The 48,471-nt window shown below is 30.2% G+C and carries 41 protein-coding genes, 1 other RNA gene and 2 pseudogenes; 33 read left to right on the top strand and 11 right to left on the bottom strand.

Annotated features, from left to right (window positions below):
* Nucleotides 1–853: 853 nt before the first annotated feature.
* The 5 genes from rnr to B2W91_RS14480 all read left to right on the top strand — a co-directional run bounded on the left by rnr (nucleotide 854) and on the right by B2W91_RS14480 (nucleotide 8,280).
* Entirely contained in the window at nucleotides 854–3,070 is a 2,217-nt protein-coding gene (gene rnr, locus B2W91_RS14500) for a ribonuclease R (RefSeq protein WP_291582229.1), read from the top strand.
* 236 nt (nucleotides 3,071–3,306) lie between these two features.
* A complete protein-coding gene (locus B2W91_RS14495) occupies nucleotides 3,307–3,885 on the top strand; it encodes a TerD family protein (RefSeq protein WP_291582227.1) in 579 nt (192 codons plus the stop codon).
* A gap of 355 nt (nucleotides 3,886–4,240) precedes the next feature.
* Nucleotides 4,241–4,819 (top strand): TerD family protein, encoded by a 579-nt coding sequence (locus B2W91_RS14490; protein WP_291582225.1) that lies wholly within the window; start codon nucleotides 4,241–4,243, stop codon nucleotides 4,817–4,819.
* 27 nt (nucleotides 4,820–4,846) lie between these two features.
* Nucleotides 4,847–5,455: a TerD family protein gene (locus B2W91_RS14485; protein ID WP_291582223.1), complete on the top strand. Its 609-nt coding sequence runs from the start codon at nucleotides 4,847–4,849 to the stop codon at nucleotides 5,453–5,455.
* A gap of 41 nt (nucleotides 5,456–5,496) precedes the next feature.
* Nucleotides 5,497–8,280: a calcium-translocating P-type ATPase, PMCA-type gene (locus B2W91_RS14480; protein WP_291582220.1), complete on the top strand. Its 2,784-nt coding sequence runs from the start codon at nucleotides 5,497–5,499 to the stop codon at nucleotides 8,278–8,280.
* Nucleotides 8,281–8,780: 500 nt separating this feature from the next.
* Here the strand turns inward: B2W91_RS14480 and B2W91_RS14475 are convergent, their stop codons facing one another.
* From B2W91_RS14475 to B2W91_RS14455, 5 genes are all read right to left on the bottom strand, one after another.
* Complete coding sequence (locus B2W91_RS14475; RefSeq protein WP_291582219.1) at nucleotides 8,781–9,587, bottom strand: hypothetical protein; 807 nt, start codon at nucleotides 9,585–9,587, stop codon at nucleotides 8,781–8,783.
* Nucleotides 9,584–10,681 (bottom strand): cysteine protease StiP family protein, encoded by a 1,098-nt coding sequence (locus tag B2W91_RS14470; protein ID WP_291582217.1) that lies wholly within the window; start codon nucleotides 10,679–10,681, stop codon nucleotides 9,584–9,586. The genes B2W91_RS14475 and B2W91_RS14470 overlap by 4 nt, the downstream gene beginning before the upstream one ends.
* Before the next feature lie 14 nt (nucleotides 10,682–10,695).
* Nucleotides 10,696–12,030 (bottom strand): phosphoribosyltransferase domain-containing protein, encoded by a 1,335-nt coding sequence (locus B2W91_RS14465; RefSeq protein ID WP_291582214.1) that lies wholly within the window; start codon nucleotides 12,028–12,030, stop codon nucleotides 10,696–10,698.
* Nucleotides 11,984–13,066, bottom strand: a complete 1,083-nt coding sequence (locus tag B2W91_RS14460; RefSeq protein ID WP_291582212.1) for an HpcH/HpaI aldolase/citrate lyase family protein — start codon at nucleotides 13,064–13,066, stop codon at nucleotides 11,984–11,986. The genes B2W91_RS14465 and B2W91_RS14460 overlap by 47 nt, the downstream gene beginning before the upstream one ends.
* 324 nt (nucleotides 13,067–13,390) lie before the next feature.
* A complete protein-coding gene (locus tag B2W91_RS14455; protein ID WP_291582210.1) occupies nucleotides 13,391–13,804 on the bottom strand; it encodes a RidA family protein in 414 nt (137 codons plus the stop codon).
* A 1,393-nt stretch (nucleotides 13,805–15,197) separates the two neighbouring features.
* Between B2W91_RS14455 and B2W91_RS14450 the strand changes: the two genes are divergently transcribed.
* The 6 genes from B2W91_RS14450 to B2W91_RS14425 all read left to right on the top strand — a co-directional run bounded on the left by B2W91_RS14450 (nucleotide 15,198) and on the right by B2W91_RS14425 (nucleotide 21,743).
* On the top strand, nucleotides 15,198–16,823 hold the full coding sequence (locus tag B2W91_RS14450; RefSeq protein WP_291582209.1) for an ABC-F family ATP-binding cassette domain-containing protein: 1,626 nt from the start codon (nucleotides 15,198–15,200) through the stop codon (nucleotides 16,821–16,823).
* Between the two features lie 432 nt (nucleotides 16,824–17,255).
* Nucleotides 17,256–17,723 (top strand): SsrA-binding protein SmpB, encoded by a 468-nt coding sequence (smpB, locus tag B2W91_RS14445; RefSeq protein WP_291582207.1) that lies wholly within the window; start codon nucleotides 17,256–17,258, stop codon nucleotides 17,721–17,723.
* Nucleotides 17,724–18,050: 327 nt separating this feature from the next.
* Nucleotides 18,051–18,381: a transfer-messenger RNA gene (gene ssrA, locus B2W91_RS14440) on the top strand.
* Between the two features lie 643 nt (nucleotides 18,382–19,024).
* Nucleotides 19,025–20,110 (top strand): DNA cytosine methyltransferase, encoded by a 1,086-nt coding sequence (locus B2W91_RS14435; protein ID WP_291582205.1) that lies wholly within the window; start codon nucleotides 19,025–19,027, stop codon nucleotides 20,108–20,110.
* Nucleotides 20,111–20,198: 88 nt separating this feature from the next.
* Nucleotides 20,199–21,020 (top strand): TdeIII family type II restriction endonuclease, encoded by an 822-nt coding sequence (locus tag B2W91_RS14430; RefSeq protein WP_291582202.1) that lies wholly within the window; start codon nucleotides 20,199–20,201, stop codon nucleotides 21,018–21,020.
* A 555-nt stretch (nucleotides 21,021–21,575) separates the two neighbouring features.
* Entirely contained in the window at nucleotides 21,576–21,743 is a 168-nt protein-coding gene (locus B2W91_RS14425; protein ID WP_291582201.1) for a hypothetical protein, read from the top strand.
* Between the two features lie 198 nt (nucleotides 21,744–21,941).
* Here the strand turns inward: B2W91_RS14425 and tnpA are convergent.
* Nucleotides 21,942–22,322 (bottom strand): annotated as a pseudogene (gene tnpA, locus B2W91_RS14420) (IS200/IS605 family transposase); the annotation flags it as partial.
* A 161-nt stretch (nucleotides 22,323–22,483) separates the two neighbouring features.
* Between tnpA and B2W91_RS14415 the strand changes: the two are divergent.
* From B2W91_RS14415 to B2W91_RS14405, 3 genes are all read left to right on the top strand, one after another.
* Nucleotides 22,484–22,684, top strand: coding sequence for a hypothetical protein (locus tag B2W91_RS14415; protein WP_291582196.1), 201 nt, complete (start codon nucleotides 22,484–22,486; stop codon nucleotides 22,682–22,684).
* A gap of 253 nt (nucleotides 22,685–22,937) precedes the next feature.
* Nucleotides 22,938–24,209 carry a hypothetical protein gene (locus B2W91_RS14410; RefSeq protein ID WP_291582193.1) on the top strand — a complete coding sequence of 424 codons (1,272 nt, stop codon included), beginning with the start codon at nucleotides 22,938–22,940 and terminating at the stop codon, nucleotides 24,207–24,209.
* Entirely contained in the window at nucleotides 24,130–25,083 is a 954-nt protein-coding gene (locus B2W91_RS14405; protein ID WP_291582190.1) for a nucleotide-binding protein, read from the top strand. The genes B2W91_RS14410 and B2W91_RS14405 overlap by 80 nt, the downstream gene beginning before the upstream one ends.
* Nucleotides 25,084–25,319: 236 nt before the next feature.
* Here B2W91_RS14405 and B2W91_RS14400 read toward each other — a convergent pair.
* Nucleotides 25,320–26,554 (bottom strand): annotated as a pseudogene (locus tag B2W91_RS14400) (IS256 family transposase).
* A gap of 835 nt (nucleotides 26,555–27,389) precedes the next feature.
* Between B2W91_RS14400 and B2W91_RS14395 the strand changes: the two are divergent.
* Together B2W91_RS14395 and B2W91_RS14390 are read left to right on the top strand one after the other, a co-directional pair.
* Nucleotides 27,390–28,025 carry a GNAT family N-acetyltransferase gene (locus B2W91_RS14395; RefSeq protein ID WP_291582188.1) on the top strand — a complete coding sequence of 212 codons (636 nt, stop codon included), beginning with the start codon at nucleotides 27,390–27,392 and terminating at the stop codon, nucleotides 28,023–28,025.
* Nucleotides 28,026–28,692: 667 nt separating this feature from the next.
* Nucleotides 28,693–29,583 carry an ABC transporter substrate-binding protein gene (locus B2W91_RS14390; protein WP_291582185.1) on the top strand — a complete coding sequence of 297 codons (891 nt, stop codon included), beginning with the start codon at nucleotides 28,693–28,695 and terminating at the stop codon, nucleotides 29,581–29,583.
* Nucleotides 29,584–29,625: 42 nt separating this feature from the next.
* Here the strand turns inward: B2W91_RS14390 and B2W91_RS14385 are convergent, their stop codons facing one another.
* A complete protein-coding gene (locus B2W91_RS14385) occupies nucleotides 29,626–30,594 on the bottom strand; it encodes a helix-turn-helix domain-containing protein (RefSeq protein WP_291582183.1) in 969 nt (322 codons plus the stop codon).
* A 323-nt stretch (nucleotides 30,595–30,917) separates the two neighbouring features.
* Between B2W91_RS14385 and B2W91_RS14380 the strand changes: the two genes are divergently transcribed.
* From B2W91_RS14380 to B2W91_RS14360, 5 genes are read left to right on the top strand one after another with little or no spacing between them, the layout of a single operon-like run.
* A complete protein-coding gene (locus tag B2W91_RS14380; protein WP_291582181.1) occupies nucleotides 30,918–31,850 on the top strand; it encodes an ABC transporter substrate-binding protein in 933 nt (310 codons plus the stop codon).
* Between the two features lie 25 nt (nucleotides 31,851–31,875).
* Nucleotides 31,876–32,904, top strand: a complete 1,029-nt coding sequence (locus tag B2W91_RS14375) for a FecCD family ABC transporter permease (protein WP_291582178.1) — start codon at nucleotides 31,876–31,878, stop codon at nucleotides 32,902–32,904.
* The gene (locus B2W91_RS14370; protein ID WP_291582176.1) at nucleotides 32,901–33,914 is read left to right on the top strand and encodes a FecCD family ABC transporter permease; all 1,014 of its coding nucleotides are present in this window, start codon (nucleotides 32,901–32,903) and stop codon (nucleotides 33,912–33,914) included. The genes B2W91_RS14375 and B2W91_RS14370 overlap by 4 nt, the downstream gene beginning before the upstream one ends.
* 10 nt (nucleotides 33,915–33,924) lie before the next feature.
* Nucleotides 33,925–34,755, top strand: coding sequence for an ABC transporter ATP-binding protein (locus B2W91_RS14365; RefSeq protein WP_291582174.1), 831 nt, complete (start codon nucleotides 33,925–33,927; stop codon nucleotides 34,753–34,755).
* On the top strand, nucleotides 34,752–36,476 hold the full coding sequence (locus B2W91_RS14360; RefSeq protein WP_291582172.1) for an ABC transporter ATP-binding protein: 1,725 nt from the start codon (nucleotides 34,752–34,754) through the stop codon (nucleotides 36,474–36,476). The genes B2W91_RS14365 and B2W91_RS14360 overlap by 4 nt, the downstream gene beginning before the upstream one ends.
* Nucleotides 36,477–36,530: 54 nt before the next feature.
* Here the strand turns inward: B2W91_RS14360 and B2W91_RS14355 are convergent, their stop codons facing one another.
* Entirely contained in the window at nucleotides 36,531–36,911 is a 381-nt protein-coding gene (locus B2W91_RS14355) for a metal-dependent transcriptional regulator (protein WP_291582170.1), read from the bottom strand.
* 344 nt (nucleotides 36,912–37,255) lie between these two features.
* Between B2W91_RS14355 and B2W91_RS14350 the strand changes: the two genes are divergently transcribed.
* Nucleotides 37,256–37,423: a hypothetical protein gene (locus B2W91_RS14350; protein ID WP_291582168.1), complete on the top strand. Its 168-nt coding sequence runs from the start codon at nucleotides 37,256–37,258 to the stop codon at nucleotides 37,421–37,423.
* A 165-nt stretch (nucleotides 37,424–37,588) separates the two neighbouring features.
* On the opposite strand, the gene B2W91_RS14345 is transcribed toward B2W91_RS14350, so the two are convergent.
* Nucleotides 37,589–38,431, bottom strand: a complete 843-nt coding sequence (locus tag B2W91_RS14345) for a UPF0489 family protein (RefSeq protein WP_291582165.1) — start codon at nucleotides 38,429–38,431, stop codon at nucleotides 37,589–37,591.
* A gap of 642 nt (nucleotides 38,432–39,073) precedes the next feature.
* On the opposite strand from B2W91_RS14345, the gene B2W91_RS14340 reads away from it, so the two are divergent.
* The 10 genes from B2W91_RS14340 to B2W91_RS14295 all read left to right on the top strand — a co-directional run bounded on the left by B2W91_RS14340 (nucleotide 39,074) and on the right by B2W91_RS14295 (nucleotide 47,634).
* Nucleotides 39,074–39,766, top strand: coding sequence for a hypothetical protein (locus tag B2W91_RS14340; protein ID WP_291582163.1), 693 nt, complete (start codon nucleotides 39,074–39,076; stop codon nucleotides 39,764–39,766).
* Between the two features lie 1,659 nt (nucleotides 39,767–41,425).
* Nucleotides 41,426–41,848 carry a transposase gene (locus B2W91_RS20940; RefSeq protein WP_349680810.1) on the top strand — a complete coding sequence of 141 codons (423 nt, stop codon included), beginning with the start codon at nucleotides 41,426–41,428 and terminating at the stop codon, nucleotides 41,846–41,848.
* A 245-nt stretch (nucleotides 41,849–42,093) separates the two neighbouring features.
* Nucleotides 42,094–42,711, top strand: coding sequence for a DUF1963 domain-containing protein (locus B2W91_RS14330; protein ID WP_291582162.1), 618 nt, complete (start codon nucleotides 42,094–42,096; stop codon nucleotides 42,709–42,711).
* A gap of 29 nt (nucleotides 42,712–42,740) precedes the next feature.
* Nucleotides 42,741–43,055, top strand: coding sequence for a hypothetical protein (locus B2W91_RS14325; protein WP_291582160.1), 315 nt, complete (start codon nucleotides 42,741–42,743; stop codon nucleotides 43,053–43,055).
* Between the two features lie 233 nt (nucleotides 43,056–43,288).
* Nucleotides 43,289–44,164, top strand: coding sequence for an NADAR family protein (locus B2W91_RS14320; protein WP_291582158.1), 876 nt, complete (start codon nucleotides 43,289–43,291; stop codon nucleotides 44,162–44,164).
* 41 nt (nucleotides 44,165–44,205) lie between these two features.
* On the top strand, nucleotides 44,206–44,679 hold the full coding sequence (locus B2W91_RS14315; RefSeq protein WP_291582157.1) for a macro domain-containing protein: 474 nt from the start codon (nucleotides 44,206–44,208) through the stop codon (nucleotides 44,677–44,679).
* A 61-nt stretch (nucleotides 44,680–44,740) separates the two neighbouring features.
* Nucleotides 44,741–45,028 carry a hypothetical protein gene (locus tag B2W91_RS14310; protein WP_291582154.1) on the top strand — a complete coding sequence of 96 codons (288 nt, stop codon included), beginning with the start codon at nucleotides 44,741–44,743 and terminating at the stop codon, nucleotides 45,026–45,028.
* 295 nt (nucleotides 45,029–45,323) lie between these two features.
* Nucleotides 45,324–45,638, top strand: coding sequence for a hypothetical protein (locus B2W91_RS14305; RefSeq protein WP_291582152.1), 315 nt, complete (start codon nucleotides 45,324–45,326; stop codon nucleotides 45,636–45,638).
* Nucleotides 45,639–45,669: 31 nt separating this feature from the next.
* The gene (locus B2W91_RS14300; RefSeq protein ID WP_291582150.1) at nucleotides 45,670–47,298 is read left to right on the top strand and encodes a HEAT repeat domain-containing protein; all 1,629 of its coding nucleotides are present in this window, start codon (nucleotides 45,670–45,672) and stop codon (nucleotides 47,296–47,298) included.
* A gap of 75 nt (nucleotides 47,299–47,373) precedes the next feature.
* The gene (locus tag B2W91_RS14295; protein WP_291582148.1) at nucleotides 47,374–47,634 is read left to right on the top strand and encodes a hypothetical protein; all 261 of its coding nucleotides are present in this window, start codon (nucleotides 47,374–47,376) and stop codon (nucleotides 47,632–47,634) included.
* Between the two features lie 251 nt (nucleotides 47,635–47,885).
* On the opposite strand, the gene B2W91_RS14290 is transcribed toward B2W91_RS14295, so the two are convergent.
* Nucleotides 47,886–48,119: a helix-turn-helix domain-containing protein gene (locus B2W91_RS14290; RefSeq protein WP_414633128.1), complete on the bottom strand. Its 234-nt coding sequence runs from the start codon at nucleotides 48,117–48,119 to the stop codon at nucleotides 47,886–47,888.
* Between the two features lie 48 nt (nucleotides 48,120–48,167).
* Here B2W91_RS14290 and B2W91_RS14285 point away from each other — a divergent pair, with 48 nt between their 5' ends.
* Nucleotides 48,168–48,350 (top strand): hypothetical protein, encoded by a 183-nt coding sequence (locus B2W91_RS14285; RefSeq protein ID WP_291582143.1) that lies wholly within the window; start codon nucleotides 48,168–48,170, stop codon nucleotides 48,348–48,350.
* Nucleotides 48,351–48,471 lie beyond the last annotated feature (121 nt).

Raw genomic sequence — 48,471 nt, 5'->3', positions numbered from 1 at the left:
ATTGGTCTACTTTTTAAAAGGGGCCTATGAGAATTAAGTTGTCAATCGTCAATTCTCAATTGTATAAGTATTATGTAACAATATGTCTTACGAATTAACAGAATATTAATAAAATATACACTTTTATGATGAAAAACCTCTAAATTTAAAAAGATTGTTAATATATTAAGAAATTTCCAATAAAAATATGTATTTTTTATAAAATTTTTTATAAATATACTTGAATATGGATTGAAATAGTAATATAATAAAAGTGCAAAATAAATAAAGAGATATATAGCCCCCTTTTTATTTATTTCAGGCAGCCCAACCCCAAGGGCTGTCGCATATTTATTGCATGTCGAATTTTGTTGTAATGCATAGTTTGTCATAAAAAATCTTCTAGTAGCAGAGTCGTACTAGAAGATTTTTTATTTTAAAATATAGTAATGTATTTTATGGAAAGTCGCAGATTAAAAATTATTATTATGCATTTAAATTAATATGCTTATGATCATATAATAGCTTAAGAGTTAATATATAGCTCAATGTAGCCTACACTTTTAATACTCCAATTTACGGTTTAAAATAATGTGAAATTAAGAATTTGCAATTCATAAAGTAAATAATTTTTGAACGTTATTATATTAATAATTGTGTAAAATTATTAAACAATAAATTTTATATAAAAAATTATATAAAATTTTACTATTGCCGATAATTAAATAGATTTCTGTGTATAATGAAAATATATAAGTTAATAATAATATAGATTTTAGAAGATAATAATATATGATAGATGCAATTTTTAGATATATGAATATTATAAAATGTTTCGTGAAGTATATTTAACTTTTAATCAAGGAGGGAAAAGATGAGCATTAGAGAAGTTCTAATTGATTTTATGACAGAACAGGCATATAAGCCTATGAATATACAAGAACTTGCTAAAGTATTTAGCATTGGTAAAAAAGATATTAAAGACTTTAAAAAATTATTAAATGATATGGAAAAAGACGGGCAAATCATTAAAAATAGAGCGGAGTTTTATGGAATCCCAGAAAAAATGGGATTAGTTTCAGGAACTTTCCAAGGTCATCAAAGAGGATTTGGTTTCGTTATAGCAGATGAGGAAAGACCAGATATATTTATACCTGCAAACAATGTTAAAGGTGCAATGCATGGAGATAGGGTAGTAGTAAAAATTTTAAAGGATGAAGACAAAGGACGAAAATGTGAAGGGGAAATAATAAGAATAATCGAGAGAAAAAATAAGAAGCTAGTAGGAATATATGAAGATAGTAAAAATTTCGGGTTTGTAGTACCTGATGATCGAAAAGTAGCTCAGGATATATTTATTCCAAAGGGCGAGAGAAATGATGCAAAATCTGGTCAGATTGTTGTAGTTGAAATAACTAAATGGCCAGAAAGCAGAAGAAATCCTGAAGGTAAGATTATCGAAATATTAGGTAATAAAGGTGATAGAGGAATTGATATCTTAACTATTATAAGAAAGCATAACCTTCCTGAGGATTTCCCAGAAGATGTTGAAAAATTTACACTTGATATATCTGAGGAAATACCTAAAGGAGAATATGAAAGAAGACGTGATTTAAGAGACGTAAAGATGGTGACCATAGATGGAGAGGATGCAAAAGATTTAGATGATGCTGTTTCTATAGAAATGCTTTCAAATGGAAACTTTAAATTAGGAGTTCATATTGCAGACGTATCTCACTACGTTAAAGAAAGAAATCCATTAGATAAGGAAGCCTTTAAAAGAGGAACTTCTGTTTACTTAATAGATAGAGTTATACCAATGCTTCCTAAAAAACTTTCAAATGGTGTATGCAGTTTAAATCCTAAAGTGGATAGATTGGCATTAAGTTGCTTTATGGAAATAGATTCTAGTGGTAAAGTTTTAAATCATGAAATAACAGAAAGTATCATTAAAACTAATGAGAGAATGACTTATACAGATGTTACTAAAATTTTAAGAGATAAAGATGAAGAAACCATAAAAAAATATGAATATCTTCATGAAGATTTCAAAAATATGGAGAAACTTTTTAAAATCTTAAATAAGAGAAGATTTAAAAGAGGATCTATAGATTTTGAATTTGAGGAATCAAAAATTATCTTAGATGAAAACGGAAAACCTATTGATATTAGACCTTATGAAAGAGCTATTTCAAATAGAATCATAGAAGAGTTTATGTTAGTTTGTAATGAAACTATAGCTGAGCATATGTTCTGGCTTAATATGCCTTTTGTATATAGGGTCCATGAAGATCCAGATGAAGAAAAATTAATGCATTTTAATGAATTTGTCTACAACTTAGGATATTTTATAAGACGAACTTCAGAAGTTCATCCAAGTATGCTTCAAGAAGTTTTAGAAAAAGTAAAAGGCCAAAAAGAAGAAATGGTAGTAAGTAGATTATTGCTTCGTTCAATGATGAAAGCTCGCTATTCACCAGAATGTTTAGGACACTTTGGATTGGCAGCTAAGTACTATTGTCACTTTACTTCACCAATAAGAAGATATCCTGACCTTATAATTCATAGAATAATTAAAGAGAGCTTAAATGGTGGATTAAGTGATTCAAGAGATAAAAAGCTTAGAAAAATAGTTGAGGATGCTTCAAAACAATCCTCTGATACTGAAAAAATTGCAGTAGAGGCGGAAAGAGAAGTAGATGACCTTAAGAAAGCTGAATATATGTCAGAAAGAATCGGAGAAGAATTTGAGGGTATTGTATCTTCAGTTACTAACTTTGGTATGTTTGTAGAATTACCTAATACAATAGAAGGATTAGTTCATATAAGCTTTTTAGATGATGACTACTATAGCTATGATGAAAAACGTATATTACTAATAGGTGAAAGAACTAAGAAAGTATACAGATTAGGTGATGAACTTAAAGTAAAATGCTCTAAGGTTGATCTAGAAGCTCATGAAGTATATTTTGAGATAGTTAAAGATGAAAATGAAGAAGAAGAGCTAGCTTTAAGTGACTATCCTGTATTACCTCTTGATGAATTTAAAGAGGAATATTCATTATTAGAAAGTTATGATATAGAAGAATAAAAAACTAAAAGTCATGGATAACCATGACTTTTTTGTGGCTTTGTCGAAAACTTGAAAATACTTAGAAGTAAAGTATTTTTTGGTATATTATTTTCTTTTAGATGCCTAATATCGTTCCATATAATTGTATTATCGGGGAAAACATACTATAATATACAGTATATCGATATTAATTTTATACAAAATTAGAGTATTTTTATATAAAATTTGTTTTGAAAGAAATGGAGGGAGATTTTATGGGTATTTCATTAAAAAAAGGACAAAAGGTGGATCTAACAAAAGGTAATCCAGGACTAAAAAATTTATTAATTGGACTTGGATGGGACACTAATAAATATGATGGTGGTTATCAGTTTGATTTAGATGCAGCAGCATTTGCTCTTGGAGAAGACGGAAAAGCACAAAGTGAACAGGATTTTGTATTCTTCAATAATTTAAGACATAGCTCAGGCTCAATAATACATTTAGGAGATAACTTAACAGGTGAGGGAGACGGTGATGATGAGCAAATAACAATTGACTTATCTAAAATTCCAGCCAATATAAGCAAAATTGATTTTACCGTAACAATTTATGATCCAATAACAAGAGGTCAAAACTTTGGACAAGTATCCAATGCTTTTGTAAGAGTATTAAATGCTGATAATAATACTGAATTAATCAGATATGATTTAGGAGAAGATTTTAGTATTGAAACAGCTGTTATAGTTGGAGAAATATATAGAAATAATGGAGAATGGAAATTTAATGCAATAGGAAGTGGCTTTGAAGGCGGATTAGAAGCACTATGTAGAAATTTTGGGTTAAACGTATAGGACTAGACAATAAAAATTTAGTTTATACACTATTTTAATTTCTATAATAAAAAATCTTTTCTATAGGTGCAAATTAAGAATTAAAGATACGAATTATGGTTAAAGCTCTACCGCAAGGGTCTTTGGAATTTTTGGAATAAATTTTATTTTAAGAAATTCACTAAAGGAGAATTTCATACATAATTCATATTACTAATTATTAATTCTTGATTTTCAAGAGATTAAGCTATTTTTATAAGGGATTTATTTTCTAGAGTATATTTTAGATTTTCATATTGGATGCCTATATAAGGATACTTAACTTAAGTATCTTTCTTCATATATCAAAGTTATGTGGCAATGAGGAGGAATAAAAATGGGAGTAATATTGCAAAAAGGACAAAAGGTTGATTTGACTAAAGGATATCCTAAATTAACAAAAATAATAGTAGGGTTAGGATGGGATACCAATTCATATGACGGAGGATATGATTTTGATTTAGATGCTGCAGCTTTTTTATTATTAAGTAATGGAAGAGTTTCAAAAGATGAGGATTTCGTATTTTATAACAATTTAAGCCATGATTCAAGCTCCGTACTTCATATGGGAGATAATCTTACAGGAGACGGTGAGGGTGATGATGAGCAAATAACAATCGATTTAAGTAAGGTACCATCAAATGTTGAAAAAATAGCTTTTACAGTTACTATTCATGAAGCAGATATAAGACGACAAAACTTTGGACAAGTATCTAATGCTTTTGTAAGAATTGTTGATGAATCAACAGATAAAGAATTACTTAAATACGATTTAGGAGAAGACTTTAGCGTAGAAACAGCATTAGTTGTTGCAGAGATATATAGACATAATGGTGAATGGAAATTTAATGCAATAGGCAGTGGTTTCCAAGGGGGATTAGAAGCACTTTGCAAAAATTTTGGAGTAAATGTATAGGAAATTTAGCCAAAAGGGGTGAGACATATGTCAGTTAATTTACAAAAAGGACAAAAGGTTAGTTTAACTAAAGGCGACCCTTCATTATCTAGAATTGTAGTAGGTTTAGGATGGGATGCAGCAGAACGTAAAAGTGGTGGATTTTTAGCAGGACTTTTTGGAGGAAAATCGGTATCAAATATAGATTGCGATGCCTCAGTATTTATGCTAAACCAAAACGGAAGATTATTAGGTAATAAAAGTGTAGTGTATTTTGGAAATTTAAGAAGTTCTTGTGGCGGAGTTGTCCATACTGGAGATAATCTTACAGGAGATGGTGATGGCGATGATGAGCAAATCATTGTTGAGCTAAGTAAAATAAACCCTAATATTCATAGATTACTATTTACTGTAAACATATATGATTGTATAAGCAGAAAACAAGATTTTGGCATGATAAGAAATGCTTATATAAGAGTAGTTGATGGTAAGACAAATAAAGAATTAATAAAATATAATCTATCAGATGACTACAATGGTAGGACATCACTAATGGTTGGAGAGTTGTATCGTCATGATGGTGAGTGGAAATTTTCTGCTTTAGGTGAAGGTACAAATGATACAGGTCTTCAGGACATTGCAAATAGATTAAGATAGTGTATTTTTAAAATTTAGAAGATTAATAAAGAGGTGTAAAAATGAAATTCTTCAAAGAGTCAAAAGAAGAGGTCTTGAAAGAATTGGATGTAGATTCGTCTCAGGGATTATCTGATGAGGAAGTTAAAAAAAGAATTGAGAAATATGGACATAATCAATTCACTAAACAAGAAGAAGGTAGCCTTTGGGATGATATTAAGGATGCAATAGCAGAACCTATGATGATAATCCTTTTGATTGCTGCTGGTGTAAGCGCATTAATAGGTGAATATCATGATGCAATTGGAATTATCTGTGCTATAGCACTAGGTATAACTATTGGTATCGTAACAGAAGGAAAATCTAAAAAAGCAGCAGAAGCCCTAGCTAAGATGACAGAGGATATTGAAGTTAAAGCAATTAGGGGTGGAAAAATACTACAGGTTAATAAAAGTGAACTTGTGCCTGGAGATATAATCATGATTGAAACTGGCGATATGGTGCCAGCAGATGCTAGATTAATTGAAAGCTTAGATTTAAAAGTAAGAGAAGATATGTTAACAGGAGAATCCGATGACGTATCTAAAAATGCAGACAACATAATAGAAATGGAAGTTATAGAGTCTGAAGGAAAAAGTATAGTTCAAGACCCAATTCCAGCAAAACAAACTAATATGATATTTGGTGGTACTCTTGTAGCTTATGGAAGAGGTAAAGCTGTAATAGCCTCAACAGGAGATCATACAGAAATGGGTAAAATTGCAGCTAGTCTTGTAGAAGATGATGAAGAAACTCCTCTACAAATTAAATTAGGGGAATTAGGTGGACAAATTTCAAAGGTATCTAGTGCTATAGCAGCATTATTGTTTATTGCGATGGTTGCAAAGATGATATTATCAGGTGCATTACATATAGATACTTCAGGATTTATGCCATTTTTAGATTCTATAGGTCCAGTTAAAACAGCATTTGTAGTATGCGTTGCTTTAATAGTTGCAGCAGTTCCAGAAGGACTTCCAACAATGATAAATATGACATTAGCAATAACAATGCAAAAAATGGCAAAAATTAATGCTCTTGTTACTAAAAAGGAAGCTTGTGAAACAATAGGAGCTGTAAGTGTAGTATGTTCTGATAAAACAGGTACATTAACACAAAATAGAATGACAGTAGAGAAAGTTTATTTAAATGGAGAATTTGCTCAAAAATCTGAGCTTACTAACGATAATTTCTTCATTGATAACTGCATTGTAAACTCTACAGCAGATATTGAAGCTGAAGGAAACTCTTATAAATATTTAGGAAGTGCTACTGAATGTGCATTACTTCTTTGTAATGATCCACATAACTATAAAGAAAAAAGAGATAGTGCTGACATAGTACATCAAATACCATTTACTTCAATGCGTAAGAGAATGGTAACTATTATAAAAAATGGCCAAGACTCTGTGTTACTTTCTAAGGGAGCACCAGAGATCATTTTAAGCCTTTGTAAGTATGAGCATATAAACAATGAAGTAAATGAGCTTACAGAGAAAAGAAGAAGCGAAATTTTATCAGAAATAGAAAAATTACAAAGTCAATCAATGCGTATTTTAGGATTTGGTTATAAATATATGCCATCAGAATTAGCAGAGGTTGCAGTAGATACAATGGCTACTGATCAATTTGAAGAGAATTTAATCTTCACAGGCTTTGTTGGAATTAAAGATCCACTAAGACCAGAAGTTAAGGAAGCTGTAGAGACAGCAAGAAAAGCTGGAGTGCAAACTAAAATGCTTACTGGAGATAACATTAATACTGCAGTGGCAATTGGTAAAGAGTTGGGAATAGTAACTGATAGCATGAGAGCTGTTGAAGCAACTTTCATTGATACTTTAAGTGATGAAAGACTTAGAGAAGAAATAAAAACAATTTCAATAGTTGCTCGTTCAAAACCAGAAACTAAAATGAGAATAGTTGATGCTCTTCAACATAATGGAGAGGTTGTTGCAGTTACTGGAGATGGAATTAATGACGCGCCAGCATTAACTAAGGCAGATGTTGGAGTAGCAATGGGTATTGCTGGAACAGAAGTTAGTAAGAATGCAGCAGATATAATTCTTACAGATGACAGTTTTGGTACTATTATAAAAGCTATTAAATGGGGAAGAGGAATATATGAGAACTTCCAAAGATTTATCCAATTCCAAATTACAGTTAATATAGTTGCCTTTCTTATAGCTATTATTTCTCAGCTTACAGGCCATGAAATGCCGTTTACAACTATTCAATTACTATGGGTTAACATTATAATGGATGGTCCACCAGCATTAGCATTAGGTTTAGAGCCAGTAAGAGATAAGGTGTTAAAGAGAAAGCCAGTCAATAGAAAAGCTAATATAATTACAAAACAAATGTTAACTACTATAATATTAAATGCATTATATATAACAGCATTGTTATTTATGCAAATGAATTTTAATATTTTAGGCGCTGAAGTAGCACCTGCTTCAGCTAATGGATTTGTACCTAATGAAATGGAAACTGTATTATTTGGTACATTTGCATTTAGTGCATTATTTAATGCCTTTAACTGTAGAGAATTTGGTAAAGACAGTATAATACCAAACTTTACACAAAATAAAATTGCTCTAAGAATCATAGCGATAACTGCTATAGGACAATTAATACTTACAGAAGTATTTAAAGATTTCTTTAGTGCAGTAGCATTAAGTCCAATGATGTGGTTAAAGATTATAGGATTATGTTCAACAATTGTAATAGTTAATGAATTAGTTAAACTAGTACTTAGAACATTTGGAGCAAAAGAAGATATGAATATAGAAGGTAAAATTTCAGCTTAATAGAAGTTTTAGTTTTTATAATCACATATGAGAATAATAAAAAGCAGCTACAGATTTAGATTTTGTAGCTGTTTTTATTTTAGTTAAAGTTCATAATTATGTTACAGACCCAGGGGCTTCATCAATGGAGAATTCAAAATTGACAATTCATAATTAAGGAGGAAATTATTTTAGGTAAAATAATTTCTTTAATGTACTTTTTGACTAGCAATGTAAGTGCTAGTTTTTTTCACCTCTGGGGAACAGTAGTGAAGCCCNNGCAGTATAGTTCGGAACAAAAATTAAAGAATTTAAACTAGTATTATGGAGATAAGCAATATAGTTAAAATATCGTTTAATGTTGCAGACATACTACCATATCATACTGCACCCCAGGGGTCTATGTAGAAAGTAGTTATAGATTTAGATTTTGTAACTACTTTAATTTTATTTAAAACTTATGATTTTGTTATAGACCCCAGGGGTGGAAGGTAATGCTGAGAAATATCCATAATTTTGAATTATAATAAGTGGTTTAGAACTTTTTCTAATATTTCTTCAGAAGCTTTAACTCCTATATTTTTAGTAATATAGATATTTTTATAGTTGTCAATTAGTAGTTTTTCTCTCATTGAAGAATGTTTAGGTACCATTCCAACAGTAGAGTTTATAAGCATAGGTAGATCAAATTCAGAATCTCCCGAACTATATAAATCGTAGTCATTTTCAATGTCCATTATATGCTCAAGAGGTAAATATTTGTTAATACATATAGGAATTATATATAATTTTCTACCATGAATTATTAAAGTGTAATCACTGTCTAAACAAATGGTTTGGGCCTTTTGGATAAGGGTATTATCTAAAAGATCTCTATCTTTTAAAATAGCACATAAATATAGATCTTCACAAAGAGAATAGGATTCTATATAAGAGCTATTGATTAGGAAATCACAATACCTTATCATCAAAGTTAAAGGTGAAATTTTATTTAGTTTTTCTTTTATTATTTTATCCCAGCTGTGAAGAGGTACACCATCTTTAAGTATAACTCCACCATTACACACAACAGCATATTTAGGAACTATTTTGCTATTAAAGAGTTCTATTCTTTTAAACTGGTGCTGTACTCTTGTGGTTATGGTAATAAATGTCAAATTCTTATTTATTTCATATAATAAATTTTCAATTTTTGCCGATATATATGAATTAGGAATATGATTTTTAAATTCAGCTATAAGGAGATTATTTGTATCACATTCTTTAAATTCTTGAAAAAATTTCTTAGAATATATAAGTGTTCTGTCTAAATCTGAAGCATAAATCATCTTGTCATCTCCCTAATAATTCCACAGCAACTGTAAGACATATCACTATAAACCATTATAGGAACCTTTCTATCTTCAGCAAGCTTATATATATGGATAAGATTTGGATTATCTAGAGAATCTACTAGTATTCTCCAAGGTACTCTTCTAAGTAGTACTCTGGTGGTTTCTCCAATACCAGGTTTAATATGATTGATGTTCTTAATATTAAATAATTCTTTTATATGATTTACTTCAGAAAGACCTCTATAATCTACAATAGCATCTTTCACATTTATAACAAAATCCTTTCCAGCTGATGTTAGCTCATTAAAACACTTAGATATTTCATCAATAAAGAAATTTGATACATCAATCTTTGACCATTCACTATAAAATTTAGCACCATGAAAGTCATCTTTAAAGATAAATTTATCATTATGAACTGTTCTGCTCACAAGGCCGGATACAGTAGAATTAAGACAGGCACTAGGAATGAGAAAATCCTCTCTTGTTCCATATATCTGTGATGCATATGCTGGATCTGAAAGAACCGCAAGGTTTGGATCTAGTTTAATTCCATATTCCTTATAAAAGTCATTACAAGAAGAAATTAGGGTATCTTGAATAACTCCTTTTCCAGTCCAGCCATCAATAAATTGTATATTACAGTTTTGATGATTATTTATAATATATTTTATAGCATTTTTATCTACGCCTTTATCCCTAATTATTGAAATGCTGTAATGTGGAAGATCTAATTTATACTTTAGTTTTATATATCTTTTTATTAAAATCCCAATAGGGGTACCAGCCCTGGCAAGAGATACTAAAACTAAATTATCCACATTTTTATTTAAAATTTTTTCACTTACTATTTGAATTAAATTAGCTATTTTATTCTTTGAATGTTGTAGAGTATTACGGAATATATTCATATATTCTTCACTAGGATGATATTCAATAGGTAACATTTCTGAATAATGAGTACCTGAATCTATTGCTATCTCTCTTGTTAAATTATCCTCTTCTTTAATTAGTTTACTAATATCTTTTAACAAAAATATTACATCAGAAGTATTATAACTTCCAGAAAATCTAGTATAATTCATCATATAAACCACCTTAATTAACTTTTAAAGGATACAAAGATAACCTTTAAAATTCCTAAGTTCTTTAATTTTTCTAATAAACTTTCTTTACTTTTGTTACCTAGTGGCTTTTCAGTAAAATAAACTAAGTTTTTATAAGTTCCACTAGGAATATTATAAATATAATTTTTATTAGATTTATTAAATAGTGAATCTAGTTCTATTTTATTTTTTATCCCATAGAACTCATAGCTATTATCACAATATATTGGGCTTATAGTAGATGAATGGAAAAGTACATTATCCCCTAAATTGCAAGCTACAAGGCTTGGCATAAATATAAACTCTTCATGTCCAAGGCATAAAGTAGCACTATCATCAATTTTATCCTTAATTATTCCTGTGATTTTCCCTACTTCCCTAGATAAATTATTCCAATCGTAAGGAGTCATACCAAATCTACCACTATATCTATGAAATTCATCTATATTTTCTTTATGATCTATTAGTACTTCCTCAGAAGAAATTGTATTATCTAAAGGTATGGTATCAATTTTAACTTCAGTTACTTCACCGGATTTTTCACAATTAAAATTTCCCTTGATTAAAGAAAACGCAGATAAGTTGATAGTATCTATATCACTAAAAAGTTTTAAATTATCAGCACTTCTCCAATCTAAAATAGATATAATAGAAAAGCTATTGCACTTTAGATTATTATTAAGTTCTTTTATAAGATTCAATGAAGTTTTACCAGTAGTAATTTCATCATCTACAAGTACAATTTCGTCACAATTCATAAGCAGCTCATTATTAAGAGGATACATAAGATGATCAACAGCATGAGAATGTTCCTCTTTAAAAAGACAATAGGATTTTAATGAAAGTAACTCATCTCTAGTAGTTTGAATGTAATAAGCATTTTCAAAAGAAGATGCAACAGCTTGTCCTAAAGCGGTAGCTGTTTTAGCAAATCCTATAAATAATGTTTTTTTATCTAAGGTTAGTTTTTTATTTAAAATACGCAAGCTATCTTCTGAAATTTTATTAGTGGAATTAGTATTAAGATTTATTAAATCATTAACTAAAGGTTCTATATTATTGTCCACTATATTATTTTTTTTAGAAAAATAATCTCTTGCAAGAATATTTCCTATAAGCCTTAAGTTATATGGTGACATAGGTACATGTTTTCCAATAACTTTGCTAACAAATAAAAAACTCCTTTTAGGATTTTTTCTTGCTGCTACAGAAAATAAGGCATTGTAGGGAATATTATATTGATTTTCTGTTATTTCTATATCTAACTGTAATTTATTTTGTATATTAAAGTTGAGATGATCTTGACAGTATGTCTTTGTAAGTAAATCCATTATTTAAAACCCCCATAATCTTTGCTCTAAGTAAAATATTTTTAGCCCATATTAAATGAGGCTTAACTTCATTCATTTTATTATTAAAATTGCTCTTTAATACACCATTACTAGAAGAATCAACTATTTTTTTAGCATCCATATAGTCTTCATAGGTAACAACATATAGGGAGTTAACTACATTCACTTGCTTTGGATGTATTACCACTTTGCCAGTTAACCCATTTATAATATCTAAGTGTACTTCTTTAATAAGGCCAGATAATACATCTATATTGTGAATATCATAATATTCATGTACAACTCCTGATATTACAAAGCCTTCTGGTTTAAATATATTTATAATATCACTTATACAATCACTAATGGATACTACATCATATATAGTATCACCGATCCCACGCCTAATTCCTAAAATACCACATAAATCTGTTCCACCAATTCTTATGTTTAGTACATATGAATTATATTTTTTTAAGATATCTCTAATTCTTATAAGTTCATTAAATCTATATTCTTTGTATAGAATTTCATAGGATTCTAAAATTGGCATTCCATAAAGATGTGTATTATTTTCCAAGTTATACTTTTCTAGCTTATCAAAATATTTTGCTCCTATAGAAGCTGTGAATTTTGGAAAAACAAATCCGCAAAGTGCAGATTTAGGACAATTCTTAAGACAGAAGTCAAATTGATTAACATTTCTAACCCTTATAAATAAAAGAGGAAGATCTTCTAAGGAAATCTCATCTTTTGAAAGTGCAGTTTCTATTTCTATAAATGTTTCAATAAGATTTTTTTCTGCTATAGTAACATCTGAATCGGATACAGCATCTTCTAAACAAATTATTATAGTATTTGCGCCTAATTTTTTCTGAGCTAATATATTATTAAATAAATTCTCTTTTAGAGGATTTATATAAAGTGTAGCGCCTAAGGAATGAGATAATATTTCCTTTGAAGAATGTAATGAATATTCTTCTGGTGGAATAAAAAATATATCTTTGTAATTGTCTATATGTCGAAAATAATTCATGTGATAACCCCCGTCTAGTTAAGGCAATTTTTATATGCCTAAGTAATTTAAAATATAACAAACTTCTATAATTACTATAATATAAAATTTTTCTAATTAATATGACCAAAAATAATAACATTTTAAAATATATTTATTGAAAATTGTGGAGTAAAATATCTATAGATATTTTAAGGTATAGCTAATAAAATTTTATAACATATGGCATATAATATTCTTAAAATGCAAATTAAGGGAAATCACAAATAAAGTGACTTCCCTTAAAAATTTATATATTATCAATACTATTTAAAAACAGATTATTTTAATATTTATACTTATTTATTATTTAGCTGCCCAAATATCTATTTCGATTTTTAATTCTGGTAACCCTAATGCTGTAATATAAGCAATTGTCATTGATGGTGAGGGCACATTAAATAAATGGTTCCATAAATCATCAAAGTAATCCCAATCAATTTCTTCAGTTGCCCAGATATTAACTTTTACAACATTTTCAGGCGACAAATTTTGGCTTTTTAGCAAATTAGAAATGTTGTTTAAGGTATTTTTAACTTGTTCATTAAAATCCTCTGGAATATTTTCATTAATATCAATTCCAATCTGTCCAGAAAAGCTATACCATTCGGCATTTCTAGCAATACGTGTTACATGACTATAGTTGCCAACTGGCTTCGGATATTTTGATGGGTTTAACCTTGTAACTACTTTTTCATTATTATTTATATTATTCTTCATCTCTATTACTCCTTTAAATCTAATAGAATGTTCAAGCAAATTTAATATCAAATCATTTTGAACATATTCTAACTATTTTCTTTTATTGATACTTGAATAAATAGGCGCAAATACCTATAATTAGGCATAGTTATCCCTTACCCAATAATTTTAAAAGAAAACAGCAGTCGAGTATCCAATACCGAAAGATAAAGTCTTTATTGATCTTTTTTTCATTTGAATACCCTCCCTTAAATTTATAGTTAGTAATAGTATACTAATATTTGTTAATTTAACATAAAAATTTTCAATAGTCAATAAATTATATCTACGCTTTAATTTATTACTATGGATGAGAGATTTTCATAATATATATTTATAGCTAGAAAAATTTATGAAAAATAGATACAAACGGCACATTTTACTGTGAATATTAATTGATATATGTAAAATTTTAAATATTTATTGTTATAATTTTAATAAAATGGTATAATACTAAGTGAAATATTATGATTAAAAAAAGGAGGTCGCAAGTATATGATAAATATTGCAAATTTAGCTATAAGACTAACAACAACTAAAAATACAATATTAAATGGAATTAAAAATAGCGACCCGATGAGCTTTAATTGTAATACAATAATTTAGAGTTAAATTGTTATTGTGATTATAAATGTCACGGGCAAAATAAAGTTCCGTGACTTTTTATATTATATATTAGCTTTTAAAAGCGATATACATCTGTAATTTACGTACATAAGAAAAAAGGTCATGGATTAATCCATGACCTTTTTTCTTTTTTAATATTGCTATAGATAGACTATCTTAGAAATTAATGCATAGCCAAATATAACTACACCTTTGAGTTTTTCAATTTACAACTCAACGTTAAGGTAGAAATTATTTTTGATCAAAGTAATTTCTTTAATGGATTTTTTAACTAGCAATACATTTGATAGTTTTCCACCTCTGGGGAACAGTAGTGAAGCCCTTTAGGGTTCCCCTGAGGTGCAGTATAGCTTGGAACAATACACTAATGCTATGGAGAGGCTACATTTGCTAGTGTTTACTACTACGGCTAATCAATTCTAAATTTCTCAGTTATCACTGAGAAATATCCGAAATTGTGAATTGTGAATTGTGAATTTTGAATTTAGTAGTTTTAGTGGCAATACCAATAAGCGTTAATTATTCTCAGAGATAGATTAGATTTAGAGTTAGTATATCTATAGATAAGGAGGTGAAAATTGTGAAAAGATATGAAGAAGTAGACGTTAAAACCATCTAGCTAGCTCATTTGGTGGTTAAAAATCCACGGACCTAGGTTTTTAGCCATTTAAAATTAAGTATCTTCAAATTTTAGATATTTAAATGGGTTACAAAATCATCAAATGAGCAATAGGAGAGGGTTAAAATGTTAGTACAATTAAATAATATAGGAAAAAGCTTTAATGGAGAAATTTTAATTTCAAATATAAATTTAAAGGTTGAAGAGTCAGAAAAAATAGGCTTAATAGGAGTTAATGGTGCAGGAAAATCTACACTATTAAAAATGATCTATGGAGATCTCTCACATGATGAAGGAGAGATAATAAAATCTAGAGGAAAAACCTTTGCTTATTTAAAGCAAGATAGTGGTTTGAGTTTAGAAAACTCTATTAAAGAGGAGATGCTTTCTGTGTTTAATGAACTTTTAAATGTAGAAAAGGAATTAAGACAATTAGAAAAACTTATGTCATCACAAGAAATTATTGAAGATTATGAAAAGTTAGAAAAAGTTATGAAGAAATATTCATCTAAAACTGATTATTTTGTTATGCAAGGTGGATATGAAATAGAAGCGAAAATCAATACCATATTAAATGGAATTGGATTTAAAAATTTTGATTTAAATATTGAAGTTTCAAAGCTAAGTGGGGGACAGAAAACAAAGCTTTCATTAGCAAAAATACTTTTAAATGAGCCAGATTTATTGATGTTAGATGAGCCTACAAACCATCTTGATTTGGAAGCTTTAAATTGGTTAGAAGGTTATTTAAAAAGTTATAAAGGTGCAGTTTTAATAGTTTCTCATGATAGATATTTCTTAGATTCTACAGTTTCTGTTATATATGAAATAGAAAGAGGAAAATCCAAGAGATATACTGGCAACTACTCAAAGTATGTTTCGCTTAAAGCAGAGGAGAAAGAGCTTCATATAAAAAATTACGAAAGACAACAGGAGGAAATAAAAAGACTTCAAACTTTTGTTGATAAGAATATAGTAAGAGCCACTTCTTCTAAGGCAGCTAAAAATAAGAGAAAAGTTATAGAAAGAATGGAAAAAATAGATGTGCCCCTAGGAGAATTAAAAAAGGTTAATATGAACTTTGAAATTAAGAATAAATCTTATAAAGAAGTGCTTGAGCTTAAAGAAGGTATTTTATCTGTAGGTGAAGGGGAAAATAAAAAAATACTCATTGAAGATTTAAGCTTTGACCTTACAAGAGGAGATAGAGTGGCATTAATAGGGCCTAATGGAGTAGGAAAAACTTCATTATTAAAGGCTTTAATAGGAGATTTACAGCTAGAGCATGGTTCAATTAATTGGGGCAAAGATATCCATATAGGTTACTATGATCAAGAGCATGAAAAGTTAAATCCTAATAATACTGTATTAGAAGAAGTGTGGGATGATTTTCCTACTATGAAAGGAAGTAAAATACGCGGAGTATTAGGAAGATTTTTATTTTCAGGTGAAGACGTATTTAAAAAAATAGGAGATTTAAGTGGTGGAGAAAAATCAAGGGTAGCACTGTCTAAACTCATGCTTATAGAAGCAAACTTACTACTTTTAGATGAACCTACAAACCATTTAGATTTGCAGAGTAAGGAAGTAGTAGAGTCTGCTTTAAAGGACTATGAAGGCACAATTTTATTTATATCTCACGATAGATATTTTATAAATAAAATTGGAAACAAAGTGATGGAACTTACAAAAGAAGGAGTAAAATGCATTAAGGGAAACTATGACGATTACATCAATGGAGAAACTATATAAATTAAGAATTAAAAATGAAGANNGGGAACAGTAGTGAAGCCCTTTAGGGTTCCCCTGAGGTGCAGTATAATTCGGAACAATATCCAAAAATTTAAACCAACATTAATGGAGAAACTATATAAATTAAGAATTAAAAATGAAGAATGAAGAATTTATGAAGATTTCTCCTTTGTGGGAGAAATCACAAATTGATTTCTTTTTTCGAGTTATAAAGTAATTTCTTATAATAAAAAAGATAGCAATAAAATTGCTAGTAAAAAATCTATTAAAGAAATTAGTTTCACTAAAACTAATTTCATCATTAATTTTTAATTCTTCATACTTAATTCTTAATTGCCACAAGTTGGTTTTACAGTAATTTTTTAAAATTGACAAAAAATAGTAGGAGTTATATAATTATTATCTAAAGAACATTTAAAAGCAGGTGTTGAAATGGCAAAGAAATTAGGAAACAAAACATTAGTTGAAAATAGAAAAGCAAGACATGATTATTTTATAGAAGAAGCTATGGAAGCAGGAATAGCTCTTGTAGGGACAGAAGTTAAATCTATAAGAGCAGGAAAGGCAAACCTTAGAGATAGTTATGCAGACATTAAAAATGGAGAAGTTTTTATAAAGAATATGCATATAAGTCCATATGAACAGGGCAACATATTCAATAAAGACCCATTAAGAGAAAGAAAATTACTTTTACACAAATATGAAATTGAAAAGCTTTTAGGATACACTGCTCAAAAGGGGTATACCCTTGTGCCATTATCTCTATACTTAAAGGATGGCAAAGTTAAGGTAAACCTAGCAGTAGTTAGAGGTAAAAAAGACTATGATAAGAGAGATGCAATGCTTGAAAAGGCTGCTAAAAGAGATATAGATAGACAAATGAAGGAGAAATATAAATAATTAATAAACCTTTCTAGTCTATCCATGAATTTCAGCTTGATATAATCATTGAAATCATATATCATAATCTATGCAAGCTACAACTTGCACAATTGAAATTTGGCTATGGACAATTATAAAAACTTCTCTTTTAAAAATAGAAGTTTTGAGCTAAATCGATTAAAGAAATTAATTGATCACAATTAATTTCAACATCAATTGTCAATTGTCAATTTTCCATTCTCAATTGTATAAGGTTGACATAGCATATTAATTGCTATAAAATAAGTATACATCATAAAAATTAAATATAGACTGCGTTAAAAAAACACATAACATGGGGGCGTACTTGGTTTCGACGGGGGTACGTGGCACCTGGGAAGCGAGTCGAGGGAGCCTGTGGGCCCGCGTTAAAAAACTACGGGAATAAAGATAAACGCAGAAGATAATTTTGCATTAGCAGCTTAGTCTGCTACGTTCTACCTTTGAGTACCGCGGCTTAGGATAGGGCGCCGACAGCGGTGAACCGAGTCTAGGAAAGCTTTGACCTAGAAACGGAAATTATGAAGCTACTGAAAGTGAAACCTGGTTGGTAGGGGTTCACTGGAGGGAATGTTAAAATACCAACTGCACTCGGAGATGCCTAGATGTGATGGCTTTCGGACAGGGGTTCGATTCGTGAAAGAGTCGCCTTTGAGAGTGATCTCAAAGTGAAAACTTGGCTTTATCGGTGAAACCTTAACACGTGACGGTGAAGGCAATACCGAGAGGTATGTGAGGAAACTCAACAGCCTTGTATCGACTCATAGGCTTCTAATCTAACAACTAAGTTAGCAAGAAGTACTAGGATGGAAGTTACAAACTAAACTACAACTTTCATAATACGCCAAGGAACTTAAGATAAATTAAGTTCAAAATATAGTCAGCACCATTAGAAATAATGGAAGAGGGTGTCCCCTCGCCTCCACCAATGAAACCCTCGACTAATTTGATTAGTCGAGGGTTTTTCCTATGTATGAGATTAGAATTATTTTGAGTGAATTATACTATAAATGATGTAAACAAAATAATGTAAATGGTTTGTAGAAGATATTAATATTGCTTGAGATATGATGAAGGTATCAATAGAAGTTAATATCGTTATTTAGGTTATAAGAAATTATAAATTTACTTAGTTGTCGAAAAAAGTAAAATGAAACGGACAAGCGGGGCGTTTACATAAGAACTTATGTTCTGTATAATATAAGATATAAAAAAAGTATTGGACCAATTCGACATTTAATGATATACTTATTAAGTGAAAATATTAGTGAGGTGTAACTATGAGTAGGATAGCTATTTCGTTTTTTGCAGGGGCTGGTGGGTTAGATATTGGGATACATGATGCTGGTTTTGATGTAAGACTAAGTGTAGAATTAGAAGAAAAGTACTGCGAAACTTTAAAAATAAATAATCCTACCTTTAATGTAGTGAATGCGGATATAATGGAATATTCTAAAGAGAAAATTTATAAAGATGCAAAATTATCAAATAATGAAGAAATAGATTTAATCTTTGGAGGTAGTCCGTGTCAAAGCTTTAGTACAGCTGGGAAAAGGAAAGCTTTTTCTGATGATAGAGGAAAAGCTATGCTTAAGTTTGTAGAGTTAGTGGAAGAAACTAGACCAAAAGCATTCTTACTAGAAAATGTTAAGGGGTTGCTTTCAGCCCCATTAAAACATAGACCGTTAAATGAAAGAGGATCTGAATTTCCACCTTTAGAGAGAGAAGAGCAGAGGGGTAGTGCATTAGAGTATTTATTAAATCAAGTTAAGGATTATAATGTTAAATATAAAGTAGTAAATTCAGCTGAATATGGAGTTCCTCAGAAAAGAGAAAGAGTAATTTTTATTGGTATAAGGAAGGATTTAAACAAGATATATGAGTTTCCTAAAATAACTCACGGCAGCAATTCAGGCAAACCATTTAATACAGTGGGTGATATATTAAACCAATTAAGTGATATTAACCATAACTATGTAAAATATTCAGGGGAACGATTAAAATATATGAAGTTAATACCAGTGGGCGGAGGTAATTGGCGAGATTTAGATGAATCAATTGTTGAGAAAGCAATGGGAGGGGCATTTAAATCCGGAGGAGGCAAGACTGGATATTTCCGAAGAATAAAAGCTAATGAGCCAAGTCCAACATTATTAACATCGCCTATACAAAAAAGTACTAACATAGGGCATCCATATGAAGATAGACCATTAAGTATAGAAGAATATTTAGCTATACAGGGATTTCCTAAAGGCTATATTTTAAATGGGACTATAAATGATCAATATACGCAAATAGGTAACGCAGTACCAGTAGAATTAGCGAAAATATTAGGAAGTAAATTAATAGAAATATTGGAAAAGTAGAAGAATATTCTTCTACTTTTTTATACTATTTAATAGTTTTAATGTATAATAGAATTATATTGTAATAACAGGGATGAGGGGTAATTTTATGAACATTGAAACTAGAAATAAAATAGAATCACATTTAAGAGAAGTAATGAAGAGAATATTAGAAAAAAGAACAATTCAAGAACCATTTAATGAAAATGAAATAAAAAATAAAAATCCTTTTGGATATAGATTAGTGCCAATAGAAGTATGGAAAGGTTCAAAATTTGAACGTTCATTTGTTACATCATTAGGCCAAGGAATTTTTGAACAGATTGCTAAAGTTATAGCTGAAGGTTCAGGGGCTATCGCTGAAAATCAATATGCCAGGTCAATTAGATTAAACACTTGGCAAATGGAGCAAATAGATAATATATTAGAAAAGCAAAGAAAACAAAAGAATACTTCAAAGAATAAGAGAAATAATAGCTTAATCAAACTAAAGACTATAAAGGAAGAACTAAATATTTTAAGAGAATTAGAAATAGAAAGATATCAGGATGTAAATGTATTGTTCGATTTATATATAAAAAGAAAAGATGGACAAGAAGAATACTATTCTTTAAAGACGGTAAAGCCTAATTTAGATCAAACGGAAACTGCAAAGAAAGATATGTTAAGATTGATGACAGCAGAAGATGTAGAAGCGTATTTTGCTTTACCATATAATCCAGCAGGAGAAAGTAAGATTTACAAGACAGCACACGCAATACCGTACAAACTTTTTGACATGGATAATGATGAAAATGTTTTAATTGGTAAGAAACTCTGGAATAAGATAGGCCAAGATGACAAAACATATGATGAGTTATTAGATATTTTCAATATAGTTGGGGAAGAATATGTAACAAGGATTAAAACAGAATATCTAGGCATAAAATAGCATTTAAAAGAAGTTTAAATATATAATTATTAAAGATAGAGTTAATTATGTATTTTTAATGTGATGAAGTGGTATATTAGATGAAAATAATATAAGATTAAGAATAACAAAGTTTCTTTAATAGAATGATAGAAATAACTGTTATACAGATGAGGACTTTAATTTAGAAGACGTTCTAAGAATAGCATATGAAGATGCAATGAGATATTCTAAAGAAAAAGGTTTTTTATGATATAACAATGCAAAAATAAAGTTATCAGTTAATGATGATAAATCAATAGTAGAGTTTTATAGAAGTTTAATATAAAAGAAAAATTACTCCTACTTGTATATTAAGTATACAGATAGGAGTTTTTTATTATAAAAGAGGTAATATTAATCATAGGAATAACTTATTTAAAAGAAAAGGATAAGATTAAATCAATGTCATAGGAGGTACAAGAAACGGTTTTAGGAATACTAAAAGTATTAGAGTCAGAGTATGGAAAAAATAGAAAATACAAAGATGATGGAGGTTATGTAATAGTTGTAGAGAAAAAAGAAGGCTTTAAAGAAATGATGGGTAAAATCTATATTGACTGTGATAATGTTATGGATGAATACGTAGATAAGATAATATATATTAATGACGAAATGTATACTAATTCTTTAACGCTATGCAATAATAACATTGACAGTTCAATTAGAGCTAAAACTACAAAATCTAATAAATTATATTATTGACTAAAAAGCCTCAATTACAAAGTCATAATTAAGGTTTTTTATTTGTAGAAACACGGAAATGCAAAGATGATAAAGAAAGCTATTTACTATCAAGGATAACTCAACTACCACCCGCTTGAAGCAGGTGGGGTGTAATTGCTGCTGAAGCAGCTTAAAATGATTCCGTTGTTTCTGTAACCCATCTATTTCTTGAGCTGCTATATATTCAATTATAACTTCGTCTGTCACATTACCACTACTTGCTGCAAAATATCCTCTTGCCCATAGATGATGTCCCCAAAACTCCTTGTTCAGTTCCTTATATTCCATTAGCAGTTTTCTTGAGCTATATCCTTTTATATATTGTACTGTTTTGCTTACTGGCAGATGTGGCAGAACTGATACCAGTAGATGCACATGATCTTTTGATACATGTTCTGCTATTATTTCTATTTTATTATTTTTATATACTTGTATTATCAGTTCTCGTGTTCTCTCCCCTATTTGCCCACCTAAAACCTTTTTTCTATACTTTGTTATCCATACTATATGGTATTTTAAATCATATGTTGCGTGAGCAGACTGTCTATAATTTTGCATTTATATCACCTCTAGCATTATTTTCTCACTGCTAGTACTTATAAATGCACTATTGCCCGGGTTGACCTAAAGGTTTTGGCTGGAGGCCGAGGAATTTAACCCCATTATACAGACATTAAAGAAAACTAAAAGTGTAAGCATGCATAAAAGGTGCTTAGTAATTGAAACATATTGAAGGTTTTACTAATAAAACAATAGCCGAAATGGAGGAGGTAGAATCCCATGCTGGAGTCAATTATATAAAAAATTATGAATTAAGCGTATTAGCTGGAGTGGAAATGAAATATAGCTCAGGACTAAATTTGATAGAGAGGTTATTGAGATGGGCAAAATCATCAGTGGTTAGCAATGTGTTTTGCTAATTTAGATAAGGTAAGAAATGCTGTAAAGAACTTTATTAATACAATAAATAAACTTCCCACTCAAACTATAGACACGCTATGTGCTAGAATGTAGAAACTTTATTAAAACTTATATATTTAAAAAGTATAAGTTATACTGATAGATACCAGTAACAAATATTAGCTTTTATTTTTAAGATACCAATTTCCAGGAACTTATGATAGAATATAATCAATCAATTTGCTACAGTTTTAGACAAAAAGGGGAATTGTTATGAGTGTAAGTGAAAAAATATTTGTTTTGCAGAAGTCTATAACAAAAAATATTGGTGAAACGGCTTTAGGGGATTTCATAAAAAAGGAAAAAATGACTACTGAATATGCAAAAATGGGTAAGGGAAGAGAAGAATTTATATCCGATATGGTTAATCAAGGGAAGATAAAAAGAGAAAATTTGAACGAATTTTTGTATAAAGAGTTGTTTTATGGAAAACAGAAAGCAAATTATATAAGGAAGTTCTCATCGTGTGTAACTAATCTCGAATCAGAGACTGAGGTGATAGATGCTGTTTGCAAAACATATAATGTCCGTAGTGGTGATGTGAATTATATAGCAATGAATTTTTTCATACATGGAGAATCCATAGAAGCACTGCCATTATTTAAAATCTTAAAAGATAAAACTACAGGAAAGGTAAAAAAAATACATTTTATTTTTTCAGAAAGAGTTGGGAGATATACCATTAAAGGAGCTCCTCCAACGTATGAACATAGCTTTATTCCAGTTGAGATTGATGTAGAGAAAAAAATAATGGTTATAAGGGTGGCTAGAAAAGATAAAATGGTTGATGATAACCAAAAGTATGATATGCTACAAGACAAATATTCGAAGAAGGTTATAGAACTACTAGGGTTATGTGTGGAAATATTTGTACATCATAAAGAAAACCTTTACAAAATGATGACGTATTTGGTGGATCAAATATTTACAGAAATGTGTAAAAGTAAGCCTAAGGAAATTGGACCGATTATAAAAAAATTAAGTGCGGATTTACTTAAAAAATTAAATATAGATAACTGGGATAAGAAAAAAAGCAAAAAAAATATTTTTGACCTAGAGCAAAACATAGACAGGCTAATAGATCATATGCTTATTACCGATATATTATATGATAGGAATATTAAGGACAAACTGGAAGGTGTGGATGGAATTATCACATATTTAAAGTTTAGTGATGGTATAAATTTACAGGCTATTCTTTCTGGAGAAAACTACACTAGGGCTATTTATGATTCTGATGCTTTCATGGGATTGAGGAGAACAATAGATAATGTAAAGGCAGTAATGGAAGCAAATGTAATATGGTATAATGGTACCCAAATAATAAGAGTAAAATATGATATGTCAAGTCCGCAATATATGTTCGTTTTTTTCTACAGGTACTATAATCAAGGAGAATTTGAATATGCTTTGGGAAAATATGAAGAAATTGAATCAGGAGACACTGACAAAGTTCAAAAATTGGATAAAGGATGCGCCAATTGAGTTACTATATAATATAACTCCTTATAAATTTGCAAAAGATACGAACTCGGATATAAATGAAAGTACAAACTTTTTTCACAGCTTATATAAATATGAATTCGCATTCATAAAAATAAATGTGAAATGTCGAGAGTGCAGGGTTCAAAATACAATATATCTTGATGGAGATTCTGATGAGACATGTTGTGTAGAGTGTGAAAGAACCATAGAGAAACGGCATATTGAAAATGGAGAACTGATCTATGTATTGAAGGATGAATGCTTTGAATATTTTAAAGATAAGGTTTTACATCAAAAAAAAGTGATAGATCCGATGAATTTACTATTAAAAGATAAGCCAGATATTTTTTCAAAAGTGAATAATGTTATATATATGGAGGATTATAGTGAAATTATGATTGAACAAACAAAAAAAGAAAATGAAATAAAAAAACCTAAAATTTTTATAGGTAGTTCCAGAGAAGATTTAGACGTAGCGTATTCTCTTCAAGAAGCATTGGAATATAATGCGGAGCCTACTGTCTGGAGCCAAGGGATATTCAAGCTTTCCAGCAATACCATTGATGATCTTTTTGATAGCATCAAAGGAATGGATGCTGCTGTATTCATATTCACACCTGCTGATATTGCAAAGATAAGAGAGGAAACAGTTAGTGTGGTAAGAGATAATGTAGTATTTGAATTAGGGCTAGCCATTGGAATGCTTGAAAAACGTAATGTTTTTTACATAATACCAAGAGGATACGATTTCCACCTTCCGTCAGATTTGACTGGGATAACTCCTGGATATTATGATGCAAATAGATCAGATAATAATTTACTGGCAGCGTTAGGTCCGGTAGTTACAAAGATTTTAAAACAATTAAAAGAGTAATTTTTGGTAATTAGTTGTAGTATTCTAATACTTGACATAAGTTATCATGAATTTGGTAACTTGTGTAAATATGAGTGTGTGAAATTATTTCTGTAAATAGCTTTCTATGATAATTATTTTGAAGGCATGGATGCCATGATATATTTACCATGCCTTAATTTTAATATAATAGTAAATAAATTATATGTCAAGAACACACTTAATACGGGTGTGTTTTTCTATATTAGCCATAAGCTTTAAGGAAGTCTTCCTTCATACATTATGGATAGTTCTCCATAAACTTTATCCCAATTTCTAAGAGGTAAACTCCACTTTTTTGTGGCTTCAAAAGTTGCTAAGTATAATGCTTTAAGCAAAGAAGTGTCACTTGGAAATACACTTCGCTGACGATTCAATCTACGATAAGTACTATTAAGGCTTTCAATAGCATTAGTTGTATATATAACCTTACGTACATCAGCAGAAAACTTAAGTATAGGGCTTATAACATCCCAATTAACTGACCAGCTTTTCATTGCATTAGGATAGTGTCCTTGCCATTTTTCAGCAACTTCAAGCATACGAGCATGTCCTTGCTCTTCAGCCGGTGCATGATATATAGTTTTTAGATCTGCAGCAAATTCTTTTTTATCTTTATCAGCAACATATTTCAAAGTATTACGAACCTGATGCACTATACATCGTTGATATTCAGTATTAGGAAAAGCTACATTAATAGACTCTTTAATTTCAGAAAGTCCATATGTACAGAGAATTAGAATATCTTTTACACCCCTATTTTTTAACTCATTTAGTACACTAAGCCAGTATTTGCTGCTTTCATTTTGACCTATTTGAATACTAATAACTTCTTTTTTTCCTTCTTCATTTATCCCAAGAATAACATAAGCAGCCAACTTTTTAATAACATGATCATCCCTTACAGAGAACTGTACAGCATCAATATAAACTATTGGATAAACTTGAGAAAGTGGTCGCGCTGCCAATCTCCAATCTTTGGTAATAACTTATCGGTAATATCAGAAATCATTCCTTCACTAACTTCAAAACCATATATATCTTCTATTTGATCTGAAATTTGACGGGTTGTAAGGCCTTTGGCATACATTCCAATTATCTTATCTTCAATATTAGAAATATCTTTTTGTCTCTTTTTAACAACCTTTGGCCCAAAAGAGCAGTCACGATCTTGTGGTACATCGATTTCCATTTCATCATATTTGCTACGAATAAGTTTTTGTTTCTTTCCATTTTTTGCATTTGAGCTATCTGTACGTTCGTATGACGCATAACCTAGATGATTGTCCGTTTCAGCTGCAAGCATACTCTCAATGGTACCTCCAAGTAGATACTTCAAGGCCTCTTGAATATCTTCAGCAGATTGGATGTTATATTCTTTAATTAAATCTGTAATAATGTTCTTTTTCCCTTCACTTAGTCTTTCTTTTACCCATAAAAAACAGCCTCCCATGATATTTTAATTTTATCATAGAAAGCTGTTATTATTTGTAATTTACAGAGTTTTTTTCACAGGCTTGGTCGAGGGTATTAAGAGCCACCCTTCGCCTCCACCATAGAAGTATGGTGAATTTTTTATTTTATACTAATACAAGGAGCTGGGTATTGATTATTATGAAATTTTGTTAGCATAATGCTACCTTCACCATCTATTATTCCTGCTATATAGGCTCTTTCTGTATCAGTCATATCCTCACCCTTTATTACTTATTTACTATATTAGTTTCTTATGAATATGCAATTTATACATTATAATATTTTACCGATAAATCAGTGAGTCACACAGTAAAATTTTGATAAATTTATACTTAAATAATTATTCTCTACATAATGGCTACTCTTCCTGGTAAACCTTAAAGCTATGGAGTGATTATAAAGAGCTTTTTATTATCACTGTCAAAGAAATAGATACTTCTAATAATCTTTTTTTCTTTCTTCATCTGTTAGACCATTAAAAGAAGTTCTAGTTTTCTCTAATACTTCTTCTATTGGCTTATTATAAAAATCCATTGTTATTCCCCAAAATTTATTTTTAATTAGTAGGAAACAGGTTATCGAAAATCCTATTTTTATTAGAAATAATAAATAGAGTTCTCTAAAGTAATTGAATAAAATTCGAATATAGAATCATCTTAAAGGTTAGAACTATTCTAATATCAATATTTTTTTAATTTTTTTATACAGTAAAAGTTAAGATGATATATTAAAACAAAAAATCTTTAGTTTGTATAAAAATATTTATAAGAGCGAATAATAAACTAGTTTAATTTTAAATTAGAGGAGGAAGTATGAAACTTTATTACGAAAAGGGAGTAAAAACAGAAAAGGATATAGAAGAAATTCATCTATTAGATTCTATAACTTATAGCGATAAATATCTTATTTCTGTAGAGGATTATAAAAAAAGGCTCCAAAAGAATAGCGATATAATATATGTTGTTAGAAATTCAAGAAATAATATAGTTGGATATTTTTCAGTAATTCCTATAACACTTGAAGCATATGAAAAAATAAAAGCTGGTGGAATTGATAAAGATATAATAAACCCATCAAATATAATTTCAAAGGACGAAGTTTGGGAATATATTTATTGGGACTCCATAATTGTAGATCCAAAATACAGAAAATTTAAGGTAGGGAAGAAACTTGTTAATTTTGGTTTTTCAGATCTCTTAAAATCTAGACAAGAAATAAAAAAAATAATTGCCCATACAGTCTCAAAGGGAGGAGAAAAATTAACTTCAATGTATGGACTTATTTTAAAGAAAAAGTTAGATGGAAAATCATTAATAGTAGAAAGGGTGTTTAGAAATAGGAGATATAATAAGAAAGGGCATTACAGCGATAAAAATAAGAAAGCTATAGAAAAAAAAATATCAAGAGTAGTCGTTGATCAAAATGAAGAAATGCTACGAGATATGTAAAAAGAGAGACTTATACCTATCTTTTTTAATGTTATCAACATCAGTTTTTATACTTCATATCTTTGATTAACTATTTTAAGTATAATTATCCTGCTTCTAATATCTATATGGAAAATAACTTTAGTTTTGCTTTCATTGTATAGAGTCTAATATTTGGTAATAATCTAAGATATTTATATTAGAATTAGGTTCAAAATATAGTCAGCACCATTAGAAATAATGGAAGAAGGTGATCCCGCGCCTCCACCATGAAACCCTGGACAATACAGGAATGCATTGTCCAGGGTTATTTATTTTTTTAGAGTTAAGAATAATGAGTCGTACCATAAAAATTGTATACGAACAATAAGTCCTAAAGGTAGCTATTGAAAAAGTACACTTTGGAATTGGTATGTCTATAGGTATGGTTTTTCAATTTAAATATAATCCATTTTATTTAAATTACAATCCATAATGATGAGAAGTATTTTCATTTAGCTGTTATAAAACAATAAGCTACTCTTATTTTAAGAGAAAATAACTTCTGAAAAGGGGATTTCTGAGATGTTGACAGGAGAATTTGTAAATGCTACGCTTTTGAAAGTTAGACTAGTATTACATTTTCGTATAGTGGGGCTCAGGCGTTATTTAGGTTAAAAATAAGATGTTTATAAGGGAGAGATATAAAATGAAAAAATTATTGTCATTATTTTGTATAATATTTATGACTACTTTAATTTTAGCTGGTTGTTCTTCAGATAAAGATACTACTAAAGAGGAAGCTGTTCGTACTGTAAGTACTGTAAGAGGAGATGTTGAGGTTCCTGCTAATCCAAAAAGAGTTGTTATTACTTATGGGATGGGTGACATTTTGGCATTAGGAGTTAAACCGGTTGCTACTTATAATGCAGAGGGTAAAGCTTATGAAAAAGAAGTAGAAGGCTTACCGATATGGGAAAAGTTTGAACCAGAAGAAATAATGCAATATGATCCAGATCTGATTCTTGTTGTAAGCGAAGAAAAAATTGATGAGTTTTCTAAAATAGCCCCTACAGTTTATATTCCTTTCACCAACCTTAGCATGGAGGAGAGAATAACCTTTTTAGGAGAAGTTCTTAATAAAAAGGAAGAAGCCTCAAAGGTTCTATCTGATTTTAAAGAAAAGATAAGTGATGCAAAGGAACAATTAGCTTCCAAAGGAATTATGGATAAGAAATTCAGTATTTTTGAAGGTAGTCAAAATGGAGGCATTTGGGTATATGGTGATAAATGGGGACGTGGAGGCGATTTAATTTACAGCCAATTAGGATTTAAAGCACTAGATGTTATACAGAATGAAATTATAGGAAAAGATCAACATAGAGAGATTTCTCTTGAATCAATTAAGGATTATGCTGGAGACTATATAATATTTAGTGGAGAAGTTGGGAAACTAGAGGATAATTCAGTTTGGAAATCAATTCCGGCTGTTAAGGAAGGACATGTTATACCTGTTGATTTTACACTATTTTTTGACATTGATATTTACTCATCTAGGGTACAGTTAGATTATATCATGAATAAATTACTAGAAAATTAGTAAAAAACTAAGATACTTATAGCATATAAGTATCTTAATTTTTTATAAGTTAAAAGATTTCCTAAAATCACTAGGAGTTATTCCATGAACAGCTTTAAAGGCAGCAGCAAATTTGGCTGGATTTTTGTATCCGCATAGTTCAGATATGGCACGAATACTTAGATGGTCAGCAGATAGGAGCTGCATGGCTCTTTTCATGGTTTCTATTCGAATATATTTATAAAGAGGAATTCCATAATGGTTTTTAAAAGAATCGCGAAGTTTACTTTCGCTCATTCCAGCTATTCTGCATAGTTCAATTGTAGTTGGAAGATTTAAAATATCTTCATCAATCTTATTCTTAACTTGATAAATTTTCTGCTCATTTTCCCAAGTAACATAGTGGCGGCGGCTGCTTCTTCTTTTAGGAATATCAGGAAAGTTTCTAGTAATTGCAGATAAAAGATGCAAAGTCATCCCCTCAAAAGCAAGTAAAGGCATGTCTGTATTTCTTACAGCCCATCTAATTTGCTCTAAAATAAGCATTATATCAGGAGTATTGTAGTGTTGAGTTTTCCAATGCTTTGCATCCTGAACACTGATTTTAGGTGCATGGGTGCGATCTTTAAGGAAAGGCTTTATAAAGTCATCAAAAATTAAAACACTAGTAAAACAATAGTGTACGTCTTTAGAGAAAGTAAAAGTAAATTGTTTTTGAGGGTTAACAATTAAATTAGTTATTGGAGGAAGAGCTTGTCTCTTTTTTCCTTGATGTGAATAGACTATTTCTCCACAGTCAATACAAAAGATAATCATAAAAGGCTTACTTGAATTTATTGTATGTACTATCTGTTCGCTTGGGGTAAACCAAGCACTTGAAACAAATAATCCTTTAGCAGCATTTATTTCTGCAATCCATCCATTTGTCCAATGAGGAGGAAAATCATAAATCTGTCCATTACCATAGGTCCTTTTAACAAAATTATATTTATCTGCTAAAGCACTCCAAGAAGAATCATTATATTCATCCATAAAATTTTTACCTCTCTCTTTTCTTTGATTTAAAGTAACAATATTATAGCATCAATTGAGAAGAATTTTCAATAAGAACATAATCCATTTTATTTAAATTACAATCCAAAATGATGAGAAGTGTTTTCATTTAACTGTTATAAAACAATAAGTTACTCTTATTTTAATAGAAAATGACTTCTAAAAAGGGCATTTTTGAGATGTTGACAGGAAAATTTGTAAATGCTACGCTTTAAAAAGTTAGACTAGTCTTACATTTGTATATAGCTCAGGCGTTAGTGCTATTTGATTAATATAAGATATTTATAAGGGAGAGGGATAAAATGAAAAAATTCTTGTCACTATTTTGTGCAATACTTATGACTACTATGATTTTTGCTGGCTGCTCTTCATCTAAAAATGAGGAGAAGGAAGAAGCAACAGTTCGTACTATATCTACTGTGAAAGGGGAGATTGAAGTTCCTGCTAATCCTAAGCGTGTTGTTGCTAATTGGTATGTTGGAGATGTTATTACTTTAGGATTAAATTTAGTTGGATATAATGCTTGGGAACAAGAAAGTATGCCTTTTTATGATACTCTTAAAGCCTCTACAAAAATTGAAAAGTGGGAGCCGGAAGACGTAATGAATTTGGAACCAGATCTTATTATTACATATGATGAGGCAGACTTTGATAAATTCAGCAAAATAGCTCCAATTCTTGTTATTCCAGAGGGAGATATGAATTCTCTTGAACGTATAAAAACTATAGGAGAAGCTACAGGACGTAAGGCTGAAGCAGAGAAGGCAGTTTCTAATTTTGAAGAAAAACTTGCAGATGCAAAGAAAACTTTTAAAGGGGATACCTTTGAAGGGAAAACTTTCAGCATACTGGAAGACTGGGGAGCTACTGGTGAGTGGAGTGGACTATATTATGAGACAGGTTCTAGAGGTGGTACTTTAGTATATGAATATCTTGGACTTAAATATCCAGACAAGCTTAAAGAACTTATAGAAAAATCAGGAGAAGGACGCGGATCTATAAGCTATGAAGTAGCTCATGAGTATTTTGGTGACTATATATTATGGTTTAAGCAAGAAGGTAAAGAGTCTGATTATGCAAAGACAGAAATTTGGAAAAGCATTCCTGCTGTTGCAGAAGGCAGGGTTGTAGAAATTCCAGGAAATTATGCAGGACCTTTCTTCTATTCTGATGTTACAAGTCTTACTGAGCAACTTGACTATATGGTTAATGCAATAAATTCATTAGCTAAATAATTCTAATTAAGAAAGGAAAATAAATATGCAAAATACCTATAATAAAAAGCGACAATTAGGGGCTTTGAATTTTACAATCTATATGATTGCAGGGGTGGTTTTGCTGGTGATTATGTCGGCAGCATCAATTTCTTTTGGTGCTGCTGATATGAGTTTATCCACGGCTTGGGGAGCAATTTTTAATTTTGACTCTTCTTTAACTGAACACCAGATTATTCAAACTCTCCGACTTCCTCGTATAGCAGCTAATATAATTGTTGGGTCAAGTCTTTCCATATGTGGTGCTATAATGCAGGGAACCACAAGAAATCCTCTTGCTGATTCTGGACTTATGGGTATAAGTAGTGGTGCTACTTTTGCTATAGCTTTTTGTATGGCATTTTTACCTGGTGGAAGTTATGGACAGATGATGATTTTTGCATGTATTGGTGCAGCTGTTACTACAGCTATGACTTATTTTATTGCATCTATTGGCAGAGGAGGCATGAAACCACAGAGACTTGTTTTAGCAGGTATTTCTATATCAATGTTATTTGGTGCTTTTAGTCAATATCTTTCTATTAAATATAGACTTGGGCATGCTTTGGCTTATTGGACTGCTGGAGGAACAGCAGGTGCTAAATGGAGTGAACTTGCTATAGTTTTCCCATTCTTTATTGTGGGCATAATTACAGCTCTTGTTATATCACCTTCAATTACTCTTTTAAATCTTGGAGATGATGCAGCTATAGGTCTTGGACTTAATACTAAGAAGGTTAAAGCTATTTCTACTGTAGTTGTTCTAATACTTACAGGGCTTTCTGTAATTGTTGTTGGACCTGTTGGTTTTATAGGATTAATAGTACCGCATATTGTCCGCTACCTTATAGGCGTAGATTATAGATACATAATTCCAGCTTCAGGATTATATGGAGCTTTGATTACTGTGGTAGCAGATTTAGTTGGAAGGCTTATTAATAAGCCTTATGAAACTCCCATTGGAATTATTTTTGCTGTAATAGGGGTTCCCTATTTTCTTTATCTTACAAGGAAGCAAAGGAGGGAATTCGAATGAAGAAAAAGGGCTATTCAGTTTCACGTGGCTTAACTATTATTTTGGTACTTACCATTGTTCTGTTAGTTGTGGCAGTAATAAGTGTGAACTCAGGTAAAATGAATCTCTCTCCTTCAGAAGTTTTTAATGTTCTTATTGGAAAAGGTACAGCTAAACAAAATCTTATAGTATATGATTTTCGTCTTCCACGTATTGTATTAACTATTCTTGTAGGTATTGGTATGGGAACAGCTGGATGTGTAATGCAGAGTTTACTTCGAAATGATATGGCTAGTCCTGGAACTTTGGGAATAAGTTCTGGTTCAGGGTTATTTGTATTATTGTTTGTAGTTATTTTTAAAGTAGATAGTGTATCCTCAGCTATTGCTCTCCCACTTTTAGCTTTTATAGGTGGAATGACAGCAGCAGTGCTTATATTTTTACTTTCATATAAAAAAGGAAAAAGCATATCACCTACAGGATTAATTTTGACAGGTGTGGCTGTTGGAAGTGGATATAGTGCTGTTACCATGATGCTTACTTTAAAGCTAGATGAAAAACAGATGGATTTTATTCAAAGATGGAGTGCAGGAAGTCTTTGGGGAGACAATTGGACGTATATTTCTATTCTTGCACCTTGGATATTGATTCTATTTTTATATGTACTGTATAAATCTCGTACTTTGAATACCTTAAACCTTGGTAATCAAACTGCAACAGGCTTAGGAGTAGCAGTAAAGAGAGAATTCATAGGTCTAGCTGTAGCAGCTGTTGCTCTATCGTCAGGCAGTGTAGCCTTAGGTGGAAACTTCTTTTTTGTTGGAATGATTTCTCCACATATGGCAAGGAAGTTTGTAGGCTCAAATCATAAACTATTGATTCCCACTGCATCTTTAGTAGGCTCAATAATTATTCTATTATCAGACACTATTACTAGAACTATAAGTCTTGGAACGGATGTTCCTACAGGAATTATTATTACTGTATTAACTACACCTTACTTCTTATACCTATTAGTAAAGTCAAATTAAGGAGGTTTGTATGAAAAGTATTGAAACTAAAAATTTATATATAGCTTATGATGATGCTCTCATTGTAAAGGAATTAAATATGCAGATACCAAAGGGAAAGATAACTTCTATTATAGGAGCAAATGGCTGTGGTAAATCAACTATTTTGAAAGCGGTTGGACGTATATTGAAGCCTAAGAAAGGTGTAGTACATTTAAGTGGGCAAGATATAAGTAAATTGCCTACAAAAGAAATAGCCAAAAAGATGGCCATACTTCCTCAAACTCCTACTGCACCAAGTGGACTTACTGTAGGTGAGTTAGTTGCATATGGACGTTTCCCTCATCAAAAAGGTTTTGGAAATCTTACAGAGGAAGATAAAAGAATTGTTAAATGGGCTTTAGATGCAACTAAGTTAAGTGAGTTTGAGAGAAGAGAAGTTGATGCTTTATCAGGAGGGCAAAGACAGAGGGTTTGGATTGCTATGGCTCTAGCACAGCAAACTGATTTAATTTTATTAGATGAACCTACCACTTATCTTGATCTTGCTCACCAATTAGAGATTTTAAAGCTTTTATATGAGCTTAACCGTAATCAAAAGTGTACCATTGTTATGGTACTTCATGATTTAAATCTTGCTGCAAGATTTTCTGATTATATTATTGCTATTCAAAGAGGCGCTATCATAAAACATGGGACTCCTGAGGAAGTTATGACTCCAAAAGTTCTTAGAAAAACTTTTAATATCAATGCTGATGTTGTTATTGAACCTAAGAGTAATCGTCCAGTATGTATTACCTATGATATTGTAGATGAAAATGAGGATGTAGAGTCGAAGGAAAAGGAGGCAGTAGGCATATGAAAACTACCTTACGTATTTTTATGGGAGCCAGAAAATATTGGATTTATTTAATATTAGCATTAATAGCCGTTATTATTTCTACTATAGCAGGATTTTATAATCCATGGGCCCTAAGAGAACTTACAAGTATAGCAACAGAAGGAAGCGGTGATTTTGGAGCTCAATCTTTACGAATAGGATTGATGCTTTTAGTTGCAACTGTGCTTCAATCAGCTGGAAGCTCTGTTTCAGGATATTTAAACCATCATGCAGCTTTGCATTATGTTGCAGATATGAGAACAGAACTTTACTCTAGGCTTCAACATATGGGGCTTAAGTATTTTAATAAAAGCCGTACAGGAGATTTAACTAGCAGAGTTATTAATGACGTTATGGAGGTAGAGATTCTTTTAGCTCACGTAATTCCTGATCTTGTGGTTAATATATTGACTTTCGTAGGGGTTGGGATATTATTATTTTCAATTAATGTAAAGCTGGCTTTTTTAAGTCTTGTTACTATCCCTTTTCTTATTATGATTACCCTTTGGCAGAGTAAACATCTTTCTCCTATATGGAAACAAAATTCTATGGTTAGGGGAGAACTTTCTGGTACTGTTCAAGATAATTTTTCTGGAATTAAAGAAATACAGATATTCAATCAGCAGGAAAGAGAAGAAAAAAGGATTAAGAATCTTTCTATAAAGCATAGTAAAGCATACTTAAAGGCAAGCTTCTTTTTTGAAACCACTTTTCCGCTTCTTGCATTTTTCACTGCTCTAGGCTCTGTTATAGTTATAATATTTGGTGGATTTATGGTTTCAAGAGGAGAAATTAACATTGGAGATATTGTAGGATTTTCTATGTATCTTGGTATGTTTTATGGACCTATAAAGAGTTTTTCAAGACTTATGGAAATGTCGGGTAACGCACTTGCAGGGTGTAGACGCGTCTTTGAGGTTATGGATGAAGTTCCAGATGTTAAAGAGAAAGTTAATGCAAAGAAAATGCCTAAGGTTAAAGGAGAAGTTGAGTTTAAGGAAGTTTCTTTCTCCTACAATGATGAAATAAATATTCTGCAAAATATAAATTTAAAAATAAATCCAGGAGAAACTGTAGCTTTTGTTGGGGCAACTGGAGTTGGGAAAACCACAATAGCCAGTCTTTTAAATCGCTTTTATGATCCTCAAAATGGAAGCATTTTAATTGATGGAATAGATATTAAAGATGTAACTTTAAAGAGTCTTAGGGATAATATAAGCATGGTTTTGCAAGATACCTTTTTATTTAACGGAACAATTTATGAAAACATTGTTTATGGATGGAAAGAAGCTACTAGGGAGCAGGTTCTTGAGGCTTCAAAGACAGCCAATGCTCATGGTTTCATTGAAAATTTAGAAGATGGTTATGATACCATAATAGGAGAGCGTGGAGTACGTCTTTCTGGAGGGCAAAAACAGAGGATTTCCATAGCTAGAGCAATCCTTAGAAATTCACCTATTCTTATTTTAGATGAAGCTACATCAGCTCTTGATACAAAAACAGAGAAAGAAATCCAAGCTGCATTAGATGAAATTTCAAAAGATCGAACAACTATAGTAATTGCCCATAGATTATCAACTATTCGTAATGCAGATAAAATTGTAGTTCTAGAAGGAACAGGAGTTAAAGAAACGGGAACCCATGATGAGTTGATTCGTTATGGAGGAGCTTATGCTATGCTCTATAGAAGTCAGGTATCTTAAAGATAAAAAAATTAACGACTTAAAATCGCAAAAGCAATTTTGAGTCGTTGTTTTTTATTTATTTTCATGTTCCAAAAGAAATTTTTGCATAGCGTAAACAGAATCTGAACTAATAACGTGTTCTATAGCACAAGCATCTTCATCTGCAATAGAACTATCAATATTTAGAATTTTTATAAAGAAATCTTTAATAATGTGATGTTTTTTAGATGTAAATCTAGCTATTTCTAAGCCTAAAGGAGTTAAAAATATTTCCTTGTACCTTTCATTGGTTACAAGTCCTTTTTCAGCTAAAGTTACCATAGCACTATTAGTGCTGGCTTTAGTTACTCCAAGCTTTTCTGCTATACGAGTCATTTTAACCCCTTTGCCTTCTTCTGATAACTCATAGATAGCTTCTAAATAATTTTCCATTACAAAAGTAAGTTTTTCCATATAAATCTCCTGTGATTTTTAAAATTAATTTTATTTACTATATATTAATGAAAAGTCTTTTAATAATAATAACATACTTTAAATGGAGTTCCAAGAATAGATACATTTGTAGGAAGCCAAGAAGTTGTATTATAATATTTCCAATATGAAGTATTGTAAACAATAAAAATTTATGAAGAAAAATTACTTCCAATAGTAAAGGGTTCTGATACGAAGTTTGATTCATAAGAAGATGATAGAATAAGAGTAAATTGGGATTTGCTTTTGTATTAATGCAAACAGCTTTTGAGAATAAAAGTAATCATCCTAAAATTTAGTTATAGCACAGAAAGAGAGGAATAATTTTGGGTGAGCGTATACCTTGTAGAAGTGAGGGATGTAAGACAAATATTTTGCAAACAACAGCGGATAGAACCGGTGGTTATTGTATGCCATGCTATCAGGAAATAAAAAGAAAAGAGGAAGAAGTGTTAAGCTTGACCAGATTAAACTTGATGAGAATATTGAAGTAAAGTGCAGGTTATTAAAGTCAAAAATAGTTGAATTAAAGGCTGAAGAATGATTAGGATTATGTTAGTTCGCTTTCACAGTGAGGGTAGACTTTTCAATTTGAAAATCTATTTTCCTTGACCTCACTTGTGATTTTAGTAGCAATAGACTCCAATACAATGACTTCTTCAAGATACTGTAGTAAGTTCTTTTGTGTTATTGTATCTAGAGAATTTAAATCTTTTATTATCTTCCGTTCTTTCTATAGCATTTTCTATATGTACTAATAATTTTTCTAAAAGATAATTCTCATTTATATCATTATCCTTTTTTTCTAACTCAACATAATATCCTTCCGTTGCTATAGTAATTATTTCTGCATTATTTACTAAATAGTTAAAAACAGACATGTCCACGGCATTGATAGCTTTTTTAGTATGAAAACAATCCAAATCAATATCTAAAATAAATTTCTTGTTTATTCTATTCGAGATAAAAAAACCAGGTATAAAATTATTTATCTGATTTAATTTAAACAATAGTTCCTCTCCTTCTATTACCTTATCGTATACATCAATTTGGCACTCATCGCCATGTGAACTCTTTTTACATTTACTAGTGCAGCAAGGATCTATATAGTATATTTTATTATTGGCATAATCTCTGCAAATACCTGCACTCAGTAGGCTAAATACTACTGCGTCTGATATCATCCCTGTTTGTAATGCAAAATCTATATGCTCATCATTGGAAAGCTTGTCTAATGATGATGCAATTGTAATTGACTCATTTATACATGCATTTGCTATAAGTCGATCTCTTACAGGTCTCCATTCTAGACCAGCAACCTTACAAGAATGCCTGTAAAATGCACTACGGGTATCCATATGGTGGTCAAAAGTTAATAATACTGGTGCAGTTTCATTATTAGAGGCATATTCTGACCATGGAATTATAACTTCGTGATGATTTTCTACAATATAAATTTTCTTTCCTCTTACTACTTTTTCAGTTACTTTATCTGTTTTCAACAATAATCACTCCTTTAAAAACACTCTACAAGTTTCGACATTATATAACATATCATATCTTTAATAAAAGGAAAAGTGTTGTTTAGGAGATGATTATGTTGTGAAAAAGTTCTTATCATCACGGCTAGTTTTAATTAGTTTTTAATCTTAATATATTATTCATTAGAATTATTATAAAACCAGCTTTAATGAAAAACCTCACTTAGAAGCAATACGGTGAGATAGTTGTATTTTACCAAGAATGTAGAAATGGGTTGTGGTAAAATATTCATATAGAAATTACAAAATAAAAAATAACATTTGACTTATACAGATAGTGCTTTAGATACAGAAAGTAACGAAGTAAAAGCTGGATAAAACATAATTTTGTTAACTGCAAGAGAATTTGTAGTGTTAGAGTAGTATTAACTAATTCTAATTAGTGGATTGCAAAACTAATTTCATAAAAATGTAGATAACTTTTTAGAAGTTAGAAATTCAGAATATTATTACAGCTATTATTCAAAAATCAAGTAACAATAAAATATATCTTTAAAAAAGGGTATAAGAAATAAAACTTTAAAAAATTTAATTTTAAAAGCTAATATTTTAAGTTATTAATTTCTTAAACTTAAGTTATAGCACAGAAAGAGAGGGATAATTTTGAGTGAGCGTATACCTTGTAGAAGTGAAGGTTGTAAGGCAACTATTTTGCAAACAACAGCTGATAGAACCGGTGGATATTGTATGCCGTGCTATCAAGAAATAAAAAGAAAAGAGTATGAAGAGTATATCAAGAAAAACAGGAAAGATATCAACTTATATGATGGTATAACTGACCCTGTTGAAATCTTAAAAATAATGCATACACCTAAGAAATATAATCCATTAGAAAGTTATGTGAAATATGAAAAAAGTATCGAAGAAATGTATGTTGCTCTTTCTAAAGAAGATATAGAAAGAATGAAGGATTATGTGATAAAGCTAATTGAAAGTGAAGATATAGAGAGGGCTCAGGATATATTATTGGAAATTGTATGTTATACAAATACGGAAATTGAAGAATGTCTACAAGCATTAATAAAGAAGAATGAGTGTTATCCTGAAGTAATATTTAAAGATGCTCCAGTTGATGTTAGAGATTATTTGATAGAACAAGTTAGTAAAGGCTCAGATACCTTAAGCTTAAATCATATGTTAAGTGCTTTAGCTTGGATTGGTGATGAAAGAGTTGTACATTTATTTCATGAATGGAAGAAGAATACTCCTAAATGGAGAAATAAACTTTATGTTCCACCAGAAGAATATTCTTTAGAAGCTGGATGGGAGTTAACAGAAGATGGAGCAACTAATTAGTTGTTAAAAATATACTCAAATATAGATAAAAGTATATTTTTAAAACAAAAGCTCCCTACATTCGTAAAGAGTGTAGAGCGATGATTTTAAATCATCCAAAACTCCTTTAATTGCTGGAAGTCCCTAAAGCCTAGTTAACTAAAACGTAAGGATGAAATAAACCTAGACGTGAATGTTACGAAAGTAGAAAAAATAACTAGGATAGTATAAGGTTAAATCCTAAGTGCTAAAGTAATGGGTAATCAGCAACCAAGCCCCGAATAGGGGAAGGCTCAACGACTAGAGAGGAATCTCGTACCTGCAAGTGTGGGGAAATGGGGAGAACCCTAATTAATTAGGATTGTGATATAGTCTGTGCTTATATGAAAGTATAAGAAGTTCATAAGAGAACTGGTATGGAGTAACGAACCATATTGAACACTCTAAAAATATATACAAATGTCAATTAGATAATTAAACAACCGTATTTTAAAATTTTATAAATATTTATACTTTAAAAGTAAACCTTAAAGAATTAATTATTTTTCTAAATCTTTAACTATTAAATTATAGACGTAATTGCTAATAGTCATTTTATTTACCTTATCAATATAGCGCTATAAATAATAAGTGTTAATAATGTGGGAACACTAATATATAAATAAGTTATAGAAGATGCTAGAAAAAAATGAGGTGAAAGATAATGGGAACTATTATTAAAAATGTTAAACAATATTCTTATAGATTAGATACAGAAATGTTAAATGAATTGACATCTATAGCTAGCCAATATAAGAATGTAAAGAATTATGTTTATTCAAGATATAGCGGAATTAATAGTATCCTATTATTAAATAAGGAAAGACAAATAAGAAATGAATGGGTAAAATCAGAGTTTGCAAAACAATGGAAATTACCTGCTCGTTATTGGAAATTAGCATTAACCGAAGCTATGGGAAATATTAAATCTCAATGGTCTAATATAAAGAATAAAATTAAAGATCAGGTTAAGGTTAATGAGAATTTATCAGATGAAGATAAACATTATATAAATTATATTGTTAAATTTAATAGTTATTATCATAAAGTATTAACCAATGAAAAATTTGATATTCCTAAGATATTTAAAGACAAAAACTTAAATTTTAAATATCTAAATAATCTTATTAGAAGATATACTAGAAAATATAAAGGACATATACCATATTCTAAAATAGGAAAAACATTTTCTATAGATACTGGATTATATTCTTACAAAAATAATTGTATTAATATAACTTCTACAAAGAAAGGTAAAAGACTGTCTATAGAATTAACTGACAACAATAAGTATGATAGAACAATGATAGTTAAAATTATAGATAATAGAATAGTTATAAATTGTCCTTTAAAAATAAAAACTAGAAAGAATAAAAATACTAATATTATAGGAATAGATAAAGGTTATAGATATTTATTTGCAGTATCAAGTGAAAATTTTTATGGAGAAAATCTTAATAATTATCTTAGTAAAGAAACTGAAAGATTAAATAAAGTTAATGCTCAAAGAAATAGATTTTGGGCATTGTATAATCAATATATTAAGCAAGATAATATTAAGAAAGCTAATATTATAAAAGAAAATAATTTAGGCAAAGTAAAATATAATCATAATAAACAGAAACATGATCAAACAATGAAATCTTATATAAATTATTCATTGAATCAATTAATAAAAGAAGAAGAGCCAAAAGAAATAGTTATGGAACAATTAGATNNCTAGATTTTGTTAATTGGAATGACAGATATCCTAAAAGTGTAAAATGTAAATTATCAAGATGGATTAAAGGTTATATAAGAAAAAGGTTAGAGTATAAATGTGATTTTTATAGTATTAAATATACTTATATAAATCCAGCCTATACAAGTAAAGTATGTGGTGTTTGTGGAAGTTTTGGTAAAAGAGATGGTGATATGTTTGTTTGTCCTAAATGTAATAAGGTTCACGCTGATATTAATGCAAGTAAAAATATATTAAATAGAAAATATGATAAGGATATTACTTTATATACAAACTATAAAAAAGTTAAAGATATTTTAGAAAAAAGAGTAAAAGTAAGCTAATCAGATATGTAAAAGGTGATTTAATCACAAATATATGTACCTCAGAAATGAAGCATATATTTTACTAGAAAAACTAGGGGTTAAATAAATCCTTAAATTATAAAATTTTAAAATACGGTTGTAGGATAATTTAGTGAGTTATAACTAGAAATTAGCTAGTTATAACGAGCTTTATGAACTGGTACATCCAAGGCTTAAAACTATCATAAGATAGAATAAGTGCGAATCATCTAATTTGAGTACATTTGTATACATTTTTAGAACCAGAGCGAAGAGATTTGTTTTATGCAGATTGTTATACCATTGAAAAGAAAAAACCTACTGAAGATGAACCCATATTATTTTTACAGACACAAGATAAAAAGTGTGAATGGTGTGGAGGAGATTTAGTAAATCTATTTAGTTTCGATCTAACGAATTCCTTATTTGAGTTTATGAATCTAAATGGTATGAGATTAAACATAGCAACTTGCCATGTATGTACCTGCTATGGAACTATATATACTGATATTGATACTAATGGAGCTGTACATTGGAGTAAATTAAATATTAAACCGCAATATTTATGTAATGCAACGGATGAGGAGATTATAACTCCTAAAGGACCAATACGCATGTCAAGGGTAAAGAGAAACTGTTATCATGCAGCAAGTCAATTTTTAGAAACTACATTTTCACAAATCGGAGGGCATCCCACCTGGATACAAGATGCAGAATATCCTAAGTGTCCAAAATGCTCAAAGCATATGAAATTTATAGGACAAATTGATTGGGCTGATATTGGGAAATATGGCGAAGGCATGTACTATGCTTTTATCTGCGAAGAATGCAGCATAGCTGCTACAAATTATCAGCAGTCTTAGCAGTTACATAAATTAGAGGTGTTAGAATAGTGATAAGAAAAAGTAAGATACTCTTATTTAATGATAGATTAGAATTATTATATGGTGGTAATCAGGAAATGTTTATTAGGTGGGATGAGATTTATGCAGTCCATTTAGAAAAAGTAAATTTAATTAATTCTACTTCAGTAGCCTTGATTTTTGATTATGAGAATGGAGAATACTTTGAGGTAAGAGATATGATGCAAGGATGGGATAACCTTATAAATAATTTAGATAAATATATACCACTAATAGATAGCAATTTAAGGCATTTAATTAATTTGTGCAACGATGAAAAGATATTAACCATTTACAGACGATAGTTATTTGAAAGACAATAACTACAAAGTACTATTTAAAAGGGAGCATAATTTAAGATAAAGATACCGAATAATTTTATTAGATTAGTTCAAGAGAATACAATATTAAATGTATCATTAGGATATGATGATATTTACCTATTTCGAATTGATAATATTTAAAGAGAATATGCTGGTGATTTTAGTAAGATTAATTGACGAAGCATAGATTTAGATAAATATAAGGGGAGAGTTATATGAAAATTAATTATAACATTAACAATCCAATGGCACCACCTTGGTTGATGTATCCGCAGATTAGTAGATATAGCATTGGTTGGAGAATGGGGTATGGAGAGAGTTATGTAATGGATTTTGCTGATTGGTACTCTGGTCTTATTATTGAAGAGCAGAAACAATTTCAGCAGATGTTTCCAGAACCTAAGGGCTGGCTTGGTTGGTACAAAGAAGAATATACAGATGGAGATACCTATAATCAAAATACCATTTTGGGGAATACGAATGGAGAAATGAGATATTCACTTAAAAGTGTACAAAATGATTTTCAAAGAGGGAAAAAGATAAAATACTTATTCTTTTGGGGCCATCAGCCTTCAAAAAATGGAAGCATTACAAAAACTTGCTTGAGCCAATGGTGGAAATCAACTTTTACAATTGATACGGATACCTACTACTGTATGGAACAGTACATGATGGCGGAAAAAGCAAGGCTTTTTGAAGATAATGAAACTTTGGAAAAGATAATGAAAAGTAATCATCCAAAGCAAATAAAGGATTTAGGAAGACAGGTAAAAAATTTTGATGAAGACATATGGATTGAAAATAGATACTCCATTATCCTTAACGGTAATTATGCTAAGTTCATTCAAAATAAAGATTTAAGACAGTTTTTAATAGGGACCAATGATAGGGTATTAGTAGAAGCTAGTCCTTATGATAAGATTTGGGGAATTGGAATGTCTGCTGATGATGAGAATATAGAAAATCCTCTGTTATGGAATGGAGCAAACCTATTAGGATTTGCATTAATGGAAGTTAGAGATGAACTAATTAGGATTTGTCAAAACTATGATAAGCTGAATTTGATAAAGCTACATGAGATGTTTGACTAATATAATCACTTGTACAATTTAAATATAGGAGGCACAAAATAATGAGCAAGCAGATTAGTTATTTAAAAGGAGATGCGACAAATCCGACGATACCAGGTAATAAAATAATTGCCCATATTTGCAATGATATTGGTGCATGGGGCAAAGGATTTGTACTAGCTGTTTCTAAGAGGTGGAGTGAGCCTGAAAGGGAATATAAAAAGTGGTATAAAGATGGTACTAATTTTGAACTTGGAGAAGTTCAATTTAGCCAAGTTTTTGAGGATATATATGTTGCTAATATGATAGGACAAAGAGGTATAAGAAGAGGTAAATCAGGCCCTCCTATTAGATATGAGGCAGTTGATAAATGCTTAGAAAAAGTTGGTGAAAAAGCATTAGAATTAGACGCCACTGTTCATATGCCTAGGATCGGATGTGGATTAGCAGGAGGTAAGTGGGAAGAAATTGAGAAATTAATAAATAAAAATATATGTTCGAGGAATGTAGATGTGTATGTTTATGATATAGGCTAAGTTTTATTAAGGTGGGTAAAACAAGCTAGTATAATTAGTTTGATAAGAGGAGATTTTCATAATGGGTTGGTGTATAGATTTTAAACTAATTGAGGTGAATGGTATTCTAGCTAAATATCGATATGGACAATGTTTACAAGAATTAGATGGAATTGTAGAGGTAAATGTAGTAAGCATAATAAATGGAGAACTTTCTGGAGATACACCAATGAGCGAAGTTGCTAGAGTAATAGTACCTTGCAGTGGTGAAAGTGAATCAAGATATTTAGCAATAAGGGTATTTACTGCAATACATAGGTACTATAAGGAGAATGGTATTTATCCTGAAAAGGGTGGTTACTATTCATAGCGTTGACAAAGATAATACAGAAATTAATAACATAAAAATATATTGTCCTCACTGTGTCCTAATTGTGGATTGATTATCGAATTTGGATTACATTATGGGATAGTTGAGTTTTGCCCTCATACTCAAACTGAGTAAGAAGATAAGTTGAATATATTGTCTCTAATAATTCTAAATTGATATATCTTGAGATATATCAATTTATTCTTAAAAAGGTGGATATCTTTGACTTATAAATATAGTATAGATGTTATTTAATATAAAAAATATTGAACTTAATTGAAATGGGATGATTAATTTGTACAGAAACATTAAATGGCTAGAACCATGGGATTCCTTATGTACTGAAGGAATCCCATTTGAGCAGGAACTATATAAGGAATTAGGAAAGAAACACGTACTATATAATAAGAAAATATCAGTAATAGGAAGACGCTATGACTGTGATGATTTTTTATTTGAGATTAACGATATAGAATTTAAGTTTGCAGTAGTACACCTAACATTTTCAGGTAAGGAAGAAAGTGGGGTATATCCTAGAACTAAGCTATATAAGGATTTAGATGATTGGATTGATAGGTGTATGATACCAGACTATAACGAATTTGAATAGTTAAGAAGGGGTAAAAGAAAGTGATGATAACATGATCAAAAAAATTATAGATATAATAGTCAACAGTAGTAAAGCAAAAGCGATAAAGGTAGATAATTCAATAAATTTGCAGCGACCTAAGAAAATGCAGGATAAAATATTTAATGAATTACTAAGTGATAATGTTAATTTATCAGATATTCCAGACACGTTTCAACTATTACTTAGCAGCGATGAAAAAATAAAGCTACAAGCTGCAGAAGTTCTTAATCATGTTGCTGGGGCGTTAAGTTCTAACCAGTTAGTTAAGGTGGACAAAGTGTTCAGGGAAAGGACTTCATATGACTGGCATTATGATTGGGAAAATAAAAATCCTAATGAGCTGCTTCATCCAGCAATGTCACAAGAAGAGAAGGTTGCAATATTAGGGTTAAGTAGTTTTCACCCAAACGGGTATTTTAGAGAGAAGGCAATACTTGCTCTTTCAAATATGAAAACAGGACATGAAATATCGTACATCTTAATTAGACTTAATGACTGGGTAAGACAAGTTAGAAATACTTCAAAAGAACAACTACTGAGATATGTAACTTTAGAATATGTTATGGATTTTGTAAATAATCTACCTTTAGTATTGAGATTAAGAGAATGCTCAAGGGATGAACATATTGACATTATAGATAAAATTGTTTCAATAATATCTAGCCCTGAAGGTTCTCAAAGACTCATAAGTGGACTTCAATCAGCTGATTCAAAGGTGAGGCTAGCTTGTTATAAAATAATCCTTGAAAGAAAAGTGCTAGACAATAGAAGTATTATAAACTATTTAGTAAAAGATACTAATCCCTACAATAGGCTATTTGTACTTAGGAATATAAGAGATGAAATAACACAGGATGAATTTATTGATATTTCACAGCTGCTGCTTCATGATAAGTGTGCTAAAATCAGAATTATTGGTCTTGAATTACTATATCATTTTTTACCTAAAGAAGCCATAAATGTACTAGAAAAAAGTTTGTTTGATAACAATCAGTCAGTTCGAGAGCTATCACGATATTTGCTCTCAAAGAATAAAAAATATGATTTTACAGCTATATACCGTGATGAAATACAGAAAAATGAGAAATTATATTCTAGTATTTGTGGACTTGGAGAGACGGGCAATATAGATGACTCAAAATTTATAATAAAATTTATGGATTCAGATATTGTTAAAATAGTTAAGGCTTCTATTACTGCATTAGCACGGCTAGATATCCAAGGAAATAAAGAAAAGATACTTTTACTTTTGAATAATGAGAGATCTGGTATATCTAAGACAGCAAAGAAGGTTTTATACAAAGAGATTAACATTAATGATACTAATGCTATATATAGAATTTTTAAAAAAGCAACATATGACCATGTGAAAATTAATTCTGGTATTCTTTTATGTTCATTAAGTAAATGGAATGCTATAAGGTATATCATAGAACTATGTTCAGATAAAAATGAAGAAATTTCAATACTTGGACAAAGAGCACTTGAAAGTTGGAAGCTGAAATATAATCAATCCTTTACAACTCCTAGTAATATTCAGATAAAGGAGCTAAGAGAAGCTTTAGAGTGCTTCGGGAAGTCAATTAAAGATAGTGACAGAGATTTTATTGAATTTTGCATAAGGGATTTTAGTAAGTAGAATAGCAGTGAAGAGAGGTAATGAGCGAATAGATAAATATAGGCAAAGAGTATTAGCGTATAAAATAGTAATGTTTTGGAGATTAAACAACAAAATTATTATGAATTCCACTCAAGTTTACAAACGAAGAATACAGTTGCTGAGGCATTTTATGCAATTATGACTTTTAAATGTAATGTAAACACTGGAGCTATGGCAAGTTTTGATAAAACGAATGGAATATTATTATTCAAGTCTAAATCAGATGCAGAGGAATGGAGGAAGGCTCACTTTAGTAAAGATGAAATGTCGTTGAGATTGACAGGTTTTATTGGGATAAGCTTAAAAAACGTTTAAAAATAGCGAAACAAAGGGTATATATATGTTTTGATCTTAGACACGATAAAGCAGCATCCTTTGATGTTGATGCTGTGGATAGCATGATACATATGTTTAGTAAGTAAAGATAGATTAAAATATATAGAGGGTAAAATATTTTTAAAGAAAAGTTATATGATGGTGGGTTTCACCAACTACGCTTTGCCTCCACCAATAAAAACCTCCACATTATTATATGTGGAGGTTTTTATAAGTTTTAGAATTTCAGTTTAACCCTTCATTTTCCTAAAAGCCAGTGGTGTTTTTCCGTGAAACTTTTTAAATATTTTTATGAAGTTTTCACTATAATTATATCCAATCATTTTAGATATTTCATCAATACTTAATTCTGTTGAAGTTAATAGATTTTCTGCCATTGTGATTTTAATGGAATTAGTATATCGGCTAATACACATATGATATTTTGCTAAAAAGCCTCCTTCGTATTTGAATGATTTGTTTATTATATCATGATCAATTTAACATTTATACAAAAAGAAATACTAGGGGATATGCTGAGGAGTGTATCAGTCTTTTCAATAGCAGTACCAACTATAAGTGTTATACCAGAACAATTACTATTTGGACAAGCAATAGATATGCAAATACCAATAGGAATAATCTTATTAATGACAGCAATAATTAATTTAGGACTTATACTATTTGTTAAGTGGAATGTAAAAGAATTGGAATAAAATTTTATTTAAAAAAGTGTTGACAATTATTATTATGGATAATATAATAAGTCCAATAACTAAATACAGCTTATCTAGAGCGGTGGAGGGACTGGCCCAATGATACCCGACAACCAGCATT

This window comes from Clostridium sp. UBA6640 (genome assembly GCF_002455975.1).
Lineage (GTDB): Bacteria > Bacillota > Clostridia > Clostridiales > Clostridiaceae > Clostridium_J.
This window is presented reverse-complemented; position numbering and strand designations above follow the sequence as displayed.

Excerpts from the sequence above, each read along its gene's own strand:
- B2W91_RS14465 (WP_291582214.1), bottom strand. The coding sequence starts at position 12,030 with ATGGATTTACTTACAAAGACATACTGTCAAGATCATCTCAACTTTAAT.
- B2W91_RS14320 (WP_291582158.1), top strand. The coding sequence starts at position 43,289 with ATGAAAATTAATTATAACATTAACAATCCAATGGCACCACCTTGGTTG.
- rnr (WP_291582229.1), top strand. The coding sequence starts at position 854 with ATGAGCATTAGAGAAGTTCTAATTGATTTTATGACAGAACAGGCATAT.
- B2W91_RS14455 (WP_291582210.1), bottom strand. The coding sequence starts at position 13,804 with ATGAAGAATAATATAAATAATAATGAAAAAGTAGTTACAAGGTTAAAC.
- B2W91_RS14495 (WP_291582227.1), top strand. The coding sequence starts at position 3,307 with ATGGGTATTTCATTAAAAAAAGGACAAAAGGTGGATCTAACAAAAGGT.
- B2W91_RS14355 (WP_291582170.1), bottom strand. The coding sequence starts at position 36,911 with ATGGAAAAACTTACTTTTGTAATGGAAAATTATTTAGAAGCTATCTAT.
- smpB (WP_291582207.1), top strand. The coding sequence starts at position 17,256 with ATGGCAAAGAAATTAGGAAACAAAACATTAGTTGAAAATAGAAAAGCA.
- B2W91_RS14300 (WP_291582150.1), top strand. The coding sequence starts at position 45,670 with ATGATCAAAAAAATTATAGATATAATAGTCAACAGTAGTAAAGCAAAA.
- B2W91_RS14480 (WP_291582220.1), top strand. The coding sequence starts at position 5,497 with ATGAAATTCTTCAAAGAGTCAAAAGAAGAGGTCTTGAAAGAATTGGAT.
- B2W91_RS14375 (WP_291582178.1), top strand. The coding sequence starts at position 31,876 with ATGCAAAATACCTATAATAAAAAGCGACAATTAGGGGCTTTGAATTTT.
- B2W91_RS14370 (WP_291582176.1), top strand. The coding sequence starts at position 32,901 with ATGAAGAAAAAGGGCTATTCAGTTTCACGTGGCTTAACTATTATTTTG.
- B2W91_RS14310 (WP_291582154.1), top strand. The coding sequence starts at position 44,741 with ATGGGTTGGTGTATAGATTTTAAACTAATTGAGGTGAATGGTATTCTA.
- B2W91_RS14395 (WP_291582188.1), top strand. The coding sequence starts at position 27,390 with ATGAAACTTTATTACGAAAAGGGAGTAAAAACAGAAAAGGATATAGAA.
- B2W91_RS14285 (WP_291582143.1), top strand. The coding sequence starts at position 48,168 with ATGCTGAGGAGTGTATCAGTCTTTTCAATAGCAGTACCAACTATAAGT.
- B2W91_RS14475 (WP_291582219.1), bottom strand. The coding sequence starts at position 9,587 with ATGATTTATGCTTCAGATTTAGACAGAACACTTATATATTCTAAGAAA.
- B2W91_RS14450 (WP_291582209.1), top strand. The coding sequence starts at position 15,198 with ATGTTAGTACAATTAAATAATATAGGAAAAAGCTTTAATGGAGAAATT.
- B2W91_RS14435 (WP_291582205.1), top strand. The coding sequence starts at position 19,025 with ATGAGTAGGATAGCTATTTCGTTTTTTGCAGGGGCTGGTGGGTTAGAT.
- B2W91_RS14485 (WP_291582223.1), top strand. The coding sequence starts at position 4,847 with ATGTCAGTTAATTTACAAAAAGGACAAAAGGTTAGTTTAACTAAAGGC.
- B2W91_RS14425 (WP_291582201.1), top strand. The coding sequence starts at position 21,576 with ATGATGGGTAAAATCTATATTGACTGTGATAATGTTATGGATGAATAC.
- B2W91_RS14385 (WP_291582183.1), bottom strand. The coding sequence starts at position 30,594 with ATGGATGAATATAATGATTCTTCTTGGAGTGCTTTAGCAGATAAATAT.
- B2W91_RS14430 (WP_291582202.1), top strand. The coding sequence starts at position 20,199 with ATGAACATTGAAACTAGAAATAAAATAGAATCACATTTAAGAGAAGTA.
- B2W91_RS14460 (WP_291582212.1), bottom strand. The coding sequence starts at position 13,066 with ATGAATTATTTTCGACATATAGACAATTACAAAGATATATTTTTTATT.
- B2W91_RS14470 (WP_291582217.1), bottom strand. The coding sequence starts at position 10,681 with ATGATGAATTATACTAGATTTTCTGGAAGTTATAATACTTCTGATGTA.
- B2W91_RS14315 (WP_291582157.1), top strand. The coding sequence starts at position 44,206 with ATGAGCAAGCAGATTAGTTATTTAAAAGGAGATGCGACAAATCCGACG.
- B2W91_RS14390 (WP_291582185.1), top strand. The coding sequence starts at position 28,693 with ATGAAAAAATTATTGTCATTATTTTGTATAATATTTATGACTACTTTA.
- B2W91_RS14360 (WP_291582172.1), top strand. The coding sequence starts at position 34,752 with ATGAAAACTACCTTACGTATTTTTATGGGAGCCAGAAAATATTGGATT.
- B2W91_RS14405 (WP_291582190.1), top strand. The coding sequence starts at position 24,130 with ATGCTTTGGGAAAATATGAAGAAATTGAATCAGGAGACACTGACAAAG.
- B2W91_RS14490 (WP_291582225.1), top strand. The coding sequence starts at position 4,241 with ATGGGAGTAATATTGCAAAAAGGACAAAAGGTTGATTTGACTAAAGGA.
- B2W91_RS14365 (WP_291582174.1), top strand. The coding sequence starts at position 33,925 with ATGAAAAGTATTGAAACTAAAAATTTATATATAGCTTATGATGATGCT.
- B2W91_RS14410 (WP_291582193.1), top strand. The coding sequence starts at position 22,938 with ATGAGTGTAAGTGAAAAAATATTTGTTTTGCAGAAGTCTATAACAAAA.
- B2W91_RS14380 (WP_291582181.1), top strand. The coding sequence starts at position 30,918 with ATGAAAAAATTCTTGTCACTATTTTGTGCAATACTTATGACTACTATG.